The sequence below is a fragment of the Embleya sp. NPDC059237 genome, assembly GCF_042754105.1.
GTDB lineage: Bacteria > Actinomycetota > Actinomycetes > Streptomycetales > Streptomycetaceae > Embleya.
Map to the genome: position 1 here is coordinate 1 of NZ_JBHZAE010000024.1, position 45819 is coordinate 45819.

Below are 45819 nucleotides of genomic sequence, written 5' to 3' on the forward strand. Positions count from 1 at the left end.
GCCCGCCCCCCGCCCCCCCCCCCGGGCGCCCGTAGGCCGCCGCGGCGGCCCCCCGTGCGCCACGCGGAGGGGGGGGGCGGCCGCGGCTGCGGCCCCCCCGAGCCGGGGCCGGCACCCGCCTTTTCCGGTGATTGCGGCGCTACTCGGCCGGCCCGGGCGCTACTCGTCCGCTTCGATCCGCCCGGCCCACGTGCGCCGCAGGTCCGCGAGCGCGGCCTGCTCGGCGGGCGGGGCGCCGACGGCGCACAGGGTCCGTGCGTGCGCGTCGGCCAGGGCCAGATGCGCGGCGGTCGTGCGCCCGTTGGCCGCGGCGTCCTCCCGGGCCTGACGCAGCGCGGACGTGCCCAGGTCCAGCGCGACGGCGACGTCGTACTCCCGCGCGGCCTCCAGGATCGTCGCCCATCTCGCGAACACCGCGGGGAAGCCCGGCGGGATCCGCCCGGCGAAGTGCACGGCCTGCGCCACGAGTTCCCGGCGCCCCCGCTCCACGGCCTCGTCCCGCGGCTGCCCGGCGAGCCGCTCCCGGACGTTCGCCAATTCGAGGAGCATCAGGTCGAGCAACCGTTCGTGCTGCTCACGCAGGAGGTACGCGGACCGCGGATAGGCCGCCGTCCCGCGTCTCCGGCCCCGCCCGAACACCGCCACACACCCCACGTTGCCCCCTGTGACCGGTCGGCGACAAGCCGAATCGGAAGGGAGGTCCGAATCGGTCCGCGGACCCCGGCGGCATGATCCGAAATATGGTCGAACCGTGCCGTATCGAACCGGAATGGTCGGATCCGAAGCGCATGACCGGCACCGCGCGGCCCGCCACTCGCCGGAATGTGCCGATGCCCGCCGCCGGCGTTGACCACGCCCCGGCGGGGTGTGAGCGTGTCGTTCGCCCGCGTGACGAACCCGCCTTCCATCCCGGGGAGTTCGGATGCATCGCAGCACGCTGACCTTCGGCTCGTGCCTGGCCCTGCTGATCGCCCTGCTGCTCGGCACCGCGCAGACCTCGAACGCGGCCGGCCCCCGACCCGCCGTCGCCGGCGCATTGTCGTCCGGGACGGGACACGGCGCGTGGAACGGGCCCGACCCGCTCGCCATCGACACCACGCGTATCGGCTCCGCGTACACGCTGCGCGACCCGATCCGGACCAACCTGGCCTGTACGAAGTACAACGGCGGCGGCACTTTCACCAAGCCGGTCGACGACTGGGGCAACGGCGATCCGACCAACCTGGAGACCGCCTGTGTCGACGCCCTGTGGGCGGCGCAGCGGCAGTTCGACATGTTCCGCGCCTGGCTGGGCCGCAACGGGCAGAACGGCCAGGGCGGCGCGTGGCCGCTGCGCGTGGGCCTGAACGACGTGGGCCTGCGCTGGAACCCGACCGCCGGCGCCATCGACATCGGGCACACCCCGAGCGGCAAGTGGGTGACCGAAATGGACCTGGTCGGGCGCGAGTACGGCCACGCCGTCGACCAGACCGCCCCCGGTTGGCCGTTCCGGGAACCGGGATTGGCCGAGGGCTTCGCCGACATCATGGGCACCCTGACCGAGGCGTACGTCAACGAGCCGCTGCCGTACGACGAGCCGGACTACGTGATCGGCGAGAAGATCGATCTGACCGGCAACGGACCGCTGCGCTACATGTACAACCCGTCGCTGGTAGGGGACCCGAACTGCTACAGCTCTGCCATCCCGAACACGGAGGAGCACGCGGCGGCCGGACCGCTCAACCACTGGTTCTATCTGCTCGCCGAGGGCAGCAACCCCGGCGGCGGCAAGCCGAAGAGCCCGACGTGCGACAACTCGACGGTCACCGGGGTCGGTATCCGGACGGCCGGCCAAATCGTGTACCAGGCCCTGCTCGGGCGTACGTCCAACACGAAGTACGCGCAGGAGCGCCGGCTCACCCTGAACGCGGCCTTGCGGTTGGACCCCACGTGCGCCCTCTTCGGCGCAACGCGGGCCGCATGGAACGCGGTCGGCGTGCGCCCCACGACCGGCGAACCGGCATGTCCCTGAGCTGGGGCGGTCGCCGGCGCTCGGGTCGGAGCGGTCGGCCTCAGCCGGCGAGGTCCCAGACGGTGACCTCCATGCGTACCGGGGTCTCGCTGGCGGGTACGGAGGTCAGCTTGAAGTACGCGGTGCGGCCCTCGTCGGTCACGGCGCAGAAGCGGGAGCCCAGAGCCAGTTCGCCGCCCAGGTAGGAGCCGCGCTTGCGCACCGCCTCGGCGCAGTCGGCCGCCGTCGGGTCGGGGCTGCCGTCGGGGAGCGGGGCCAGGGTGGGGCTGGATCCCTCGGTGACCAGGTCGGGCTTGCCGAAGAGGAAACCGAAGACGAGGTCGGCGGCCTTGCCCGACGGGGTGACCAGCGGCGGGCTGGTGTCCAGGTCCACATAGCGGGACGAGGCGGTGGCGGTGACCGTGCCGGGGCCGAACAGCACCTTGGCCGGCCGGCTGGTCGGGCCGGGGGTGCCGGCCGGCGACTGTCCGGTCTGCCCGGTCTGCCCACTCGGCGACGCCGCCGATCCGGATGTCCCGTTGCCCGGCGGCGTGTTCTGCCGCTCCGGTGCGGGGGCGGTGTTCGCGGACGGCGCCTTGGAGTCCCCGTCGGAGCCGGATCGGCTGACGGCGACGGTGACGACGATGCCGATCAACGGGATGGCGATGCCCACGACCCACCACGCCCACCTGGGCTGGGTCGGGTGCGGCGGCGGAGCGGGAGGGTAGCGCGGTGGGTATCCCGGATCCTGGTGCAAGTCGCCTCCGTGGAACGGTGTGGCCGTCGGGCGGGCGGTACTCTATCCAAGAGCCACCGCGCGCTCCAAGGATTTCCGCATGCCCCGGGACACCGACGGTATCCGGGTGCCGCCGGTGTCCCGGCGCGGATTCGGGTCGTCCTGGCGAACTATCGGTCGACCAGGGCGACATCGGCCTCCACGCAGGCCAACGCGTCGCGCAGCTCCGGCGACACGGTGTGGCAGTGCGAGCGCAGGCCGAGGAGGAAGGCGTGTCGGCACGCCGAGCCGATCGCCGCCGCACCCGCCGCGTCGAAGACCTCGGTGCCCGACAGATCGAACGCCAGCTCGACCACGTGGTCGGGCAGGGCGTTGATCTGCGACACGAGGTCCTTGCGCAGATGGTGGGCGACGGAAACATCGAGCACCCTGGGCGCGGTCACCCGCGCGTAGCCCTGGCGCACGTGACAGACGCAGTCCCGATCGTCGGCCATTCGGTTTTCCCCGATCACACGTCGACGGCCAACGCTCCCGCAGCGCGCCGGCCCTGTTCGTACGATCCCGCATGCCGGCGTTCCGCGTATGCACCGAAACGCAACCGAGACATGCGCGCCGCCGCCGGATCGGCGGCGGCGGTCCCGATCAGGGCCGACGGGCCGCTACGGGATGTCCTGTTCGGCCCAGACGATCTTGCCGGTGGGGGTGCGGCAGGAACCCCAGCCCCGGCACAACATGTTGATCAGTTGCAGGCCGCGCCCGCCCTCGTCGCTGAGCGACGAGTGCTGGATCTGCGGCAGGTCCGGGCCGGTGTCGGAGACCTCCACCACCAGGCGATCGTGCCGGAGCAGCCGCAGCCGGCCCGGGGCGTGGCCGTAGCGCAGCGCGTTGCCGACGAGTTCGCTGACCACGAGTTCGGTGACGTCGGAGAGGTCGCCGAGTTGCCACTCGTCGAGTCGGCCGCGCACCAACCGGCGGGCCAGGCCCGCCGCCGACCCGTCCGGGGGCAGGTCCCAGACGAACAAGTCGCCGCCCAGGAGCGGCGGTTGGGTCGCCGCGACCATCATCACGGCCTCGTCGAAGCGGGCTCCTGCGCCGGGCGTGGGATCGCCGAGCGCGCCGGCGTCCAACTCGTCGGGACCGAGCCGGGCGGCCCGGTTGCGCAGCCGGGCCAGCTGTACGTCGATGTCCTCGGTTCGCGACTTGACCAGCCCGTCGGTGTAGAGCACGAGTCGGCTGCCCGGCGGAACGGTCAGGCGCAGCGGGTCGTACGGGATGACGCCGGCGCCGATGGGCGCGCCGATCGGCACGTCCACGAACGACGCCTTGCCGTCGGCATCGACCAGCAGCGGCGGCGGATGCCCGGCGCTGACCAGGGTGTACGCGCCCTCGGCCGGGTCGTAGACGGCGCACAGACACGTCGCGACCTGGTCGTCCTCCAGGTCGCGGGCGGCGAGGTCGAGGCGGGCGAGCATCCGTTCCGGGGTCAGGTCCAGCGCCATCAACGTGCGGGCGACCGCGCGCAGTACGCCGGTGGTGGCCGCCGCCGCCATGCCGTGGCTCATCACGTCGCCCACCACCAGGGCGGTCCGGCCGCCCGGCAGCGGGGCCACGTCGTACCAGTCGCCGCCGACGCCGAGCGGGTCGGCGGTCGGGATGTAGCGGGAGTTCACCCCGAGGCCCGGGGTGCGGGGGGTGACTCGGGGGAGCAGGTTGCGCTGGAGCCTGGCCACGTGTTCGCGTTCGCGGTCGTACAGCCGGGCGTTGTCCATGTCGATGGCGGCCTTGGAGGCGAGCTGCATCGCCAGCGCGAGGTCGGCCTGGGAGAAGCCGGGCCGATCGCCCGCGCGGATGAAGTCGGCCGAACCCAACTGCACGCCGCGTGCGATCAGCGGCACCATCATGTAGCTGTGCACGCCCGCCTGCCGGAGCTTGGCCGCGGCGCTGGGGGTGGGCGCGATCTCGTCGAAGTCCTCCGGTCCGAAGGCGCTGATCAGTAACGGCCGACCGTCGGCCAGTGCCCGGGTGAAGCGTGAGTCCCGCTCGGGGGGAGAGGTGGAGAGTTCGCCGATCTCGTCCGGCTCCAGGTCGGCGAGTCGGTCGATGTGCGCCACCGACATCGCCCGCCGGGCCGGTCTGCCGAGGCCGCTGGGGCGTCGACCCTCATCGCCCTGGAGTACGGACTCGAGCAGATCGACGGCGGCGGCGTCGGCCAAACGGGGGACGGTGAAGTCGGCCAGTTCCTGTGCGGTGGTCTTCAGGTCGAGCGTGGTGCCGATCCGTAGGCCCGCCTCGTTGAGCCAACTGAGCTGATCGCGGGTGGCGCGGGTGCGGGAGGCGAGGCTCCGTGCCTTCGCCGCTCCGCGTCGCCGCACGTGCTTCCGGCCGTGACCGCCATCCACTCTCCCGCTCACCCGCACCTCTTTCCCTCGGCACCGGACCGTCGCACGCGACTCGGCCGCCCGTCGTGTCCCGACACCCACTCTTCGAGCGGGCCGGCGGGCCGACATGTGGGATGCGACTGTACCGGCGCGGGGTTGCGATTGCATCGAATCGATCGAGGTCGACAGAACCGAGCGAGACGGCGCGATCTGCCCTTGTCCTACCCGCCCGAACCGCTCCCGATGCGAGGCGTGTGGGGGCCGGCGGCGGGCGGGTGTATATCGGTTGAGGGGGTGGGAGGGGGCCGGCTAGTTTGACCGGATGAGTGAAGATTCGGTGGTCGAGGACTGGCGGGCGGTCAATCGGGCCAGCTGGGATGAGCGGGTCCCGATCCATACGGCCAGTCGGTTCTACGACGTGGAGGGGTTCGTCGCGGGCAAGGACCCGCTGCGGGACTTCGAGACGGCCGAGGTCGGGGACGTGGCCGGCAAGAGCCTGCTCCACCTGCAATGCCACTTCGGGCTCGACACGCTGTCGTGGGCCCGGCGCGGGGCGACCGTCACCGGGCTCGACTTCTCCGCGCCGGCGGTGGCCGCGGCCGGCGAGATCGCTGCGCGGATCGGCGCCGACACGGCCCGGTTCGTTACCTCCGACGTCTACGACGCGCCGACCGCGCTCGGCGGACGCACCTTCGACATCGTCTACACCGGGCTCGGCGCGCTGTGCTGGCTGCCGGATCTGGAGCGCTGGGCCCGCACCGCGGCGGCGCTGGTCGCCCCGGGCGGCTTCCTCTACCTGGCCGAGTTCCACCCGTTCGCCGATGTGCTGGCCGAGGACGGCCGCACGGTCGAATTGGACTACTTCCGGCGCGACGGCACCGTCTGGGAAGAGCCGGGCACCTACGCCGACATGAGCGCCGAGACCAGCGCCAACGTCACGGTCGAGTGGCAACACGGCATCGGCGAGGTGGTCAGCGCGCTGACCGCGACGGGCCTGCGCCTGGAATTCCTGCACGAACACGACCACACCCTGTTCGCCCGCTTCCCCGACCTCGAGGAACGATCCGGCATCTACCGATACCCGGCGGACCGGCCGAGGGTCCCGCTGATGTACTCCCTGCGCGCCGGCAAACCGGCTTAGGGTCTGTCCGAACCGCCTTTCCCCACAGGCGATTTCCGGCCGGAAGCGGCTGCGATGGTCGCGCCGGCGGGGCGGGTCAAGGGCTCGATCCCGGGGAGATCAGGCCGGATTCGTAGGCCAGGACGACCGCTTGGACGCGGTCGCGGAGGTCCAGTTTGTTGAGGATTCGGCCGATGTGGGTTTTGACCGTGGTCGGGCTCAGGGTGAGGCGGTCGGCCAGTTCGGCGTTGCTGAGGCCGGTGGCGAGCAGGCGCAGGACTTCGAGTTCGCGCGGAGTGAGGTCGGACAGGTCGCGATGCAGCCCGGCGGGGGGTTCGTCGCGGTGGGCGAAACGTTCGATCAGCCGGCGGGTGATGGTGGGGGCGAGCAGGGCGTCGCCGGAGCGCACCAGGCGCACCGCCGCGACCAGGTGTTCGGGGGTGACGTCCTTGAGCAGGAAGCCGCTCGCGCCGGCGGTGAGCGCGGCGTAGACGTAGTGGTCGAGGTCGTACGTGGTCAGGATGATCACCCGGGTGCCGTCGGAGCCGTCCGGGCGCTCGGCGAGGATGCGGCGGGTGGCCTCGATGCCGTCCATGCGCGGCATGCGGATGTCCATCAGCACCACGTCGGGGCGGGTACGCCGGACCGCGGCCACCGCGTCGGCGCCGTCGGCCACCTCGGCCGCGACCTCGATGCCGTCCGCGCTCAGGATCATCCCGAACCCGGTGCGCACCAGGGCCTGATCGTCGGCGATCACCGCGCGCAGCGGCGCCCCGCTCACGCCGTTCGCCACGGGATGTGCGCCCGGATCCGGTAGCCGCCGGTCAGCGTCGGCCCGGCGGTCAACTCGCCGGCGTAGACCGCCAGCCGTTCGCGCAGCCCGAGCAGACCCCGCCCGCTGCCGCCGCCGACCGGTGTCGGCCCGGCGGGCGCGACGCCGGTGTCGGTGACCTCGATCTCCAGCCGCTCACCGGTGTAGCCGATCGTCACGTGCGCGTCGGCGCCGGGCGCGTGCTTGATCGTGTTGGTCAGTGCCTCCTGGACCACGCGGTAGGCGGTCAGGTCGACCCCCGCCGGCAGCGGCTGGGGCGGCAGCGACACGGCCAGGCGTACGGGTGTCCCGGCCGCGCGGACCCGTTCGATCAGCGCGTCGAGCCGGTCCAGGCCGGGCTGTGGTTCGAGTTCGTCGGGGCGTTCGGTGTCGGGGGCGGCGAGCAGCCCCATCACGTGGCGCAGTTCGGCCATCGCGGCGCGCCCGCCGGCCTCGACCGCCAACAGCGCCGCCTTCGATCGTTCCGGCGCCGCGTCCATCACCGTGCGGGCCGCCCCCGCCTGGATCACCATCACGCTCACATTGTGGGTCACCACGTCGTGCAACTCGGCGGCGATCCGGGATCGTTCCTCCTGGACCGCCCGGCGGGTGGCCTCGGCCTGGGCACGTTCGAGGTCGGCGTATCGTTGCCGACCGGCCGCCAGTTGCCGCTGCCAGAACAACACCAGACCGGCCAGGCCGCCCGCGATCAGGATCACCACCCCCGGGCTGGACCAGCCGGGCAACATCGGCGGGGTGTCCCGGAAGGCGGCGCCGGCCAGCACGGCGGCCAGGCCCAGGCCGACCACCGCGCGACCCCGGTAGCGGCTGTGCACCACCGCGCTGTAGGCGCCCAGCACGCAGGTGGTCACGTTGATCCAGGACGCGTGGTCCTCGCCGATGCCCACCGTCGCGCCGAGGATCACGCCGAAGGCGACCAGCGGATACCGGCGGCGAACCGCCAGCGGCAACGCGGACAACACGACCAACGGCCAGGCCCCCGAGTCGAGTCCGTCCTCCTTCGGCGGCGGGAGCCAGAGCTCGGGCGGCCTCGGTGGCATCGGCTGGTCGCCCATCGGAGCGACCGGCCCCGGCCCGGCGTCCGGATAGCGCACCGCGACCACCAGCGCGACGAAGGTCAGTACCACCGCGAGTAGCACATCCGCGTACCGCGCCCGCCGCGACAGCGGCGCCGGCTCGGCGTCCGGGCGCAGCACGACCCCCAGTTGCCCGCGCCATCGGCGCCAATCGTCCCTGAACACCGGCCCATTGTGCGACCCGCCCGCCGGCCGCCGCATCCCCCCGCACGACCGGTGCCCCGGGCCGAGCGGCGTACGTCGCAGGGATGACCCCGCCCGCGGGTCCTTCCCGGGAGGGGCCGGATGTCGGCGCGGCGGCCGACGCGCCGCGAGCACCCGCGCACCTAGCGTCGCCGAGGCCGGCAGACACGCAACCCCTCACAACGCCAAGGACGGACGAATCCCATGACCCCTGTGATCGAACTCGCGGGCGTGGCCAAGCGCTACGACAGCGGCGGAGCGCCCGCGCTCGGCCCGCTCGACCTCGGCGTGGCCCGCGGCGAGGCGCTTGCGGTGACCGGCCCCTCCGGCAGCGGCAAGTCCACGCTGCTCAACCTGATCGCCGGCCTCGACCGACCGAGCGAGGGCACGGTCACCGTGGCCGGGCAGCGCATCGACGGGCTGAGCGAGCACGCGCTGGCCCGCTTCCGCCGCGAGCACATCGGCATGGTCTTCCAGTTCTTCAACCTGCTCGACGACCTCACCGTCGCCGACAACATCCAGCTCCCCGCGCAGTTGACCGGAACCGGCCGACGCAAGGCGGCGGAGCGGGCCGGAGAGTTGATGGAGGTGCTGGGCATCGGGAAACACGCCCGCGCCTACCCGGGTCGGCTCTCCGGCGGAGAGCGGCAGCGGGTCGCGGTGGCCCGGGCGCTGATCAACCGCCCCGCACTGCTCCTGGCCGACGAGCCGACCGGCGCGCTGGACAGCGCCTCCGGCGCGGACGTCCGGGAATTGCTCACCGAGTTGCACCGCGACGGGCAGACCATCGTGCTCGTCACCCACGATCCGGCGCTGGCGCGGGCCTGCGCGAGCCGGTCGATCCACCTCGTCGACGGGCACCTGGCGCTCGACCCGCGCGCGGAGGCGGTCCGATGATCGGGCTCGGCGGCGCGCTCGGCCGGGTGGTCCGCTCCGGGGTGTCCAGGCGTCGGGTACAGACCGTGGTGATCGCGTTGGCCACGATGATGGCCGTGGCCTCGGCGGTGGTCGCCGGATCGCTCGTGGTCGCCGCGAACGCGCCCTTCGACCACGCCTTCGCCCACCAGCACGGGGCGCACCTGAGCGCCCAGTTCGACCCGGACAAGGTCGGCGCGGCGGACCTGGCGGCCACCGGGCACCTGGCCGGCGTCACCGCGAGCGCGGGACCGTACCCGACCGCGACGATGCACCCCACCGACGGTCGCGGCGGACACTTCCCCGCGCTCACCGTGGCCGGTCGCGCCGGTCCACACGCGGCCGTGGACGACCTCGACCTCACCTCGGGCCGCTGGGCGGAGAAACCGGGCGAGATCGTGCTGTCCACCGAGTTCGCCGGCCCCGAGATGCCGCCCGGCTTCACGCTGGCCGGCTCCGACGTCCCCGGCGCGCCAGTGCTGACCGTGGTGGGCATCGCCCGATCGGTGAGTCGTACCGCCGGCGCCTGGGTCGTTCCGGACCAGGTCGGTGCGCTCGCATCCACGAACGAGCCGGCGGGGCTGCAGATGCTCTACCGCTTCGCCGCCGCCGGGACGGACGGCAAGGTCGCCGACCGCCGGGCCGAGATCGTGTCGGCCGTACCGGCGGGGGCGTTCCTCGGCGCCCGGTCCCACCTGGACACCAAGCGCGCCGCCGACCGCAACGCCGCGCCGACCATCCCGTTCCTGACCGCCTTCGGCGTGCTCGGCATCGCCATGTCGGTGATCATCGTCGGGAGTGTGGTCAGCGGCGCGGTCGGTACCGGGCTGCGCCGGATCGGCATCCTCAAGGCGATCGGCTTCACCCCGCGCGAGGTGGTGCGGGCCTATGTGGCCCAGGCGCTGGTGCCGGCCGCCGTCGGCATCGGGCTCGGCGTGGTGCTCGGGAACCTGATGGCGCTGCCGCTTCTGGCGGACACCGAACAGGTCTACGGCGACGCCTCGTTGTCGGTGGCCTGGTGGGTGGACGTGCTGGTCGCGGTCGGCGCGCTCGTCGTGGTCGGGGTCGCCGCGCTGGTGCCGGCGCTGCGGGCGGGTCGACTGCGTACGGTCGAGGCCATCGCGGTCGGTCGGGCGCCACGCACGGGGCGGGGACGGTGGGCGTATCGGGCGACGGGGCGGCTGCCGCTGCCCCGGGCGGTGACGTACGGTCTCGCGAGCCCGTTCGCGCATCCCGTGCGGACCCTCGCGATGGTGCTCGCGGTGGTGTTCGGCACCGTCGCGGCGACATTCGCCGTGGGTCTGACCGCGTCGCTGAACGCGGTCGGGGACGTGCAGGACCCGGAGAGCCGGGCGGCGGTCACGGTGCTCGTCGGCGCTGCGGGCGGACCGGCGATGAGCGCGGGCCCGGCAGGTGGAAACGCCCCCGCCGGCGGCGCGGGACCGGGCGGCGGCAACGCTCCGGCCCCGGGTGGGAGCGCCGGCAACGCCCCCGCCGGAGGCGGTCCTTCCACCCCCGCCGACGCGGCCCGGATCCGGGCCGCCGTGGCGGCGGCGCCCGGCACCGCCACGAGCTACGGCGTGGGACACGCCGACGTCACCGTGACCGGCATCCCCGGCTCGGTCCGGGCCGCGCTGTACCAGGGCGACTCGCGGCCCGGCGGCTACCCGATGATCGCCGGGCACTGGCTCGACGGCCCGGGGCAGGTCGTGGTGCCCACCCGGTTCCTGGCCCGCACCGGCACCCGGATCGGCGATACGATCCGGGTCACCCACGAGGGCGTCGTCCAGGCCCTGCGGATCGTCGGCGAGGCCTTCGACACCTCGGACGACGGCACCCGGATCCACGCCGACATGGCCTCCTTCGCCTCGGCGCGCCCCGACGTATACCTCGTCGGCCTGAAGCCCGGTGTGGACCGCGACCGCTATGCCGGCGATCTCGCCCGCGTGGTGGAGCCGTTGGGCGGCGCGGTGCTCGGCGACGCGTCCTCGGGCGGGGACGGCCTGATCCTGGTCCTGGACGCGATGGCCGCGCTGCTCACCCTGATGCTGGTCGCCGTGGCGGGGCTGGGTGTGCTCAACTCGGTCGTGCTCGACACCCGGGAGCGGGTGCACGACCTCGGCGTGTGCAAGGCGCTCGGGATGACCCCCCGACAGACGGTGGGCCTCGTGCTTGCCTCGGTGGTCGGAATCGGGGTGGCCGGCGGCCTGATCGGTGTCCCGGTCGGCTACGCGCTGCACGGCTACGTGGTGCCCAGGATGGGCCACGCCGCCGGCACGAACCTGCCGCCGAGCGTGCTCGACGTGTACGACCTCCCCGAGTTGGCCCTCCTGGGCCTGGCGGGCGTCGCCATCGCGGCCCTCGGCGCGCTCCTCCCGGCGACCTGGGCGGCCCGAACCCGCACGGCCACGGCGCTGCGCACCGAGTAGGGCGGCGACACGTATCGGCGCGGCGGACCGCTCGCCCGATCCGCCCTGCCCCGGTGCCGAGTTCGGGGCCGGGCGGGCCGGTCTCGCGGGCGGGCGGGTCGGTAGGCTGCGTGTGGGGGGTTTGCGAACTTGGGGGCGGGTCATGACGGGGCGGAACGAGCCGGACTGGGATGCGTTTCTCGCGCGCGAGGTCGCGCGGGCGAACGACGCGGCCGGCCGAGCGGGTGGGGACTTTCCCGGCGCGGGAGCGAGCGCGGGTGCGGGCGGAGGCGGTGACCGCGGCGGGACCGGCGCGCGCCGGGGCGGGACACGATCCGGTGCGCGACCGCCCGGGCACGTGTCCCCCGGATGGCTCGCCGCGTCGGTCGTGGGCTCGGTGATCCTGTCGGTGGGCGTGTACGGCCTGGTCCGCCCGGCCGACAGCGGGCCCAACACGGCGGACGTGTCGGTGGTCTCCACCGCGCGGCCGACCCTGGTGATCCGACCGGTCACCCCGACCGCGGGTATCCCCGCGAGCCCTCCCGCGGGGGGCGGCGCGAGCACGCCCCTCCAGGTGGGCCGGGCCGAGGCCGCGCCGCCGGTGCCCGAGACGAAGGCGTTCCCCGAGGCGCGGGTACGCCTGCCGTCCGGGGCCGAGTTCCAGCGGGTCGACGTGCATGTGCCCCGGACCTGCGCCGAGATGTTCGCGCCCGACCTGGCCGCCACGGTCGCCCGGGGCGCGGGCTGTACGCGCCTGGCCGCCGCGTTGTACACCGACGCCGACCGGCGGATGCGGATCAGTGTCGCGGTGGTCACCATGAACCGCGCCGAGGACGCCGCCGCCCTGTTCGCCCTGACGGGCGCGGATCCGATCCGCTACCAGGTCGTCGCGCTCGACCCGCCGGCCGGATCGACCCTGAAGCCGGTACCGCCGGGCGGTACCGGCGACTTCGGTCGCCTCATGGCGGTACGTTCCCTGGTCGTGTCGTCGGCCGAGTGGAGCGACGGTCGGACCGACGGCGCCAAGGAACTCAGGAGCGCGGCGGGCGAGTTGCTCAAGTACGTGCAGACCCGCGTGGCCGACTACGAGGAGCACGTGGGCTGATTGCGGAGGGGCGACCGGGAGCGAATCAGGTCAGTTTTCGCATACCCCCGTCGGCACGGCGGGATGCCCCGGCCGACCCCCGGGTGCCGGTCGTCCCATCCGTCTGGAACCATGCCCCGCGTGACCCCGGAGAGCCCACCGCCCCCGCCCGACCACCTCCCGGAATCCTTCTGGGAGCGCGTCGAGGACGTGTGCCGGGACCCCGAGCACGTCGACGCCGCCCTGCGCGCCGTGGACCCGGCCGACCTCGTCCGCTTCCACCGCGAATTCCTGGACGCCGTGGTCGAGTTGCTCGACGACCCGTTCACCCCGTACCTGCCGGACTCGGAGGACGGCGCCGAGGACGTCGCGCACTGGGCGGTGAGCCGGGGCCGGACGTACTACCGCTCCCTGTGGGCGAATCCCGAGACCTTCCCGGCCTGGCAACCCGAACTGCCCGGGGTGCATGTCGGGCAGATCGCGAGCGTCTACCACGACCTCACCGGCGAGTCGCTCGACTGGGATTGGGAGGACTGAGTCCTCCCGCCCGTCCTACCTGCTCCATCCGCCCCTCCCGGCCCGTCCCGGCCGATCGTGGCCGGATCTCACCGCAGGCTCCCTCGGGTGTCCGTGAAACGCCACCGAGTCCGTACCGGAACGCCTGGTTTCGGGGCCTTGGCGCCCCGGTTCCCGGCGAACGTCCAGGCGCTGCCGCACACCCACGAGCGGGTGGTCCGGCTGCTGCGGTGAGGCCCGTGACACCGCGAGTACGGCGGGTGCGGGGACGGCGCTCGGGCAGCCCCCGCACCCCGGCCTCGCGGCCCGCCTCGCACCCCCATCAGGCCGGGTTTACGAACATAAGCACGACCCCGCACAACGTGTTGTGATCATGACATCCGACCCGCGCGTTTCCGTGTGTCGGCCATTCCTGAAAGGCCGCGACCGGCACAAGATGGTGCCCGTCGTCTCCGAGGCCATCGGAACGGTTGACAGCCCGCAAGGAGAGGACGCGCCGATGAGCGACGCGCCGGACAGCACGGACACCGCAGACGCCGCGGACACCGCAGACATCACGTACGGCAGCTATCTGCGGCTGGACACCCTGCTGTCGTGCCAGCAGCCGGCCACCGACGCGCACGACGAGATGTTGTTCGTCGTCATCCACCAGGTCTACGAGCTGTGGTTCAAGCAGATCCTGCACGAGGTGGCACTGCTCCAGCGACACCTGGAGACCGGGAACAGCGCGGGCGCGCTGCATACGGCGCGTCGGGTGGCCAAGATCCTGAAGACCGTGGTCGGCCAGCTCGACATCCTGGAGACCATGACGCCCCGCCAGTTCGCGTCCTTCCGGGACGCGCTCGGCACCTCCAGCGGGTTCCAGTCGGCCCAGTTCCGCGAGCTCGAAGCGGTGCTCGGGCGCCGCGAGTTCGGCGGCTACGACCTGGACCTGGACGACCGGCTCAAGGCCGCCGCGCACCGCCCGTCCCTGTTCGACTCGCTGCTGCGCCACCTCGCCGCCCTCGGCTACGCGGTGCCCGCGCGGGTCCTGGACCGCGATCCGAGCCTGGCGTGGCGGGCCGACCCGGACGTGCAGGCGAGCCTGGAGGCGGTCTACCGCGACGAGACCGGACACGCCGCGCAGGTGTGCGAGGCGCTCGTCGACATCGACGAGGGCCTGCAGGAATGGCGCTACCGGCACATGAAGATGGTCGAGCGCACCATCGGCGCCAAGCTCGGCACGGGCGGCTCGTCCGGCGCGGCCTATCTGCGCTCCACCCTGTTCAACCCGGTCTTCCCGGACCTGTGGGAGGTCAGGTCGAAGGCCTGAGCCGGGCCGCGATCAGGCCCCGGCCAGGACTGCGTCCAGCCGGGCCGCGCGTGCCGGGATCTCGTCGACGGCGATCGGCTCGGCCAGGTCCGGCGCGATGGCCGCGACCGCGCGGTGTGCGGCGGCGGTGAGCCGGACCGTGCCGTCGGCGTCGATCCGGTCGATGCCGTCGCCGGCGGCGAGGCGCTCGTTGAAGGCGATCGCGTCGGCCTCGGCCAGGCCCGCCGGCAGGTCCAGGGACACGACGCCGTCGACGATCCGGACCGGGTAGCCGCCGGGCAGGCCCGCAGGCGCCGCGGTGGAGTGGCGCAGCGCGGCGGCGCCCGGCAACAGCGCCTCCAGGACCGGGAGCACGGCGGCGCCGGTGACCACGTTGTGCCGCAGGCCGGGCGCGATCGGCGGCGCCTGGTAGGCGAGGGCGTCGTTGCGCTGGCCGTCCTCGCCGAGATGCACCCGGCAGTTCAGGTCCGGGTCGGCGGGGCGCCGCGCGGCCATCACGCCGAGCACCTGCGCGTGGTGGGCGAGGACGCGGATCAGCGGCAGCGGCCGATCGGGGTTCGCGGCCCGCAGCGCGGCCCGCACCCGCAGGTGGACCATCGCGGCGTTGCCCAGGCCGACGGTGGGAGCCAGGCCGAGGCGGGCCAGCACCGGGCCGGTCACATCCGGGAAGGACAGGTTCGCCACCGGGCCGGTGTACCCGGCGGCGCGGGCGGCGCGCATGACGGACAGGATCAGCGGCAGCTGGTACGGCAGCCGCAGGCCGAGACCGGCGGCGACGATCGCCTCGGCGGCGGGATCGGTACGGCCGGCGAGCGCCCAGGGGCTGCGCAGCGACGCGCAGTGCACGATCAGATCGGGGCGGAGCTTGTCGATCAGCCCGGCGACCTCCTCCGACCGGGACGCGTCGAGCCGGACCGCCTCGACGAGGCAGTCGCGGGAACTGGCCACCGTCGCCGCCGCCGCATCGCCCGTGGTCGAACGGCCGGCCAGCACCAGCCGCCGCCCGGGACCGCCCGCGGCCAAACCGTCGGCGACCCGCTCGCCCATGTCCCCCACGCCGATGATCAAAATCGTGGTCATCGGCCGATCGTAGGGGCCGGATCGGCCCGCCGTAAGGCCAATGCAGGCCACGTCCCCGGGCCCGGCGCCGGCGGCATCGCACCGCACCCGGAACCGGCGTCGGAACCGGCGTCGGGACCGGACCGGGACCTGCGCGGGACCCCAGCCCCACGCGTTCGGGACGCCCGTGCGCCCACCGTGGAGGGCACATGTCGCCGGTATCGCCGGCGAGCGACGCGCCCCCGTGGACTGGGAGAGAAACGATGACCACCGACGAGCAGGTATGGGCATGCCCGTTCCGGCACGACGAGGCCCTGGAGCCCGATCCGACGATGGCCCGGATGCGCACCGAGGCGCCGGTCGCCCGGGTCCGCATGCCCTACGGCGAGGGGCGCTGCTGGCTGGTCACCCGGCACGCGGATGTACGCCTGGTCACCTCGGACCGCCGGTTCAGCCGGGCGGCGCTGGTGGGTACCGACTTCCCCCGGATCACCCCGGCGCCGATCGCCCAGTCCGAGGCGATCAACCTGATGGACCCGCCCATCCTCAACCGGGTTCGCCGGCTGGTGGTCAAGGCGTTCAGCAACGCGCAGGTGGAGAAGCTGCGGCCGTGGACGCAGCGTGTGGTGGACGAACTGCTCACCGGGATCACCGAGCACGGTGCACCGGCCGACCTGATGGAACTGCTCGCCGGGCAACTGCCGTTGCGCACGATCAGTGAACTGCTCGGCATTCCGGAGGCGGACCGACCCGGGATCCGCCGGCACGCCATGGCGATGATGTCGATGAACGTCGCCGATCGGACCTCGGCCGCCGCGGCAAAGGCGGGCTTGCGCGCGTACTTCACCGCACTGTGCGCCGCGCGGCGCCACGACCCGGGCGACGACCTGATCAGCGCGCTGGCCACCGCACGGATCGACGACGAGATGTTGGACGAGAGCGAACTTACGGTTCTGGCCATGTTGTTGATGGTCTCCGGACACGACACGCTCACCTACGACATCGGCAACATCGTCTACACGCTGCTGACCCATCCGACCCACCTCGCCGAACTGCGCGCCCATCCCGACCGGTTGCCCAAGGCCGTGGAGGAGTTGTTGCGCTTCATCCCCTTCCGTCAGGGCGTCGGCATCCCGCGCGTGGCCCTGGAAGACGTGGACTTCGACGGCGTCACGGTGCGCGCCGGCGACACGGTGCATGTGTCGTATCTGACCGCCAACCGCGACGAGGCGGTGTACGAGCGGCCCGACGAACTCGACTTCGACCGGGACAAGCCGGCCTCGCACATGGCCTTCGGGCACGGCACCCACCACTGCCTGGGCGCACACCTGGCCCGGATGGAAATGGAGGTCTGCATCGGCTCGCTGCTGGCCGCGTTCCCCGATCTGCGACTGGCCGTACCGGCCGAGCAGGTGCGGTGGAACACGGTGTCCATCTGGCGCTTCCCGCTCACCCTCCCGGTCGCCTGGTGACCGCGCGCCCGGGGTGACCTCGACGGGGTCACTCCGGGCTTCGCCCCGGTCTTGCGCCGGCTCGACCGCTGGATCGGCGCCGTCAGCCGACGTCGAGCAGGCCCTGGCGATGCAGCCACCTCGCGACCGCGGCAACACCGGCCGATCCTCGGTCGCGGCCCCCGGGAACGCGTCCGGCCACTCGTCGGCGAGGTCGCCGGCCACCGACAGGACGACCGGGGCGTGCGGTCGCCGGCACGGACCGCCACCCCTCGGGCACCCAGCGTCCCAGGCCCGATGCGGTGCACAACCAGCCATTCGGTAGCAGGTCACCGGAACGGCCCAACGAGGATCACCCGTTGGAGCGACCGACCAGGAGACGGCCTCGGCGTCCGAGAGCCTCGATAGCCTGTCGCAATGGGCAAGAGTTTGATGTATCTGGAGATGACCGCGCCCGACGAGCTGCGGCCGTCACGGCCCGTCGAGGCACTGGGACTGCGGCGGGTGGAGCCCTCGCCCGAGGTGTACGCGCTCCAGGCGCGGATCGGCGCGCCCTACGGCTGGCGCAGCACGGAGCGAACCGAGCATGACTGGGCCGAACTTCGCGCCGCCCACCCGCTGCGCGAATCCTGGCTGATCACCCATCGGGGGGAGAGCGCCGGCATCGGCAACCTCGAACCGCAACCCGGCGGCGTGGTCGAGGTGGTCACCTTCGGCCTGCTCCCCGAATACGTCGGCAAGGGTCTGGGCGGCTGGGCCCTGACCCTGGTGCTCCGTCAGGCGTGGGCCACCCCGCCGCTCCCGGATGCCGCCTCGGTGTGTCGGGTCTGGCTGCACACCTCGTCCGAGGACCACGCCAACGCCCTGAAGAACTACCGCAGTCGGGGTCTGCGCCTGTACGGCGTGGAAGCACACGCGTAGGCCCTGTCCAGCCCTACCCGGTGAGCGACTGGGTGCCCAACACGCCGAGGAGGGCGAGGCGTTCGGCGTCCGGGGTGTCGGGCTCGGCGGTGTAGACGATGACGCGCAGATCGCTGCCGGCCGCGTGCAGGACGTCGCAGTCCAGGGTCAGCGTGCCCACCTGGGGGTGGTCGACGACCTTGCAGGTCACCCCCTCCTGCGGTACCACGCCGGGCGACTCCCACAACGCGGTGAACCGCTCGCTCCTCGCGCGCAGTTCCGCGATCAGTCGGCGCAGTCGTCGGTCCTCGGGATACCGGTTCGCCGTCGCCCGCAACTGGGAGACCTGAATCTCCTCCAACGCGCGCCGGGACTCCGGGGTGTGCCGGACCCGGCTCTCGGAGCCGAGGAACGCGCGCCACACCGCGTTGCGCTCGTCGCCGTGCTGCTCACCCATCAGCGCCGTGTACATCGGATTGGCCAGGAGCAGGGTCCACGCCGCGTCGCTCACCGCGACGGGGGTCCCGGTCAGCCGGTCCAGCATGCGCTGGATGCCCGGCGTGAGGTAGGCGGGTACGGTACCGCGCCCGGGCGGAACCAACCCGGCGACATGGAACAGGTGCTCGCGCTCGGCGCGGGAGACCCGCAGTGCCCGGCCCAGTGCCTCGACGACCTGCTCCGACGGATTGCTCGCCCGGCCCTGTTCGAGGCGGGTCACGTAGTCGACCGATATCCCGGCCAGCAGCGCCAGTTCCTCGCGGCGTAGCCCCGCCGCGCGCCGGTGCCCGCCCAGGGGCAGCCCGGCCGCCTCCGGGGAGACCCGGTCGCGCCAGCGTCGTACCGTGCGGCCGAATTCGGTGGTCGTCATGCACACCACTGTGCACCCGTCGACCCGGATGTGCCTGGTACCGGCAGTCCCAGGAAGGCGGGACGCCTGGCTGTCGCCGGACGCCGGCCGAAGGGTGGGGGCATGACAACGACATTGATCACCGGAGCCAACAAGGGTCTCGGCTTCGAGACCGCCCGCCGACTCGTCGCCGCGGGCCACACCGTCCTGCTCGCCGCCCGGGACGCGGAACGCGGTCGCCGGGCCGCCGAGGAACTGGGCGTGCGGGCGATCCGACTGGACGTCACCGACGACGTGTCCGTGCGGTCCGCGGCGGCGGAGGTGGCGGCGGCCGGCGGGCTCGACGTCCTGGTCAACAACGCGGGCATCCAGCGGGAGATGGATGCCAGGGGTGTGGTGAGCGGCCCGGGGAAGTTGTCCGTCGACGCGTTGCGCGCCACGTTCGAGACCAACGTCTTCGGCACGGTACGGGTCACCGACGCGTTCCTGCCGCTCCTCGAGGCGTCCGCCGCGCCCGTGGTGGTCAACGTGAGCAGCGGCCTGGCCTCGCTGACCCGGGTCACCGAGGCGGGCACGCCGACGCACGCCTATCCGGGCGTGGCGTATCCGGCCTCGAAGGCCGCGGTCAACATGATCACCGTGCAGTACGCGAAGGCCTTCCCGCGGCTGCGGATCAACGCGGTGGAGCCCGGCTTCACCAAGACCGACCTGAACGCGCACACCGGGTTCCAGACCGTCGGGGAGGGCGCCGAGGTCATCGTGCGAATGGCGTGCCTGGGCCCCGACGGCCCGACCGGCGGCTACTTCGACGCCGACGGCACACTCCCGTGGTGACCGGCCCCGGCGCGGCGCCCGCCGTATCGGGCGTTCGGCCTGGTGGGGCGACAACGTGTAGTCGTTCGGGCGCGCTGCGCGAGATTTTGCGGTTTCGGCTTGGACGGCGGGTGGTCCGCCGGCGAGAAAGGGGGTGAGAGGCCTTCGGGTCTCGTGGACACCGTCGGGCGCAACGTGCAATGCGCCCGGCGGTGTTCGCGCCGGACTTCACGGAAGGAACCGCTGCCTTGAACAACATCTTCGGTCCCGAGGCCAGACAACTGTGGCTGGTCATAGGCGTGTTGGTCGTCGTCGTGCGCGCGCCGCTCGGTGCCCTGATGCGTGGTTTCGCGCCCCCCGAGCCGCACCGCCACTGCGGCCACGGATATCGCAGCACACACTCCGCCCGCGGAAAGGGCGGCGGACGATGACCGAACCCCGACACCCCGAGCAGGCCCAAGCCGTGGACGTGGACCTGGTGGACCTCCTGCGCAACGACTTCGTCGCCTTCTGCCACAGCCACCAACTCACGCTCACCCGCTTCGCCTACGACCACCTGGGCTCGCGCCCGGAGGCCGAGGACATCGTCGCCGACGTGCTGCTCGCCCTGTTCCAGCGCTGGGACGACGTGCTGCGCGAGCCCGCGCCGCCCGTCAAGCGCGCGTTCCGGATGCTCACCGACGCCCTGGAGGATCGCCGGCTGCGGCGCGACCTGGTCCGGGACACCGTGGACCGCCGGCGCCCCGCCCCCGGCGGTCCGGTGATCGACGCGCCCGCGGACTTCGTCCGGTTCTGCCGGGAGCACCAACAGACCCTGATCGACCACGCCTGGAAAAGCCTGGGCTGCGCGCACGACGCGGACGAGGCGGTCGCCGACGTGCTGCTCGCGCTGTCCAGGCGCTGGGCGGAGATCGTGCGCCACCCCAGCCCGCCGCTCGCGCTCGCCTTCGGGATCCTGCGCCGCCGGGTGGTGGACATCCGTCGGCGGCGCGGGCGCACCCCCGAGGTGCTGTTCGACTTCACCGCGCCGGGCGCCCCCGACGTGGCCTCGACCGGCAACGGCGACCCGGCCGCGGTGGTGCCCCACCTGGACATCCTGGATCGCACGATCGCCGCAATGCCGGTCAAGCGGGCCACCTGCGCCCGCCTGCACCTGGTCATGCAACTGCCGCTCCAGGACGTCGCCGACTACCTGGGGGTGACCATCTCCACAGTCCGCAGCCACGTACACGCGGCCCGCAAACAACTCGCCACCGCGCTGGAGCGGGCCCGCCACGTTCATCCCGAACCCACCCCGTCGTCCCCATCGCACCCTCGGGAACCGAATACATGAACCACCACAATTCCCTCGACCACGCCCTCCAACAGCGCCGGCGCGACATGGACGCGGCCTTCGCCGACTACGACGCCGGCGCCGCGACCCGCCGGCTGGCCGACCGCATCGTCCAGGAGCAGCTGCTGGCCGCCCTGGTCCGGCCGGGCACCATCGGTCCCCAACGCGGCACCCGTTTCGCGGACGCGCACGCGGCGCAGAACGCGGCGGCGGCGGACCTGGAACAGCTGTGCCAGGCCGTGGTGGCCCGGCCGACCACCGGTCCCCTCCTCGGCGACTTCGTCCACGAACGCGAGGCCGACGGGGCGCTGGTGTTCGGGTGTCTGCTGTATCTGACCGGGCGGCCCGCGCCGGCGGCGTTCTGGTGGCGGTACGCGGCCGGCGCCGACGACGTCGAGGCGATGCGCCTGTTGACCCTGCACCACCGGATCGAGGGCGAACCGCAGGACGCCCACCACTGGGCGGGCCGGCTGCACGCGGCCAGGCCCACGCCGGCTCCCGCCGTGACCGAGGAGGCGGGCGACCCAGAGGCGTATGTCGCGCGGGTGGAGCCGGGCATCGAGGAGGTCGACGACCCCGACCTCGGCGAGATCTGTAGACCCAACGACCGCTTCCCCCGCCTCCTGGCCGCCGCCGGCCACGGATGACCGTCACGTGGCGGGCGCGCTCCGGACCTCCCGGACGCGCCCGCCACGTTCGTGTGGGCCGATGCGGCAGCGCCGCGTCGATGGCCGAATGTGACAGATACCCGTCATTGCGGCCATCGGGTGTGGGCACCACGATGGACGCATGTCCACTCCACACCGCGTCGTGATCGCGGTCTTCCCCGACGTCGACCTGCTCGACGTCACCGGCCCGGCCGAGGTCTTCGCCCTGGCCAACCGGGAGACCGCCAGCGCGGCGGGCTACGTGGTTCGCCTGGCGGGCCCCGAGGCCGGCCCGGTCGGCACGTCGGCCGGCGTACGGATCCTCGCGGATGTGGCCTTCGCCGACGTGGGGGCCGCGGTGGACACGCTGCTCGTTCCCGGCGCGGTGGCGATGGGCCCGGACGGTCCGGTGGCCCTGGTCGACGACGCCGTCGTGGCATGGGTCGCGGCCACCGCGCCGCACGCCCGCCGGGTCGCGTCGGTCTGTGTGGGCGCGCACGTGCTCGCCGCCGCCGGGCTCCTGGACGGGCGGCGGGCGACCACACACTGGTCGACCGCCGCGCAACTGGCCGCCGACCACCCCGAGGTGCGGGTCGACGCCGACCCGATCTTCGTGCGCTCCGGTCGGATCTGGACCGGGGCGGGGATCAGCGCCTGCATGGACCTGGCACTGGCTCTGGTGGCCGAGGACCACGGCGAGGACCTGGCCCTCGCGGTGGCCCGGCAACTGGTCGTCTACCTGCGTCGGCAGGGAGGGCAGAGCCAGTTCAGCGTGCCGCTGAGCCGACCCGCGACCGGCAGGCGAGACATCGACGAACTGCGCGTGTACATCACCGAACACCTGGACCACGACCTGTCCACATCGGCCCTGGCCGGGCGGATGTGCCTGAGCGAGCGTCAGTTCGCCCGGGTCTTCCGGCAGGAGACCGGCACCGGTGCGGCGGCCTACGTGGAGGCCGCGCGGGTCGAGGCGGCCCGCCGCGTCCTGGAGAGCACCGACGAACCGCTGGAGGCGGTCGCGGCGGCCACCGGATTCGGCTCGGTGGAAACCCTGCACCGGGCCTTTCGCAAACAACTCACCACCACCCCGGCCGGCTACCGCCGCCGCTTCCGCACGGTGTCCTGACCCCGGCGTGCGAACCCGCGTGGCCCGGCGGCTTCGCCCTGCCCGAAAGCCATGCAACCGGCCTCAAACGAAAGGTACTTCCGACTCATGCGCTCCTCCGCGACCCTGCGCGAGGTCATCGGCCTCGACAACACGCCGCCCCGCCTCGGCGGCGCGTGCACCCTGATCATGATCGACTTCCAGAACACCTACCGCACCGGCGTGATGGCCCTCGACGGCGTGGAACCGGCCCTGGCCGCCGGGGCCCGACTGCTCGCCGCGGCCCGTGCGGCGGGTACGCCCGTCGTGCACGTCGTCAACGACGGCGGAGCGGGCACCCCGTACGACATCCGCGCCGAGATCGGCGCGATCAGCGGCGAAGTGGCGCCGGCCGACGGCGAATCGGTCGTGGTCAAGCAGGTCCCCGACGCCTTCCACGACACCGACCTGGAGTACACACTCCGCGACCTGGACGCCGGCCCCGACCTGATCCTGGCGGGCTTCATGACCCACATGTGCGTCACCTTCACCGCACAGGGCGCCTTCAACCTCGGCTACCGCCCCACCGTCGTCGCCGAAGCCACCGCCACCCGGGCCCTGCCCACCCTCGACGGCGCCGTCATCCCCGCCGAAACCCTCCAGTCGGCGAGCCTGACCACCATCGCCGACCTCTTCGGCCTCGTGGTACCGACGGTCGCGCACCTGGTCGACTGATCCGGCGGCGTGGCGGGTCCGGGCCGGTCAGCGGCGGCTTGTCCGGGACTGGGGTTCGAGTTTGCGGATTCTGGCGAGGCGGGCCGTGTCGTCGTGGTCGCCGCGGTAGCTGTACGGGCCGGTGAGCGGGGGTTGGTGCAGCGGGTCGGTGAGGGCGACCAGGAAGGGTAACTCCTCCTGGCGGTCCGCCGGTTCCTCGAACTCCACGTGGCGGCCCGCCACCACGACGACCGGTCCGGATCGGCGGCACCTGGTGTAGTCGATGAGGCCGGACAGGTCCTCGATGGAGGGCACCCCCTTCGCCCCGGACGGCAGGTGTCCGCGTCGGTACGCCTGCCGTTCCCGGGCGGACGCGTCGGCGTATTCCGGCACCCGGACGCTCCAGTAGGCGTGGATCGCCGCCCACAACACCGACTCGGGCGCGGTGACCACTCCGTCGGTCCAACTGCGCCGGCCACCGACCGCGAAACTCAGGAAGCCGCTGTCCCAGTTGTTCGGCTTGATCTCGGCGATGCCCCGCGCGCCGGAGTCGTCGAAGCCGAGGAGGTGGTGCGGGACGTCGATGTAGAGGGCGAGGCCCTTGTTGACCATGGAACGCTCATGTTTTTGTCCGTCGGCGGTGAAATATTTCCGTTGCCGGTCCGCGACGTCCTGGCAGCCGGCCACCGCCCGCGCATAGTTCGCCGACGTGTCCGAGCGCTGGGTCCACTCGCCGTACAGCTGAATGATCACGCGTGACTCCTCACCCCACCGTGATAACCGACGGAAGTCAGCCAATCACTATCCGCAAAGGGCGCGCAGGTATGTTTTGCGCCAAGCTCCCCGCGAAGAACACGCCGAAGGCCCCCCGCACTCCGGTGTGCGGGGGGTCGTGCGGTTTGCCGGCGTGACCGCTACGCGCGGGTGTCCGACACCGCCTCGTCGGCCGCCTCGACCGTGGATTCGGCGGACAGCAGCGGGCGTTCGAAGACGGTGCGCAGCACGATGGTGGTGCCCGTGCCGCGGATGACCGGGATCGCGCGGATCCGGTCGAGAGTGTCGGCGAGCGCGGCGGTGGACGCCACCCGGACCTTGATCCAGAAGCAGTCCTCGCCCGCCACCTCGTGCGCCTCCAGGACGGCGGGCTCGCGGTGGATCGCCGCCTCGACCTGATCGCGCGCCGCCCGCCCCGCGTCGAAACGCAGTGCGATGAACGCGGCCGTGCCGGCGTCGACCTGCGCCGGGGCCAACTCCGCGTGATAGCCGGTGATCACCCCGTCGCGCTCCAGCCGTTGGATGCGCTCGCGCACGGCGGGTTCGGACAGATCCACCGATTTGGCCAGGGCGCGCACGGTGCGCCGGCCGTCCGCGCTCAGCGCGCGAAGGAGCGCCCGGTCGATCTCGTCGAGCTGCCGCGTCATGGAAAAGCCCCTTGTTCCGGCGATCGTGTCTGACCTACTCTAAAAAAGGTTAGCAGCCATGATCCCCTAATTTAATGAGGTGTGCTGGTCGTGTTGTCTCCTCAAAAGAGGGATCGGCTGTTGCCGTGGGTCGCCCTCGTGACCGTGTGGATCCTGTGGGGCTCGACCTATCTGGGCATCCGCTACGCGGTCGAGACGATCCCGCCGCTGCTTTCGGCCGGGACCAGGTTCCTGGTCGCGGGACTGCTGATGTTCGCGGTGGTCGGCCCGCGACACGCCCGCGGCGAGCAGCGGCCCACCTGGCCGCACCTGCGCTCGGCGGCGATCATCGGCGGGCTGCTCCTGGTCGGCGGCAACGGGCTGTTGAGTCTGGGCGAGCAACACCTCGACTCGGGTTTCGCCGCGCTGGTCGTGGCAACGGTGCCGGTGTGGATGGTGCTGATCAACGCGCTGGCCACCCGGACCCGGGTGTCGGGCGCGATACTGCTCGCGCTGCTCCTCGGCACGATCGGCATCGGCGTCCTGGTCGGCGGCCCGGGCGGCGACGTGCACATCGGCGGCGTGGTCATGGTCCTGATCGCGTGCGTGTTGTGGGCGGGCGGCTCGGTGTACGCGCGCACCGCGCCGCTGCCTCGGCATCCGCTGGTGGTGACCTCGTTGGAGATGATCACGGCCGGGGTGATGTTGTTCGTCCTGGCCGCGCTGCGCGGCGAGTTCGGGCAACTGGACGTGGCCGGCATCTCGACCGCCTCGTGGCTGGGGCTGGCCTGGCTGGTGTTCGCCGGGTCGATCGTCGCATTCAGCGCGTACATGTACGTCAACAGCGTGCTCCCCAACGACACCGTGGCGACCTACGCATACGTCAATCCGGTGGTGGCGGTGCTGCTGGGCGCGGCGATCGCGGGTGAGTCGGTGGGCCCGAACGTCTACCTCGGCGGCGCGATCATCGTCGCGTCGGTGGTCCTGATCGTCGCCACGCGTCCGCGCCCGGCCAAGCCGGTCGAGCAGCCGGTCGAAGCGTCCGCCCGCGTCGCGGACGTCGGCTCGCCGGAGGACGCCCGCCGCGGGTGACGACCCCGAACCCGCCCGCCGGAGCCCTCGACGCGCCGGGGCCGGGGGCGCACGATGCCCGGCGCTGTTCATACGATGCCGTATGGACGCAGGTCGGCACCCACGAGTACGACACCGTACGGCGGGGCGTGACGCGAGAACGAGAGGAACCACATCGTGGGCGTGACCCGTACACCGCGCGGCAGATGGGTCGAGGAGGGGTTGCGCGCGCTGGCCGCCGGCGGTCCCGAGGCGGTCCGGATCGAGCCGCTGGCGCAGGCACTGGGCGTCAGCAAGGGCGGGTTCTACGGGTACTTCGGCAACCGGGGCGCACTGCTTGCCGAGATGCTCGACACGTGGGAGCGCGCGGTCACCGAGGACGTGATCGAGCGGGTCGAGGCCGGCGGGGGCGACGCCAGGGCCCGACTGGATCGACTGTTCGAGCTCGCGTCCACGAGCGAGGGGCCGGTCCTGGGTACCGCCGCCGACCTGGCGGTCCGGGACTGGGCCCGGCGCGACGAGGCGGTCGCGGAACGGTTGCGCCGGGTGGACAACCGGCGCATGGACTACCTGCGTTCGTTGTTCGCGACGTTCTGCGCCGACCCGGGCGACGTCGAGGTGCGCTGCCTGCTCGCCTTCTCGCTGCGGATCGGCATGCACTTCGTCGCCGCCGACCAAGGTCCGTACAGTCGCGCGGAGGTGCTGCTGCTGACTCGGAAGTGGCTGTTGAGATAGCCGACTTCGGGGTCGGGTCCGCCGTCAGTTCGGCCGGCGGGTGTTCTGGTGCGGGATCCGCGGCGGGTGTGCGGCGACGTGGTCGGCGAGTTGTTCGGCCAGGCGCAGGGTGCGCAGGCGGGCCAGGCATTGACGCGCCCACACGGTGACCGCGACGGAGCCGGCCAGGACGACGGTGAGCCGGTCGCAGCGGTGTCCCGCGAGCAGGTGTACGAGGGCGACGACGGTACAGGCGAGCACGGGTACACTCGCGGCCAGCACGGCGGTTGCGGCCCGGCGGCGGGGTGTGCTCGCGGTCGCGGCCATGCCGCCCGGGCGGGTACAGGGCCCGCACACGATCATCACCATGCCCACGACCCGGGTGGCGGTCGACAGGCGGCTCACCCGGTCGCCCGCGTCGGACACGAGGACCTCGATGCCGCCGAGGCCGATCACCGCCACGGCCACCAGTGTCACCAGGGCCGCGCCGCCGCGTCGCCCCCGGGGCGGCGCGCCGTAGAGCAGCGGGGCCAGGCACACCCACACCACGTCGACGCACAACCAGCCCACCGGGACCCAGACGGTCGACGCGGGCCCGTGCCGAGGGTCGCCGGCGGCGCAGTGCAGCGCGGTCATCCGACCCAGGGTGAGGACGGACGCGACCAGCAACCACGCGTCCAGGGCGGTGCGCAGTCGCGGTGCGCGACCGCCCGTGACGCGCACGACCTCGGTCAACAGGCGGACTGCGGCGGCGAGTACGACGGCGAGGGTGATCGCGAGGAAGGCGAGCAGGGGCCACGGGGAGAGGGGCCGCCCGGTCGGTTGCGGGACGGCCTGGAGGGCGCCCGCGCCGATGGTGAGCGTGCCGAACGCGATCGCGCGCGAGCGGTTCGGTCCGTGTGCCGTGCGCAGCAGGACGCCGAACGCCAGACCGGCGGCGAGCAGGACCGGGAGGCCGGATCCCGAGCGACCGCCGATGCCGATCCCGACGACGGCGAGCGCGATCAGGCCGGGCTCCGGTGCCGCGGCCGCCCTGGCGATCGACTGGAGGCGCTGTCGACCCGCCCTCATCGGCACCCGCCGTCGTCCGGGCCGGGGCAGGGGTGGCGGCGGCGGACGGGGCGCGGCGGCGGCGGCAGGTCGGGCTCGGCGCGCGGGGGTTCGGGGTTCGACGGGTGTCGGGTTCGCTGCGTGGCGGTCTCCTGATTCGGGCGGTGGCCGGGATCCGGCGTCGGAGCGGACAACGAGGAGCCCGCGATCGATACACGCCGGTTACTGTACGTTCACCCGATCGACACGCAGTGCCACTCCTTCGAGTGACCTTGGGAACGGGGCAGGGCGCGCCGCCCCGGCGCCCCGATCGATCAGCCACGACAATGAGCGGCTTGCCGCGCAACCCGTGCCTCCCGCGCACCCGCGCACCCGCGCATCCCTCGGCAATCTGCGGCCCGTGCACCCGACGAGCGGTGCGGGCGCACGTCGCCCGCACCGCTCGTCGCGAGGCCGAGTTCCCCCGATACCCGTGGAACCGAACTCGGCCCCGTTCGGTCGACGTCAGCCTCCACCGCGTGGTGGCGACGGCGGAACGGCCCCGAGCGTTCGGAACATGTTCGGGACACGCCCCGTAGGCGTCCCGGACGCCGGGGAGTGGACCGGGTGCGGCTGTCGGCGCGCCGCCGTGTGCGCGCTGCACGAGATCCACAGCCACCCCGAACTCCCCTGGACCGTGCAGTAGTTGGCCACCCGATCCGCGGTTTCGCGGGCCATGTCCGGCAAGGCGTTCAAACGCGCATACGGCATCCCGCGGGGCCGCCCCGGCGGCACGTGTCGATGCCCTGACCGGCGTCGGCGGAAGTCGACCGATGGTGGTGTCGGAATGTGTCGCGGGTCCGTACCATGGCGCGGCATGACGGGGGTCGGGGATTCGAAGCGGCAGCAGGGCAATCTTGTACTGCTGGTGGCGGCACTGCTGTTCGCGGTGATCGTGCTGCCCCGCGTACTGGAGGACGACAAGGGCGCCGGGGGCGCGCCGGCGGCGTTGACCACCGCGACGAAGCGGGCGCCGACGGCGGGGCTGCCGACCGGGCTGCCCACGGGGTTCCCGACCGTGCGCGGGCTGCCGGCGGATCCCCGGCAGACGCCCGGGCGGACGCCGAGCGGGAGCGATTCCCGGCCCGGCGGCTCGGTGCCGACCCCCGTGCGCGACCCGCGCGCGGACGCGTTCGCGGCGGTGTCCCGCAACGGGACCTGCCTGAACGCGTGGCAGACCGGGACGGAGCGCGGCAGCGGTTGGAACACCGACATCCCGCGTGCGGTGGACTGCGACTCGGACAGCGCGTTCGTGCGCGTGGCCGGAGTGAACGCCACGAACTGCCCGATCAGCGACCCCGGGGTGACCAGTTGGCGCTACCGCGACGTCGAACTGTGCCTGGAAAGGCAGTTCCGCAAGGGCCAGTGCTTCCTGGTCTCACGCTCGGGCGGGACCGAGAACTCCCCGCGCTACTCCGCCAACCTGTTCACCTGGATCGACTGCGACGCGGCGCGCATCCCGGCGAGCTTCGATTCGCTCCTGGCCGTCACCGGCGTCTACCGGGCCCCGGCCGAAGTCCACGCCGGTGCGTGTGCCAGGGTGGCCAACGACCGTACTTACTACTGGTATTGGGTCGCCCACAACGACACCACGCTGGTCTGCGCGACCTATCCGAATCGCTGACGGACGCGTCGAACCCCCGTCCGCACCAAGTCATTTGCGGGTCGCGGTGTGCATCACTCCGAAGCCGATCCCGAGCGCGGGCAGCACGATCGGCCCGGACGCGAACAGGTAGTACGTGCCGACGGCGACGGCCAACGCGCAGTAGGCGGCGGACACATAGGACAGGGTTTTCTGCAGTTCCGGCGATCCGTGCCGGTTGAGGCGTACGACCAGGGCACAACACACCGCCGCCCACAACGCCGCCCGCTCCTGCCCGAACGACGCCGTCTCGAACAGGTCCGCCGCCGTCTTGTGCAACCCGTTGTCGGCCATCGACGCGGCCGCCCGGGCGAGCGCTTGAACCCGGTCCGGCGGCGCGGCCCCCGGCCGCAGACCATCGATCAACGACCGCCAGTATTCGGACAGGAGCAACACGGCCAACCCGAGGCCGTGAAACACCTTGGCCGTTCCGTCCGCAGACCCCAACCGCCCCTGGGCGGGCGTCTGTTCGACCCCGGCATCTCCCGAACCCCCGTCAGTCGCCATCTGCGCAGCGTAGCGAACGACGAACGGGCGCGAGGCCGGGATTTTCCAGGTGGAACCGACGGCCGCCGGCGCCGGAACACACTCCCGGCGCCGGCGGTCTGCGGTGGGCCGACGATCAGCGGCCCGAACCCGCGTGGACCAGCGCCTCCTCCGTCGTGTCGAGGTCGAACGCGGTGTGCAGCGCGCGCACCGCGTCGACCACCTGGGCGGTGCGGCACAGGACGGAGATCCGGATCTCCGACGTCGACATGATCTCGATGTTGACGCCCACGGCCGCCAGCGTCTCGCAGAAGGTCGCGGTGACCCCCGGACCGGCCCGCATGCCGGTGCCGATCAGCGAGACCTTGCCGACGTCGGCGTCCTGGCTCACCCCCTCGAAGCCGAGTTCGGCGCGTATCGCATCGAGTGCGGCCAGCGCGGCGGCCACGCCCTGTTCGGGCAGGACGAACGTCAGATCGGCGCGGGCGTCGTCCGGTCGTGCCGCGTTCTGCACCACCATGTCGATCTCGCCCCCGGCGTCGGCGACCGCGCGGACCAGTCGGCCCACCGCCCCCGCGCCGTCCGGGACCCCGTGCACGGTGACCTTCGCGCCGGACAGGTCGTGCGCGACGCCGGTGATTCGCGACGGTTCCGCGCCGGCGTCGTCGGGCGCGCCGGACACGGTGGTTCCGGGCTTGTCCCCGTACGAGGACCGGACCTGGATCGGTACGCCCCAGCGACGGGCGTACTCGACCGAGCGCAGGGCCAGCACCCGACTCCCCGACGCCGCCATCTCCTGCATGGCGTCGTAGGTGATGTGGTCGAGCAGCCGCGCGCTCGGCACGATCCGGGGATCCGCGCTGTACACGCCGTCCACGTCCGTGTAGATCTCGCAGACGTCGGCCTTGAGCGCGGCGGCCAGCGCGATGGCCGTGGTGTCGGAACCGCCGCGGCCCAGCGTGGTGATGTCGTCGGTGTCCCGGCTCAGGCCCTGGAATCCGGCGACCAACACGATGCAGCCCCGGTCGAGTTCGCGCCGCACCCGATGCGGTACCACCTCGACGATCTGCGCTCTGCCGTATTCGGCGGTGGTGAATACGCCCGCCTGTGGGCCGGACAACGAACACGCCCGCGCACCCAGGTCGCGGATCGCCATCGCGGCCAGCGCGTTGGAGATGCGCTCGCCCGAGGTGAACAACATGTCCAGCTCGCGCGGGTGCGGGAAGGGCGAGATCTTCCGTGCCAGGTCGAGCAGTTCGTCGGTGGTGTCGCCCATGGCGGACAACACCACGACGACGTCGTGACCCTCGTGACGCGTGGCTACCACGCGTTCGGCGACCTGCTTGACGCGCTCGATGCTGTGCACCGAGGAGCCGCCGTATTTCTGCACGATGAGAACCATGGAGTGAGGTCTCCTCGAGGCCGCCCCGGACGGGCGGCCGGTCGGCGCCGGGTCGGCCGGTGGCCCGGTGCGGATGGGCCTACGGGTGACCGGCTTCGACGGCGTCGACCAGGATCGTGCACGCGGTGTCCACGACCTCGGCGGTGACGTTGAGCGGCGGGAGGATCCGCACCACGCAGTCCTCGCGTCCGCCGCGCTCGACGATCAGCCCCCGGCGCAGCGCCCGGGCCTGGATCGCGCGGGCGAAGTCCGCGGCGGGCAGCCCGGTTTCCGGGTCCGCGATCTCGATGCCCCACATCAGGCCCCGGCCGCGCACCTCGCGTACCCAGGGGTCGGCCATCAGTGGCGTGAGCCGGTCGGCGATCTGCGCGCCGCGCCGACGCACGTTGCCCAGGATGTCGTCGCGCCGGACGATGCGCACGGCCTCGACCCCGGCGGCGAAGGCGAGTTGGTTGCCCCGGAAGGTGCCGATGTGCGCGCCGGCCGCCCAGCCGTCGAGCGCGTCGTCGTACAGGATCACCGCGATCGGGGTGCCGATGCCGCTGAGCGCCTTGGAGGCGACCACGACGTCCGGTTCGATCCCGTACTGCTCGAACGCGAACCAGGTTCCGGTGCGCCCGCAGCCGGTCTGCACCTCGTCGACGATCAACGGGATTCGCAACTCCCGAGTGAGCGCCCGCAGTCGGCGGACGAAGTCGGCGGTCGCGGGCACCACGCCGCCCTCGCCCTGCACGAGTTCGAGGAGCACCGCGGCGGGCAGCGGGATGCCGGCGTTGCCGTCGGTGAGCGAACGCTCCAGGTAGGCCACGCAGTTTGTGGTGCACGTGTCGGGGCTCAGGGCCAGCGGGCACCGGCCGCAGTAGGAGAACGGGAAGAAGTGGGTGCCGGGCACGCCGTTGGGGACGGGCCGCTTCGCCGAGACCAGACCGGTCAGCGCCATGGCGGCGTGTGTGCTGCCGTGGAAGCCGCCCTGGAACGTGACGACGTCGCCGCGACCGGTGGCGATCTTGCAGAGCTTGATCGCCGCCTCGATGGCGTTGGCCCCGGTGGGGCCGCAGAAGTGCACCTTCGTACGCTCGCGCATCCCGGCGGGCAGCATGGACAGCTGGGCCTCCAGGAACGCGTCCTTGACCGGCGTCGGGAAATCCAACCCGTGGGTGAGCACACCCAGTTGCGCGGTGACGGAGCGGACCAGCTCGGGGTGGTTGTGGCCCAGGGAAAGCACACCGGCGCCGGCGAGGAAGTCGATGAAGACGTTGCCGTCGACATCGCGCACGAAGCTGCCGGCGGCCTCGGCCAGCGCGATGGGCAGATTACGCGGATATGTACGGGCGTTGGACTCGCGCCGGGCTTGGCGCGCGAGCAGTTCGGCGGAGCGCGGACCGGGTAGGTCGCACGCCACGTGGGGCTCGGTCATGGTGACCTGGGCAAGCGTCATGGGGATCTCTCCGATGGGGACTACGGGACATGGGGGATGGGGGACGGGAATGGGGACGAGGACCGGGGTGTCTCACCCGGGGCGGGCCGGGATGCCGCGCCACCGGGTCTCGTCGGGCAGGTGTTCGCCCTTCATCACCAGGGACAGTGCGTCGAGCGAGGCGCCCGCGCCGACCCGTGCGTCGTAGAGCACGACGGACCGGGTGCCGACCGAGGCACCCGCGCCGATCCGGACCTCGGACATCTTCATCACGCGGTCCTCGAACAGGTGGGTCTGCAGCGACGTCACCTCCGCCACCGCCGCGTCGTCGCCCACCTCGACCAGGTCGAACTCGGTCAGATACGTGGTGCCGAGCCAGACCCGCCGGCCGATCCGGGCGCCGAACAGCCGCAACACCGGGCCCATCAGGGGGGTGCCGGTGAGAAGGTTGAGCAGGCTCGGTACGACCAGGTTCTCGTACAGCCCGGTGATCAGCTCCGTGCGGCGCACCCAGATGCTCCACAACGGTTCGACCCTGGCCCGATAGCGGCCGATGACCAGCCACTTCAGCACCGCCGCGACCAGCGTGGAGCCGACCCCGACGGCCAGGAACAGGGCCGGACCGAGCAGGAACAGCACCCACGGCGAGCACACCCCGGCGAGCCGGACGGCCGCGTACAGACTGCCGAGCGCGCCCAGCGCGGCGATCGTGGCGGGCAGCGTCACCCGGAAGTACTCGATCGCCAACCGGGCCGCGATCAGCCCCCGGCTGGGGTCGTACGTCAACTTCGCCGGGAACTCCCGGCTCTCCTCGCGACGGGGCAAAAAGATCGCGGGCGAACCGAGCCAGGTGGTCTCGGGGTCGATCGGCCGGGTCGGCGCGAGCGAGTGCACGCCGAGCAGGCTGTTCTCGCCGAGCCGGCACGCGCCGGGAACGAGCGCGCCGTTGCCGACGAAACTGCGCGCGCCGATCTCGGCCGGGGCGAGCGCGACCTGCCCGTGATGGAACACGGCCGGGCCGACCACGCTGACGTCCGCCACGAAGCTGCGCTCGCCGATGATCAGCATCTCGGGGTCGACGAAGCTGACCGTGGCCACCTCGGACCAGCGCCCGGTTCGGGCACCGAGCAGGCGCAGGAACGGGACGAGGTACAACGTCGAGTAGAGCGCGTGGGTCAGCGTCAGACTGGCCGTCATCATGCCGTCGCCGATCCACTTGCGCACGCCCAGGCCGCTGCGTTCGGGATGGATGCCGGCCCGGGAGCGCGGCAGCACCACCCGCTTGACCACCAGCACCAGCACACATGTGAACAGCACCACCAGCGGCCCGGCCGGGAGCGTGGCGGCGATCGCCCAGCCGAAGCCGTACCGCCAGGCGACGACCCCCACGAGCGCGCCCGCGGCACCGGCGACCAACAGCGGTACCAGGGCGAGCAGTACGGCGCCGGCGCCGAACCCGATCAGGACCCGCAGCGGCCAGGCTCGGCCGTCGTCCTCGGCCGCCATCGCGTCGAGCAGGGCCGGCGCCCCCTCCTGGCGGGTGACGGGTGAGCCGGCCCAGTGCTCGTCGGCGGGCAACACGTGGTCCGCCGGAACCAACGACTGCTCGCCGACCGAGGTGCGGTCGCCGATCACCGCGCCCGCGAGCACGACGCTGTTGGTCCCGACGAAGCAGCCGGCGCCGATGCGGACCGGCGCCAACCGCAACCACCCGTGCTCGACCACGTACGGCTGGAGGCGTGCGCCGTAGCCGATGCTCGTCCCGTCGCCGATCTCCACGAACGCGGGCAGCCCGAGCACCGCCGACACATGGCAGCCGCGGCCGACCCGGGCGCCGACCAGCCGCAACCAGGGTGCCAGGAGCGGGGATCCGGTCAAGAACGCGAGCGGACTGAAGGCGAGCATCCGGCCGTACAGCCAAAACCGCAGGTAGGTCACGCCCCACAGCGGATACCACCCGGGGCGTACGCCGAGCATCAACAACCGCGCGGCGAACAGCGTGACGAGCAGGCTCGCGACGATCCATCCCACCTCCAGGGCGATGAACCCGGGCAGGTACAGGTGGGTGAGGCGGTCGAGCAGGCCGCCGGGCGCGGGCTCGTGGATCGGCAGGTCCCAGGCCAGGAACACCCGATACAGCAGCACGACCGCGGGCAGGCCCAGGGCGAGCAGCCACGCGTACAGCGCGACGAACTGCGCGACACCGCAGGCGAATACCCGCCGGCTGCCGTGCCGCAGCGGCGCCGGCGCGGGGATGGCGGGTTGCCGCGCGACACCGGCCGCCCGCTCCTCGGCCGCCGCCTCGGCCTCGACGTGCCGGGCCAGGCCGCGAATGGTGGGGTGGGCGTACAGGTCGCCCATCGCCACGCCGCGCAACTCCGGTTCCCGGCGCAGTCGGGAGATCAGCCGGGCCGCCGCCATGGAGTGGCCGCCGAGGTCGCAGAAGAAGTCGTCCTCGACGGAGATCTCCGCGCCGCCGAGCACGTCGGCCCAGGCCCGGGCCAGGTGCCGCTCCAGCGCCGTCTCGGGCGCGACGTGGGTACCGGTGCGCCGGTTCAGCGGCGCGGAGGCCGGCGCGGGCAGCGCGGCGCGGTCGACCTTGTCCGCGGCCAGCAAAGGGAATTCGGGCAGTACCTCGACGTAGGACGGGATCATGTACGCGGGCAACCTGCTCTGCAGGGCCACCCGCAACCGGGCCCGCAAGGCGTCACAGGCGAGGGCCGACGCCCCGTCGCCGCCGCCGACGAGTGTCACGTAGCCGACCAGGTCCTGCACGACGCCGTCCCGCTCCAGCGGGGTCACCACCGCGTTCTCGATCGCCGGGTCCTCGCGCAGTACCTCCTCGATCTCGGCCGCCTCGATGCGATAGCCGCGGATCTTGAGCTGGGTGTCGACCCGGCCGAGGTATTCGATCTCGCCCGTCGCGGTGAACCGGCCGAGGTCGCCGGTGCGGTAGATCCTCGGCACATCGGCGCGTTCGGCCTCGATCGGGTTGGTCACGAACCGCTCGGCGGTCAGGTCGGGGCGATTGACGTAGCCGACCGCCACACCCGGACCGCCGACGCAGATCTCCCCGCCCGCGCCCTCGTCGACGGGGCGCAGCTGCTCGTCGAGGATGTAGACCCGGTAGGTCGGCAGCGGTACGCCGATCGTCACCGGCCGGTTCGGGCCCAGTTCGCCACAGGTCGCGGTGACGGTGGTCTCGGTGGGTCCGTACGCGTTGAGGATGCGCCGATCCGGTCGCGACCAGCGCCGGACCAGGTCCGGCGGGCAGGCCTCGCCGCTGACCAACAGGCTGCGCAGGAGCGGGAATTCGCCCTCGATGGTGGTCAGCAGGGTGGGTACGCAGCACAGCACCGTGATCCGGTGCTCCAGCAGGAAGTCGCTCAGCCCCTGGCCGACCCGTCCACCGTCGGTGGGACCGGAGATCAGGGTCGCCCCGGCGATCCAGGCCGGCCAGATCTCCTCGACCGAGAAGTCGAACGCGATCGAGAGCCCCTGATAGACCCGGTCCCGGGCGCTCACCCGATAGATCGGGGTGACCACGTGCAGGAAGTTGGCGATGCTCGCGTGCGATACGGCCACGCCCTTGGGGCGGCCCGTGGTCCCGGAGGTGTAGATCACGTAGGACCACGAGCCCGGGTCGATCCGGACGTCGGGCCGATCGTCCGGTTGTCGGGCCAAGTCGTGTGCCGCGACGTCGAGTTCGAGCAGCGGGCAGGTCGCCTCCGCGGTGCGCCCGCGCATCTCGGACGTACTGACCAGATCGCACAGGTCGGCGTCCCGGGCGATGAAGGCGACCCGTTCGGCCGGGAACGACGGGTCGAGGGGGACGTAGGCGGCGCCCGACTTGATCACGCCGAGCAGGGCGACGTAGGCATCGAGCGAACGTTCGAGGAGGATTCCGACGGTGCGGCCCGGAGCGGCGCCGCGGCCCCGAAGCAGATTCGCCAAGCGGTTGGCTCTGCGGTCCAGCTCCGCGTAACTCAACGAGGTGTTCTCGCAGACGACGGCGACCGCCTCGGGATTGCGATCGCAGGACCGCTCGAAGAAATGGGGAAGTACACGGATCGGCGACTTGTCGAGAGTGGCCGTCGGGGGTGAGGCCCCCGGGGTCACGACCGAGTTCACCGGTCCGGGAGTGGTTCTCATACGGGTCATGACTCGTCCTCGTCGGGGATTTATGTAAACCCGGTTGAATAATGAGATTCCATCGAACATGCCTGAAGATCGACATACACGACAGGTATGGAGGATCGCTGCGACACCGCCCGCGCGTGACCGGCGCTACGGGGAAGGGCGCGACGTGCAGGCGCCATCGGTGCAGGTGAAGACGTATTCAAGGACCAGGAAGCACCCGCCGAAACGGCCCGAGACGAGCCGACGCGGCCGTTTCGCGCGGTGGATTCCGGCGAACGGCCGGAGAGCCGAAGAACGCCGTGGCGGCGCCTTGGGTTCGGCTCTCTGTGCAATTCGAAGTCGTGATCATTCTTGACCGGGAAGATCACGGTCGTGCCGCCTATTGCGACCCGTGCCGGGCCGGAGATTTGCCCGATAGCGCATGGAAGGCGAAATGAAAACTAGGTTCGCGAGCCGTCTCCGGAACAGGTGAATACGAGCCAACGTGAGATGGCCCATTGCGACGCGTGAGGTTTACCACGGGTAACCGGAGGCCGGTCCCGCACTCCGCCGCGACGCCGCCCGGTGGGACACCCGGAGGCGGAACGGAGGCGGAACGGAATCGGGCATGGATGGGGGAGGTATGCGCTCGACGGCCGGCCGGCGCCACGCGCGGGCGCCCGAGTGAATGTTACCCACCGGAAATATGCGGCTACACAGTGTCGTGATGGTGTCGACGCAGGGGCGACATCGAGCCGACGGCGGGTCGGCGAAAGTCGTCCATGGGCTTCGAGAAGCTCCGACGGCGCGTAAAGACTCGCTTACGGTTGGTTCTCGGTTGCCTCTTGACGCACCGGAAACGGCCGTGGTCGATCATGCGGTCGGCCGTGGATGGATCAACCGCCGTCGTGCGTGGGCCACTCGTCGCCGCCCTCCCAGGCGACCTGGTCGCGGTCGGCGGGGTCGAGGCCCAGTCCGGCGGCGAGCGCGTCGAGTTCGCCCCGGTCGTGCAGTCGACGGTAGGTGCCGTCGGCGAGCATGACCAGCCGATATGTGTCACCGGGACGGTACGCCTCGACGACGAGGTCGAAGCGGCCGTGTGCCTTGTCGCTCATGTCGTCCAGGGTCGCGCACGCGAGTGCGATCGGCCGGCGCCGGCGGGGGCGGGATCCGCCGGCCGATGCCATCCTGGGGAGAGTGCACCTCGGGCGACACCACATCACGTTCGAGCGGTGGAGGTGTGGGGGATGGGTGGTGCGGGCAGAGCCGCGCGGCTGGTCTGCGGACGGCGTGCCAAGTGGATCATCCTTGTGCTCTGGATCGTGGTCCTCGTCGCGGCCGCTTCGGCCGCGAGCAAGCTGACCGACGCGGAGAAGAACGACGCCTCCGCGTGGTTGCCCGGCAACGCCGAGTCGACCAGGGTCGTCGACGAATCGAAGGCGTTCCTGCCGCAAAACGTCACCGCCGTCGTGGTGTTCGCGCGCGACTCCGGCCTGACCCCGAGCGACGACGCGACCATCGCCGCCGACGCCGAGCACCTGCGCACCCTGACCGCCCACGGCATCGTCGGCTCCCAGGTACAGGGCCCCCTGCCCGACCGCCTCGCCGCCCCGCGCGCGAAGGTGATCCTGGTTCCGATCACCTTCGGTGACAACGGCTGGAACAGCATCGCCAAGGCGGTGGATCAGATCCGGCCGATCGTGACGGACCACCCCGACGACGGCCTGGAAGCGCACATCACCGGCCCCGGCGGCGTCGCCGCCGACAGCAGCGACGCGTTCCAGGGCATCGACGGAACCCTGCTGTTCGCCGCCCTCGGCGTGGTCGTGGTGATCCTCCTGTGCACCTACCGCAGTCCGACGCTGCTCCTGGTCCCGGTGGTCTGCGTGGTCGGCGCGCTGTTCGCCGCACAGGCGGTGATCTACGTACTGGCCCGACACGCCTCGCTCGTGGTCAACGCGCAGAGCGCGGGCATCCTGACCGTGCTGGTCTTCGGCGCCGGCACCGATTACGCGTTGCTCCTCGTCGCCCGCTACCGGGAGGAACTGCGTCGGCACGAGGATCGACACGAGGCGATGGCGCTGGCCCTGCACCGGGCCGGACCCGCCGTGATCGCCAGCGCCTCCACCGTGATCGTCGGCATGTTGTGCCTGCTCGCCGCCGAGATGAACTCCACCAACGGCCTGGGACCGGTGGCCGCGATCGGCGTGGCGGTGGCGCTGCTCGCGATGTTGACCCTGTTCCCGGCGGTATTGCTGATCACCGGGCGGTGGATCTTTTGGCCCGCCGTCCCGCACCTGGGCTCGCCCGAGCCGACCGAGACCGGACTGTGGGCCCGGACAGGCCGCCGCATCGCCCGCCGCCCACGCACCGTGTGGATCACCACCGTCGCCATCCTGGCCGCGCTGTCCTTCGGCCTGATCTCGCTGAACGCCTCGGGCCTGACCACCGCCGAGAGCTTCACCGGCACCCCGGACTCGGTGGTCGGCCAGAAGGTCCAGGCCCGCTACTTCCCCGCCGGCACCGGACAACCGCTCCAGGTGGTCGCGAACACCGCGTCGCTGGACGCGGTCCGCGCCTCGCTCGCCGCCGTCCCCGGAGTGGTCGCCGACAGCGTCACCATGCCACCGGGCGTACCGGCCGAGCGCGACGGACGCTCGTACGTGGAGGCGACGCTGACCGACGCCGCCGACAGCGGCGCGGCCCGGGACACGGTCGACGCCGCGCGCTCCGCGGTGCACGCGGTGCCGCGCGCCGACGCCCTCGTCGGCGGCGGCACAGCGGCCCAACTCGACAGCAACCGGGCCTCGGTCCGGGACGAGAAGGTGCTGATCCCGGTCATCCTGGCCGTCGTACTGATCATCCTGGCGCTGCTGCTGCGGGCCGTGGTGGCGCCGGTGGTGCTGATCGCGACGGTGGTGTTGTCGTTCGCCGCGGCGCTCGGGATCAGCGCGCTGGTGTTTCGCCACGTGTTCGACTTCGCGGCCGAGGACACCTCGTTCGCGCTGCTCGTGTTCGTCTTCCTGGTTGCCCTGGGCATCGACTACAACATCTTCCTGAGCACCCGGGTACGCGAGGAGAGCATACGCACGGACACCCGCACCGGTGCGCTGACCGGTCTGGCCGCGACCGGCGGGGTGATCACTTCGGCCGGCCTCGTGCTCGCGGGCACGTTCGCCGCGTTGGCCACGCTGCCGATCGTCGGATTCGCCGAGATCGGCTTCGCGGTCGCGCTGGGTGTCCTGCTCGACACCCTGGTGGTGCGGTCGGTGGTGGTCACGGCGCTGACGCTCGACCTGCGGCACCGGATGTGGTGGCCGAGCGCGCTGTGGCGACGCGAGGCGGAGGCGGCGGATCGGGCCGCGGCCGGGAGCGGCGACGGGCGGTAGCCGAGGGCCTTCGGTGGGCCGGGGCCGGAGTTACAGTGGGGGAGCAGGGAGTGCTCGGGGACGCCCGCATGCTCGGGACAGTCGTTTCGGCACCGGAGTCGGCCATGACCGTGGCGCTCGTGATCATCATTCTCGTCTGCGGCATCGTCGCGCTGGTCGGGCTGCTCGCCGCGACCGGGCTGCGCGTGGTCCGCCAATACGAACGCGGCGTGGTCTTCCGCCTCGGCCGCGTGCAGGAGCCGATCCGTACGGCCGGGCTGACCCGGATCGTGCCGGTCGTGGACCGTTTGCGGAAGATCAACACCCAGATCGTGACCATGCCGATTCCCGCCCAGGACGGCATCACCCGGGACAACGTCACCGTCCGGGTCGACGCCGTCGTGTACTTCCGGGTGAACGATCCGGTCAAGGCGACGGTCGAGGTACAGGACTACGAGTTCGCGGTGTCGCAGGTCGCGCAGACGTCGTTGCGCTCGATCATCGGCAAGAGCGACCTGGACGACCTGCTGTCCAATCGTGAGGCGCTGAATCAGGGGCTGGCGCTGATGATCGACTCGCCCGCGGTGGGCTGGGGCGTGGAGATCGACCGGGTGGAGATCAAGGACGTGGCACTGCCCGAGTCGATGAAGCGCTCGATGTCGAGGCAGGCCGAGGCGGAGCGGGAGCGGCGCTCGCGGATCATCACCGCCGACGGCGAGTTCCAGGCGTCGCGCAAGCTGGCCTCGGCGGCGACGGTGATGTCGAGCAGTCCGGCGGCACTGCAACTGCGCCTGCTCCAGACCATCGTCGAGGTGGCGGCCGAGAAGAACTCGACCGTCGTACTGCCGTTCCCGGTGGAACTGTTGCGGTTCCTGGAGAACGCGACCGCCGAATCGGCGCCGGGCTCGGGCGCGACGGCGGCGGGCGCGCCGGAGGAGACGGGTGCCGCGACGGGCGCGACCGGCGCGAACGGTACGCCGGCGTGGTTGCGGGAGGGGCACGCGCGACCACCGGTGTCGACGCATCCGCATCACCTGAAGAACCGGCGGTGACGGCCGCGAAGGCTGTGGCGACCCGCCCGCCTCGATGCTCGCCGGCTGCTTCGTAGGCTGGGGGACGCGAGGGGGTCCCGGTCGGTCGTTCGTCTGCGGGAGGTGGGGCGTGTCGGTGGAGCGGTCGGTGGGGGTCGGTGGGCTCGATCTGCATCTTGATGTCGTGCGTGCGGACGGTGGGGTCGGGCGGGCGTTGGAAGCGGCGTTGCGGGAGGCGGTGCGGTCCGGGCGGTTGCCGGCGGGCACGCGGTTGCCGGGTAGCCGCAGTCTGGCCGCCGATCTCGGGGTGGCGCGGGGGACCGTGGTCGGGGTGTACGGGCAACTGGCCGCCGAGGGCTGGTTGGTGGCGGTGACCGGCTCGGCGACCAGGGTGGCCGCGGTCGCGGTCGCGGTCGGGCGGGGCGGCGAAACCGTGTCGGCGACGGTGCCCCCGCGTGGTGGGCCGATGTTCGACCTGCGGCCGGGGTTGCCCGATCTCACCTCCTTTCCGCGTGATCGGTGGGCGGCGAGTGTGCGCCGGGTCGTGGCGGAGTTGGACGCGCGGGTGCTGGGTCAGCCCGAGCCGGGCGGCGTGCCGGAGTTGCGGGCCACGATCGCGGACTACGTGGCCCGCACCCGGGGTGTGCGGGCGACGCCGGACGCGGTGGTGATCACGACCGGCTTCGGGCACGGACTGGCCGTCGTGGGGCGGGCGTTGGCCGCCTCGGGTGCGCGGTGCGCGGCGACCGAGGAGCCCGGTCTGGCCCGACACCGGGATATCCTGCGCGCGGCCGGCGTCGTCCCGATCCCGTCGGCCGTCGACGGGCACGGCGCCGATCCCGACGAACTGCCGTCGGACGTACGGGCCGTGCTGCTCACGCCCGCGCATCAGCATCCGACGGGCGTGGTGCTTTCGGCCGAGCGGCGCGCGGCGTTCGTCGCATGGGCGCGGCGCTGCCGCGGATACATCGTGGAGGACGACTACGACGGCGAGTTCCGCTATCGGGGCCGCCCCGTCGGCGCGCTCCAGGCGCTCGATCCGGACCGGGTCGTCTTCGCCGGCACCGCGAGCAAGACGCCGGCCCCGGGGGTGCGGATCGGTTGGCTGGTCGTCCCGGCCACGCTGCGCGACGCCGTGCTGCGGGCGGTGGTCGAGACCGGCGCGGCGCCGTCCGCGATCGAGCAACTGGCCCTGGCCGACCTGATTCGGCGCGGCGACCACGACCGGCACGTCCGGCGCGTCCGACTCGGCTACGCGCGCCGCCGGGCCGACCTCGCGGAGTGTGTGGCGGCCGTGACCGACACGCCCCTGAGCGGCATCGCGGCCGGCCTGCACGCACTGCTCACGCTGCCCTCGGCCGACCACGAGCGCCGGGTGATCGCCGCGGCGGCCCGGTTCGGCCTGCGCCTGCACGGCCTGCACGACCAGGGCTATTGGTACGACCCGGACCCGACCCGGCCGGCGGCGCTCGTGATCGGCTACGCGACCCCGCCGGGGCACGCGTGGCGGCGGGCGCTGGAGGCGTTGGCCGGGGCCCTGCGCACCGGGCTCGACGAGGGTCGGCGTCCGGCCGATGCGGGCGACGCTCAGCCGGCCGTCGTGGGTTCCGCGTTCTCGACCAGGGCGCGGGCGTAGTTGGTGACCGAGCGGGTGTAGCGGGGCAGGTGCGGCGCCAGCGCGCCCAGGGCCAGGCCGACCGCTTCGCGTTCGCGCCCGGAGTCGACCAGGGACAGGGCCAGGAACGCGGCCAGCGCGTCGTCGAGGTGGTCGGATCCGGCCTCCCGCTCGGCGGTCAACAGCGCGACGCTTTCGGCGAGTTCGCCGAGGTTGCGCAGCGTGCTGGCGAACTGGATCGTGGCGGGGCGCCGCATGTCCTCGGGCAGCCCGAGGGCGAACGCGCGCCGATAGTGCGGCGCCGCCTCGGCCTCGTAGCCGGTCGAGTCGTACGCCGACCCCATCCAGTAGGCCGCGACCGCGTCGTCGTCGGGCCGCTCGTCGACCAGCGCCCGAACGGCGGCCACGAAGTCGTCCGGCTGATGCGCGTCGAAGTCGGCCCATAGATCGTCCATGCGCCGCGTCCAGGTGTCGGTGCCGTTGTCGCCCATGTGTGCCAAGCCTCCGCGGAATCGGGACGGGTGGTGTCTCGCCGCGGCCGAGCCGCGGTGAGGACGATCCTGCCGTGTGCCGGGCCGGATGGTCGGCGTGGGGTCGACCCGTGCCGAGGCGAAGTGCTGTATGGCGATCTAACGGCCTGGAAGGCCGGTTTGGGTAGGGGGAGTTGGCTCATGGGATTTCAGGCGCTCAGAAAGGCGTATAGAAGCCCTGAAGATCTGGTGTTCAGGTCCACATTGGGTATGCTGGACCAGTTCCCGAGGTGAGGAAACTCCCGCGCCTCGGGGCTTGTTCGGCCTGTCCGGGGCCGGTGTATCACCCGACGACACGACCGCTCCCGCCATCGCGGCGGGAGCGTGATTCGTGATGCCAGAAAAGAGAGCCTTGTGACTGATTCCGGCAGCCTTTCCGCCGTCGCGTCGTCCGACGGCGGCGGGAGGCGGGGCCCGGCGTACGACGCCGGCGCGATCACCGTGTTGGACGGGCTGGACGCGGTGCGCCGCCGGCCGGGGATGTACATCGGCTCGACCGGCGAGCGCGGGCTGCATCACATGGTGCAGGAGATCGTGGACAACTCCGTCGACGAGGCCCTCGCCGGTGTCGCGGATCGCATCGATGTCACGCTCCTGGGCGACGGCGCCGTGCGGGTGGTGGACAACGGGCGCGGGATTCCGGTCGGGCTGCACCCGGAGAAGGGGCTACCGGCCGTCGAACTGGTGCTGACCGTGCTGCACGCGGGCGGCAAGTTCGGGGGTGGCGGCTACGCGGTCTCCGGCGGGTTGCACGGTGTCGGGTTGTCCGTGGTCAACGCGCTGTCCACGCACCTGTCGGTGGAGATCCGCGCCGACGGCCGGCGGTGGACCCAGGACTACCGCCGGGGTGTGCCCGTCACCGAACTGGTCCGGCACGAGGCCGTCTCCGACACCGGCACCTCGCTCACCTTCCGGGCCGACCCGGACGTGTTCGAGAGCACCGAGTACTCGTTCGAGACCCTGGCCCGTCGCCTCCAGGAGATGGCCTTCCTCACCAGGGGCCTGACCCTGACCCTGACCGACGCACGCCACGGTGCACGCACGCCCGGCGCCGACGAGCCGGCCCGGTCCGTCGAGTACCGCTATCAGGGCGGCATCGTCGACTTCGTCACCCACCTCAACGCCGGCAAGGGCGAGCCGGTGCACCCGTCGGTCGTCTCCATCCGGGCCGAGGACGCGGGGCAGTCGGTGTCCGTCGAGGTCGCGATGCAGTGGAACTCCCGGTTCAGCGAGGGGGTGTACTCCTATGCCAACGCCATCCACACCCGCGAGGGCGGCATGCACGAGGAGGGTTTCCGCGCCGCGCTGACCGGTGTGGTCAACCGCTACGCGCGCGAGCGACGGTTGTTGCGGGACAAGGACGAGAACCTGCCCGGCGAGGACATCCGCGAGGGGCTGACCGCGATCGTCTCGGTCAAGCTGGGCGAACCGCAGTTCGAGGGCCAGACCAAGACCAGGCTGGGCAACACCGAGGCGCGCACGTACGTACACAAGGCCGTGCACGAACAGTTGACCGATTGGTTCGCCCGAAACCCGGTCGACGCGACGGAGATCGTCCGCAAGGCGGTCCAGGCCCGGACCGCCCGGCTCGCCGCGCGCAAGGCCCGTGATCTCACCCGCCGCAAGAGCCTGGTGGAATCCATCGCCCTGCCCGGCAAACTCGCCGACTGCCGGTCCACCGATCCGGCCGCCTGCGAGATCTTCATCGTCGAGGGCGATTCCGCCGGTGGTTCGGCCAAGTCCGGCCGCAATCCCGAATATCAGGCGATCCTGCCGATCCGGGGCAAGATCCTCAACGTCGAGAAGGCCCGCGTCGACAAGATCCTGGACAACCAGGAGATCCAGGCCCTCATTTCGGCCTTCGGCACCGGCGTGCACGACGACTTCGACATCGACCGGCTGCGCTACCACTGAATCATTTTGATGGCCGACGCCGACGTCGACGGTCGGCACATCAACACCCTGCTCCTGACCTTCCTCTTCCGCTTCATGCGGCCGCTGATCGAGGCCGGCCACGTCTACCTCTCCCGCCCGCCGTTGTACAAGATCACCTGGAGCCGGGGCGACATCGAGTACGCCTACGCCGATCGGGAACGCGACATGCTCGTCGAACGCGGCCGACGCGAGGGCAGGCGGCTGCGCGAGGAGAGCATCCAGCGTTTCAAGGGGCTCGGCGAGATGAACGCGGAGGAGTTGCGGGTGACGACCATGGACCGCGACCACCGGGTGCTCGGTCGCATCACGCTGGAGGACGGAGCCCAGGCCGACGCACTGTTCTCGATCCTGATGGGCGAGGACGTCGAGGCGCGGCGCGGGTTCATCCAACGCAACGCCGCCGACGTGCGGTTCCTGGACATCTGACGCGGGGGAGTCGGGGGCCGCGCGCGGCGGCGCGACGGGCGGGGCCCGGCCCCCCCCCCGCCCGGGCGGCCCCCGCGGCCGGCGTCGATCCCGCCGGCGGGCCCGCGCCCGCGGCGCGGGCCGGGCCCGGGGGGCCGGGGGGTATGACACACCGGGCCCCCCAAAACAACACCCCG

Annotated in this window: 39 protein-coding genes and 1 pseudogene; 23 read left to right on the forward strand and 17 right to left on the reverse strand. The window is 72.2% G+C overall.

What is annotated here, in order from left to right:
• Positions 1 to 159 precede the first annotated feature (159 nt).
• Positions 160 to 645 carry a hypothetical protein gene (locus ACFXKZ_RS45735; protein WP_380011982.1) on the reverse strand — a complete coding sequence of 162 codons (486 nt, stop codon included), beginning with the start codon at positions 643 to 645 and terminating at the stop codon, positions 160 to 162.
• 277 nt (positions 646 to 922) lie between these two features.
• Here ACFXKZ_RS45735 and ACFXKZ_RS45740 point away from each other — a divergent pair, with 277 nt between their 5' ends.
• Positions 923 to 2011, forward strand: coding sequence for a M4 family metallopeptidase (locus tag ACFXKZ_RS45740; RefSeq protein ID WP_380011985.1), 1089 nt, complete (start codon positions 923 to 925; stop codon positions 2009 to 2011).
• Between the two features lie 40 nt (positions 2012 to 2051).
• Here ACFXKZ_RS45740 and ACFXKZ_RS45745 read toward each other — a convergent pair whose 3' ends face one another.
• The 3 genes from ACFXKZ_RS45745 to ACFXKZ_RS45755 all read right to left on the reverse strand — a co-directional run bounded on the left by ACFXKZ_RS45745 (position 2052) and on the right by ACFXKZ_RS45755 (position 5098).
• A complete protein-coding gene (locus ACFXKZ_RS45745) occupies positions 2052 to 2663 on the reverse strand; it encodes a hypothetical protein (protein WP_380011988.1) in 612 nt (203 codons plus the stop codon).
• Between the two features lie 233 nt (positions 2664 to 2896).
• On the reverse strand, positions 2897 to 3220 hold the full coding sequence (locus tag ACFXKZ_RS45750; RefSeq protein ID WP_380011991.1) for a hypothetical protein: 324 nt from the start codon (positions 3218 to 3220) through the stop codon (positions 2897 to 2899).
• Positions 3221 to 3385: 165 nt separating this feature from the next.
• Positions 3386 to 5098, reverse strand: coding sequence for a SpoIIE family protein phosphatase (locus ACFXKZ_RS45755; protein ID WP_380012453.1), 1713 nt, complete (start codon positions 5096 to 5098; stop codon positions 3386 to 3388).
• 328 nt (positions 5099 to 5426) lie between these two features.
• On the opposite strand from ACFXKZ_RS45755, the gene ACFXKZ_RS45760 reads away from it, so the two are divergent.
• Positions 5427 to 6245: a class I SAM-dependent methyltransferase gene (locus ACFXKZ_RS45760; protein WP_380011994.1), complete on the forward strand. Its 819-nt coding sequence runs from the start codon at positions 5427 to 5429 to the stop codon at positions 6243 to 6245.
• Between the two features lie 76 nt (positions 6246 to 6321).
• On the opposite strand, the gene ACFXKZ_RS45765 is transcribed toward ACFXKZ_RS45760, so the two are convergent.
• Both ACFXKZ_RS45765 and ACFXKZ_RS45770 read right to left on the reverse strand, forming a co-directional pair.
• Positions 6322 to 7017, reverse strand: a complete 696-nt coding sequence (locus ACFXKZ_RS45765) for a response regulator (protein WP_380011997.1) — start codon at positions 7015 to 7017, stop codon at positions 6322 to 6324.
• Positions 7002 to 8297, reverse strand: a complete 1296-nt coding sequence (locus tag ACFXKZ_RS45770; RefSeq protein WP_380012000.1) for a sensor histidine kinase — start codon at positions 8295 to 8297, stop codon at positions 7002 to 7004. The genes ACFXKZ_RS45765 and ACFXKZ_RS45770 overlap by 16 nt, the downstream gene beginning before the upstream one ends.
• Before the next feature lie 222 nt (positions 8298 to 8519).
• Here ACFXKZ_RS45770 and ACFXKZ_RS45775 point away from each other — a divergent pair, with 222 nt between their 5' ends.
• From ACFXKZ_RS45775 to ACFXKZ_RS45795, 5 genes are all read left to right on the forward strand, one after another.
• Complete coding sequence (locus tag ACFXKZ_RS45775; protein ID WP_380012003.1) at positions 8520 to 9212, forward strand: ABC transporter ATP-binding protein; 693 nt, start codon at positions 8520 to 8522, stop codon at positions 9210 to 9212.
• Entirely contained in the window at positions 9209 to 11659 is a 2451-nt protein-coding gene (locus ACFXKZ_RS45780) for an FtsX-like permease family protein (RefSeq protein ID WP_380012006.1), read from the forward strand. Before ACFXKZ_RS45775 ends, ACFXKZ_RS45780 begins: the two co-directional genes overlap by 4 nt.
• 142 nt (positions 11660 to 11801) lie before the next feature.
• Positions 11802 to 12743 carry a hypothetical protein gene (locus tag ACFXKZ_RS45785; RefSeq protein WP_380012009.1) on the forward strand — a complete coding sequence of 314 codons (942 nt, stop codon included), beginning with the start codon at positions 11802 to 11804 and terminating at the stop codon, positions 12741 to 12743.
• A gap of 120 nt (positions 12744 to 12863) precedes the next feature.
• Complete coding sequence (locus ACFXKZ_RS45790; RefSeq protein ID WP_380012012.1) at positions 12864 to 13259, forward strand: hypothetical protein; 396 nt, start codon at positions 12864 to 12866, stop codon at positions 13257 to 13259.
• 478 nt (positions 13260 to 13737) lie between these two features.
• Positions 13738 to 14550 (forward strand): tryptophan 2,3-dioxygenase, encoded by an 813-nt coding sequence (locus tag ACFXKZ_RS45795; protein WP_380012015.1) that lies wholly within the window; start codon positions 13738 to 13740, stop codon positions 14548 to 14550.
• 12 nt (positions 14551 to 14562) lie between these two features.
• On the opposite strand, the gene ACFXKZ_RS45800 is transcribed toward ACFXKZ_RS45795, so the two are convergent.
• Positions 14563 to 15630 carry a KR domain-containing protein gene (locus tag ACFXKZ_RS45800; protein WP_380012018.1) on the reverse strand — a complete coding sequence of 356 codons (1068 nt, stop codon included), beginning with the start codon at positions 15628 to 15630 and terminating at the stop codon, positions 14563 to 14565.
• Positions 15631 to 15872: 242 nt separating this feature from the next.
• Between ACFXKZ_RS45800 and ACFXKZ_RS45805 the strand changes: the two genes are divergently transcribed.
• The gene (locus tag ACFXKZ_RS45805; RefSeq protein ID WP_380012021.1) at positions 15873 to 17081 is read left to right on the forward strand and encodes a cytochrome P450; all 1209 of its coding nucleotides are present in this window, start codon (positions 15873 to 15875) and stop codon (positions 17079 to 17081) included.
• A gap of 396 nt (positions 17082 to 17477) precedes the next feature.
• Positions 17478 to 17981 carry a GNAT family N-acetyltransferase gene (locus ACFXKZ_RS45810; protein ID WP_380012024.1) on the forward strand — a complete coding sequence of 168 codons (504 nt, stop codon included), beginning with the start codon at positions 17478 to 17480 and terminating at the stop codon, positions 17979 to 17981.
• A gap of 13 nt (positions 17982 to 17994) precedes the next feature.
• On the opposite strand, the gene ACFXKZ_RS45815 is transcribed toward ACFXKZ_RS45810, so the two are convergent.
• Positions 17995 to 18828: a helix-turn-helix transcriptional regulator gene (locus tag ACFXKZ_RS45815; RefSeq protein WP_380012027.1), complete on the reverse strand. Its 834-nt coding sequence runs from the start codon at positions 18826 to 18828 to the stop codon at positions 17995 to 17997.
• A gap of 102 nt (positions 18829 to 18930) precedes the next feature.
• Between ACFXKZ_RS45815 and ACFXKZ_RS45820 the strand changes: the two genes are divergently transcribed.
• The 6 genes from ACFXKZ_RS45820 to ACFXKZ_RS45845 all read left to right on the forward strand — a co-directional run bounded on the left by ACFXKZ_RS45820 (position 18931) and on the right by ACFXKZ_RS45845 (position 23419).
• Positions 18931 to 19641, forward strand: coding sequence for an SDR family NAD(P)-dependent oxidoreductase (locus tag ACFXKZ_RS45820; RefSeq protein WP_380012030.1), 711 nt, complete (start codon positions 18931 to 18933; stop codon positions 19639 to 19641).
• 227 nt (positions 19642 to 19868) lie between these two features.
• Complete coding sequence (locus ACFXKZ_RS45825) at positions 19869 to 20051, forward strand: hypothetical protein (protein WP_380012033.1); 183 nt, start codon at positions 19869 to 19871, stop codon at positions 20049 to 20051.
• On the forward strand, positions 20048 to 20953 hold the full coding sequence (locus ACFXKZ_RS45830; RefSeq protein WP_380012036.1) for a sigma factor: 906 nt from the start codon (positions 20048 to 20050) through the stop codon (positions 20951 to 20953). Before ACFXKZ_RS45825 ends, ACFXKZ_RS45830 begins: the two co-directional genes overlap by 4 nt.
• Positions 20950 to 21600, forward strand: coding sequence for a hypothetical protein (locus ACFXKZ_RS45835; RefSeq protein WP_380012039.1), 651 nt, complete (start codon positions 20950 to 20952; stop codon positions 21598 to 21600). The genes ACFXKZ_RS45830 and ACFXKZ_RS45835 overlap by 4 nt, the downstream gene beginning before the upstream one ends.
• A gap of 142 nt (positions 21601 to 21742) precedes the next feature.
• Positions 21743 to 22726: a GlxA family transcriptional regulator gene (locus ACFXKZ_RS45840; RefSeq protein ID WP_380012042.1), complete on the forward strand. Its 984-nt coding sequence runs from the start codon at positions 21743 to 21745 to the stop codon at positions 22724 to 22726.
• Positions 22727 to 22813: 87 nt separating this feature from the next.
• Complete coding sequence (locus ACFXKZ_RS45845; protein WP_380012045.1) at positions 22814 to 23419, forward strand: isochorismatase family protein; 606 nt, start codon at positions 22814 to 22816, stop codon at positions 23417 to 23419.
• A gap of 27 nt (positions 23420 to 23446) precedes the next feature.
• On the opposite strand, the gene ACFXKZ_RS45850 is transcribed toward ACFXKZ_RS45845, so the two are convergent.
• Together ACFXKZ_RS45850 and ACFXKZ_RS45855 are read right to left on the reverse strand one after the other, a co-directional pair.
• On the reverse strand, positions 23447 to 24151 hold the full coding sequence (locus ACFXKZ_RS45850; RefSeq protein ID WP_380012048.1) for a hypothetical protein: 705 nt from the start codon (positions 24149 to 24151) through the stop codon (positions 23447 to 23449).
• 161 nt (positions 24152 to 24312) lie between these two features.
• Positions 24313 to 24819, reverse strand: coding sequence for an Lrp/AsnC family transcriptional regulator (locus ACFXKZ_RS45855; RefSeq protein WP_380012051.1), 507 nt, complete (start codon positions 24817 to 24819; stop codon positions 24313 to 24315).
• 90 nt (positions 24820 to 24909) lie between these two features.
• On the opposite strand from ACFXKZ_RS45855, the gene ACFXKZ_RS45860 reads away from it, so the two are divergent.
• Together ACFXKZ_RS45860 and ACFXKZ_RS45865 are read left to right on the forward strand one after the other, a co-directional pair.
• Entirely contained in the window at positions 24910 to 25890 is a 981-nt protein-coding gene (locus tag ACFXKZ_RS45860) for an EamA family transporter (protein ID WP_380012054.1), read from the forward strand.
• A gap of 156 nt (positions 25891 to 26046) precedes the next feature.
• Positions 26047 to 26604: a TetR/AcrR family transcriptional regulator gene (locus tag ACFXKZ_RS45865; RefSeq protein WP_380012057.1), complete on the forward strand. Its 558-nt coding sequence runs from the start codon at positions 26047 to 26049 to the stop codon at positions 26602 to 26604.
• 24 nt (positions 26605 to 26628) lie between these two features.
• Here ACFXKZ_RS45865 and ACFXKZ_RS45870 read toward each other — a convergent pair whose 3' ends face one another.
• The gene (locus ACFXKZ_RS45870; RefSeq protein ID WP_380012060.1) at positions 26629 to 27654 is read right to left on the reverse strand and encodes a hypothetical protein; all 1026 of its coding nucleotides are present in this window, start codon (positions 27652 to 27654) and stop codon (positions 26629 to 26631) included.
• 535 nt (positions 27655 to 28189) lie between these two features.
• Between ACFXKZ_RS45870 and ACFXKZ_RS45875 the strand changes: the two genes are divergently transcribed.
• Positions 28190 to 28318: a hypothetical protein gene (locus ACFXKZ_RS45875; RefSeq protein ID WP_380012062.1), complete on the forward strand. Its 129-nt coding sequence runs from the start codon at positions 28190 to 28192 to the stop codon at positions 28316 to 28318.
• 171 nt (positions 28319 to 28489) lie between these two features.
• Complete coding sequence (locus ACFXKZ_RS45880) at positions 28490 to 29296, forward strand: hypothetical protein (RefSeq protein ID WP_380012064.1); 807 nt, start codon at positions 28490 to 28492, stop codon at positions 29294 to 29296.
• Positions 29297 to 29326: 30 nt separating this feature from the next.
• On the opposite strand, the gene ACFXKZ_RS45885 is transcribed toward ACFXKZ_RS45880, so the two are convergent.
• From ACFXKZ_RS45885 to ACFXKZ_RS45905, 5 genes are all read right to left on the reverse strand, one after another.
• Entirely contained in the window at positions 29327 to 29821 is a 495-nt protein-coding gene (locus ACFXKZ_RS45885) for a hypothetical protein (protein ID WP_380012066.1), read from the reverse strand.
• 115 nt (positions 29822 to 29936) lie between these two features.
• A complete protein-coding gene (locus ACFXKZ_RS45890) occupies positions 29937 to 31202 on the reverse strand; it encodes an aspartate kinase (protein ID WP_380012069.1) in 1266 nt (421 codons plus the stop codon).
• A 79-nt stretch (positions 31203 to 31281) separates the two neighbouring features.
• The gene (locus ACFXKZ_RS45895) at positions 31282 to 32640 is read right to left on the reverse strand and encodes an aspartate aminotransferase family protein (RefSeq protein WP_380012072.1); all 1359 of its coding nucleotides are present in this window, start codon (positions 32638 to 32640) and stop codon (positions 31282 to 31284) included.
• 72 nt (positions 32641 to 32712) lie between these two features.
• Positions 32713 to 36780: a Pls/PosA family non-ribosomal peptide synthetase gene (locus ACFXKZ_RS45900; protein WP_380012075.1), complete on the reverse strand. Its 4068-nt coding sequence runs from the start codon at positions 36778 to 36780 to the stop codon at positions 32713 to 32715.
• 854 nt (positions 36781 to 37634) lie between these two features.
• Complete coding sequence (locus ACFXKZ_RS45905; RefSeq protein ID WP_380012078.1) at positions 37635 to 37853, reverse strand: hypothetical protein; 219 nt, start codon at positions 37851 to 37853, stop codon at positions 37635 to 37637.
• A gap of 132 nt (positions 37854 to 37985) precedes the next feature.
• On the opposite strand from ACFXKZ_RS45905, the gene ACFXKZ_RS45910 reads away from it, so the two are divergent.
• The 3 genes from ACFXKZ_RS45910 to ACFXKZ_RS45920 all read left to right on the forward strand — a co-directional run bounded on the left by ACFXKZ_RS45910 (position 37986) and on the right by ACFXKZ_RS45920 (position 42773).
• On the forward strand, positions 37986 to 40127 hold the full coding sequence (locus ACFXKZ_RS45910) for an MMPL family transporter (protein WP_380012456.1): 2142 nt from the start codon (positions 37986 to 37988) through the stop codon (positions 40125 to 40127).
• A gap of 104 nt (positions 40128 to 40231) precedes the next feature.
• Positions 40232 to 41158, forward strand: coding sequence for a slipin family protein (locus ACFXKZ_RS45915; RefSeq protein WP_380012081.1), 927 nt, complete (start codon positions 40232 to 40234; stop codon positions 41156 to 41158).
• Between the two features lie 163 nt (positions 41159 to 41321).
• Entirely contained in the window at positions 41322 to 42773 is a 1452-nt protein-coding gene (locus ACFXKZ_RS45920) for a PLP-dependent aminotransferase family protein (RefSeq protein ID WP_380012084.1), read from the forward strand.
• Here the strand turns inward: ACFXKZ_RS45920 and ACFXKZ_RS45925 are convergent.
• Positions 42725 to 43243, reverse strand: coding sequence for a tetratricopeptide repeat protein (locus tag ACFXKZ_RS45925; RefSeq protein ID WP_380012087.1), 519 nt, complete (start codon positions 43241 to 43243; stop codon positions 42725 to 42727). The two genes, ACFXKZ_RS45920 and ACFXKZ_RS45925, sit on opposite strands and share 49 nt — an antisense overlap.
• A 363-nt stretch (positions 43244 to 43606) precedes the next feature.
• On the opposite strand from ACFXKZ_RS45925, the pseudogene gyrB reads away from it, so the two are divergent.
• Positions 43607 to 45643: pseudogene (gene gyrB / locus ACFXKZ_RS45930) on the forward strand (DNA topoisomerase (ATP-hydrolyzing) subunit B).
• Positions 45644 to 45819: the final 176 nt, after the last annotated feature.

Coding starts and splice junctions, on each gene's coding strand:
- ACFXKZ_RS45740 (WP_380011985.1), top strand. CDS start 923: ATGCATCGCAGCACGCTGACCTTCGGCTCGTGCCTGGCCCTGCTGATC.
- ACFXKZ_RS45750 (WP_380011991.1), bottom strand. CDS start 3,220: ATGGCCGACGATCGGGACTGCGTCTGTCACGTGCGCCAGGGCTACGCG.
- ACFXKZ_RS45760 (WP_380011994.1), top strand. CDS start 5,427: ATGAGTGAAGATTCGGTGGTCGAGGACTGGCGGGCGGTCAATCGGGCC.
- ACFXKZ_RS45775 (WP_380012003.1), top strand. CDS start 8,520: ATGACCCCTGTGATCGAACTCGCGGGCGTGGCCAAGCGCTACGACAGC.
- ACFXKZ_RS45780 (WP_380012006.1), top strand. CDS start 9,209: ATGATCGGGCTCGGCGGCGCGCTCGGCCGGGTGGTCCGCTCCGGGGTG.
- ACFXKZ_RS45785 (WP_380012009.1), top strand. CDS start 11,802: ATGACGGGGCGGAACGAGCCGGACTGGGATGCGTTTCTCGCGCGCGAG.
- ACFXKZ_RS45795 (WP_380012015.1), top strand. CDS start 13,738: ATGAGCGACGCGCCGGACAGCACGGACACCGCAGACGCCGCGGACACC.
- ACFXKZ_RS45800 (WP_380012018.1), bottom strand. CDS start 15,630: ATGACCACGATTTTGATCATCGGCGTGGGGGACATGGGCGAGCGGGTC.
- ACFXKZ_RS45805 (WP_380012021.1), top strand. CDS start 15,873: ATGACCACCGACGAGCAGGTATGGGCATGCCCGTTCCGGCACGACGAG.
- ACFXKZ_RS45810 (WP_380012024.1), top strand. CDS start 17,478: ATGGGCAAGAGTTTGATGTATCTGGAGATGACCGCGCCCGACGAGCTG.
- ACFXKZ_RS45815 (WP_380012027.1), bottom strand. CDS start 18,828: ATGACGACCACCGAATTCGGCCGCACGGTACGACGCTGGCGCGACCGG.
- ACFXKZ_RS45820 (WP_380012030.1), top strand. CDS start 18,931: ATGACAACGACATTGATCACCGGAGCCAACAAGGGTCTCGGCTTCGAG.
- ACFXKZ_RS45830 (WP_380012036.1), top strand. CDS start 20,048: ATGACCGAACCCCGACACCCCGAGCAGGCCCAAGCCGTGGACGTGGAC.
- ACFXKZ_RS45835 (WP_380012039.1), top strand. CDS start 20,950: ATGAACCACCACAATTCCCTCGACCACGCCCTCCAACAGCGCCGGCGC.
- ACFXKZ_RS45840 (WP_380012042.1), top strand. CDS start 21,743: ATGTCCACTCCACACCGCGTCGTGATCGCGGTCTTCCCCGACGTCGAC.
- ACFXKZ_RS45845 (WP_380012045.1), top strand. CDS start 22,814: ATGCGCTCCTCCGCGACCCTGCGCGAGGTCATCGGCCTCGACAACACG.
- ACFXKZ_RS45855 (WP_380012051.1), bottom strand. CDS start 24,819: ATGACGCGGCAGCTCGACGAGATCGACCGGGCGCTCCTTCGCGCGCTG.
- ACFXKZ_RS45870 (WP_380012060.1), bottom strand. CDS start 27,654: ATGAGGGCGGGTCGACAGCGCCTCCAGTCGATCGCCAGGGCGGCCGCG.
- ACFXKZ_RS45875 (WP_380012062.1), top strand. CDS start 28,190: ATGTTCGGGACACGCCCCGTAGGCGTCCCGGACGCCGGGGAGTGGACC.
- ACFXKZ_RS45880 (WP_380012064.1), top strand. CDS start 28,490: ATGACGGGGGTCGGGGATTCGAAGCGGCAGCAGGGCAATCTTGTACTG.
- ACFXKZ_RS45885 (WP_380012066.1), bottom strand. CDS start 29,821: ATGGCGACTGACGGGGGTTCGGGAGATGCCGGGGTCGAACAGACGCCC.
- ACFXKZ_RS45890 (WP_380012069.1), bottom strand. CDS start 31,202: ATGGTTCTCATCGTGCAGAAATACGGCGGCTCCTCGGTGCACAGCATC.
- ACFXKZ_RS45895 (WP_380012072.1), bottom strand. CDS start 32,640: ATGACGCTTGCCCAGGTCACCATGACCGAGCCCCACGTGGCGTGCGAC.
- ACFXKZ_RS45900 (WP_380012075.1), bottom strand. CDS start 36,780: ATGACCCGTATGAGAACCACTCCCGGACCGGTGAACTCGGTCGTGACC.
- ACFXKZ_RS45905 (WP_380012078.1), bottom strand. CDS start 37,853: ATGAGCGACAAGGCACACGGCCGCTTCGACCTCGTCGTCGAGGCGTAC.
- ACFXKZ_RS45910 (WP_380012456.1), top strand. CDS start 37,986: ATGGGTGGTGCGGGCAGAGCCGCGCGGCTGGTCTGCGGACGGCGTGCC.
- ACFXKZ_RS45915 (WP_380012081.1), top strand. CDS start 40,232: ATGACCGTGGCGCTCGTGATCATCATTCTCGTCTGCGGCATCGTCGCG.
- ACFXKZ_RS45925 (WP_380012087.1), bottom strand. CDS start 43,243: ATGGGCGACAACGGCACCGACACCTGGACGCGGCGCATGGACGATCTA.